This is a genomic window from Chryseobacterium sp. C39-AII1, from assembly GCF_039672645.1.
Lineage (GTDB): Bacteria > Bacteroidota > Bacteroidia > Flavobacteriales > Weeksellaceae > Chryseobacterium.
Window position 1 is genome coordinate 568,596 of sequence record NZ_JBDFPQ010000001.1, and the last position, 57,671, is coordinate 626,266.

Annotated in this window: 57 protein-coding genes, 1 tRNA gene and 1 pseudogene (2 of these 59 cut by a window edge); 42 read left to right on the forward strand and 17 right to left on the reverse strand. The window is 33.6% G+C overall.

What is annotated here, in order from left to right:
- A protein-coding gene (locus ABEG63_RS02355; protein ID WP_346582686.1) for a restriction endonuclease subunit S crosses the window boundary here: on the reverse strand, positions 1-262 show its 5' end (the start). The gene continues 1,037 nt to the left of window position 1, outside the view; only the first 262 of its 1,299 coding nucleotides appear in the window; the start codon lies at positions 260-262; its stop codon lies off the left edge, out of view.
- A gap of 412 nt (positions 263-674) precedes the next feature.
- Between ABEG63_RS02355 and ABEG63_RS02360 the strand changes: the two genes are divergently transcribed.
- A complete protein-coding gene (locus ABEG63_RS02360) occupies positions 675-983 on the forward strand; it encodes a hypothetical protein (RefSeq protein WP_346582688.1) in 309 nt (102 codons plus the stop codon).
- A gap of 276 nt (positions 984-1,259) precedes the next feature.
- Positions 1,260-2,423 (forward strand): hypothetical protein, encoded by a 1,164-nt coding sequence (locus ABEG63_RS02365; protein ID WP_346582690.1) that lies wholly within the window; start codon positions 1,260-1,262, stop codon positions 2,421-2,423.
- 329 nt (positions 2,424-2,752) lie between these two features.
- Here ABEG63_RS02365 and ABEG63_RS02370 read toward each other — a convergent pair whose 3' ends face one another.
- Positions 2,753-5,866, reverse strand: coding sequence for an SIR2 family protein (locus tag ABEG63_RS02370; protein WP_346582692.1), 3,114 nt, complete (start codon positions 5,864-5,866; stop codon positions 2,753-2,755).
- Positions 5,867-5,988: 122 nt separating this feature from the next.
- A complete protein-coding gene (locus ABEG63_RS02375) occupies positions 5,989-6,393 on the reverse strand; it encodes a helix-turn-helix transcriptional regulator (RefSeq protein ID WP_346582694.1) in 405 nt (134 codons plus the stop codon).
- A gap of 179 nt (positions 6,394-6,572) precedes the next feature.
- Here ABEG63_RS02375 and ABEG63_RS02380 point away from each other — a divergent pair, with 179 nt between their 5' ends.
- From ABEG63_RS02380 to ABEG63_RS02405, 6 genes and pseudogenes are all read left to right on the forward strand, one after another.
- Positions 6,573-7,115, forward strand: a complete 543-nt coding sequence (locus ABEG63_RS02380) for a hypothetical protein (protein WP_346582695.1) — start codon at positions 6,573-6,575, stop codon at positions 7,113-7,115.
- A 79-nt stretch (positions 7,116-7,194) separates the two neighbouring features.
- A complete protein-coding gene (locus ABEG63_RS02385) occupies positions 7,195-7,839 on the forward strand; it encodes a hypothetical protein (protein WP_346582697.1) in 645 nt (214 codons plus the stop codon).
- Complete coding sequence (locus ABEG63_RS02390) at positions 7,836-9,485, forward strand: hypothetical protein (protein ID WP_346582699.1); 1,650 nt, start codon at positions 7,836-7,838, stop codon at positions 9,483-9,485. Before ABEG63_RS02385 ends, ABEG63_RS02390 begins: the two co-directional genes overlap by 4 nt.
- 73 nt (positions 9,486-9,558) lie before the next feature.
- Positions 9,559-9,819, forward strand: a complete 261-nt coding sequence (locus ABEG63_RS02395) for a helix-turn-helix domain-containing protein (protein WP_346582701.1) — start codon at positions 9,559-9,561, stop codon at positions 9,817-9,819.
- A gap of 512 nt (positions 9,820-10,331) precedes the next feature.
- A complete protein-coding gene (locus ABEG63_RS02400; RefSeq protein ID WP_346582702.1) occupies positions 10,332-10,499 on the forward strand; it encodes a hypothetical protein in 168 nt (55 codons plus the stop codon).
- Between the two features lie 90 nt (positions 10,500-10,589).
- Positions 10,590-11,525, forward strand: a pseudogene (locus ABEG63_RS02405) (recombinase family protein); the annotation flags it as partial.
- Positions 11,526-12,114: 589 nt separating this feature from the next.
- Here ABEG63_RS02405 and ABEG63_RS02410 read toward each other — a convergent pair.
- Positions 12,115-12,185, reverse strand: a tRNA-Gln gene (locus tag ABEG63_RS02410).
- Between the two features lie 348 nt (positions 12,186-12,533).
- Here ABEG63_RS02410 and der point away from each other — a divergent pair.
- The 3 genes from der (at position 12,534) to ABEG63_RS02425 (ending at position 16,380) form a co-directional block, all read left to right on the forward strand.
- Positions 12,534-13,844, forward strand: a complete 1,311-nt coding sequence (der, locus tag ABEG63_RS02415) for a ribosome biogenesis GTPase Der (RefSeq protein ID WP_267401886.1) — start codon at positions 12,534-12,536, stop codon at positions 13,842-13,844.
- A 204-nt stretch (positions 13,845-14,048) separates the two neighbouring features.
- Positions 14,049-14,702: a uracil phosphoribosyltransferase gene (gene upp / locus ABEG63_RS02420; RefSeq protein WP_346582704.1), complete on the forward strand. Its 654-nt coding sequence runs from the start codon at positions 14,049-14,051 to the stop codon at positions 14,700-14,702.
- Positions 14,703-14,928: 226 nt separating this feature from the next.
- Positions 14,929-16,380, forward strand: a complete 1,452-nt coding sequence (locus ABEG63_RS02425) for a hypothetical protein (protein ID WP_346582705.1) — start codon at positions 14,929-14,931, stop codon at positions 16,378-16,380.
- A gap of 63 nt (positions 16,381-16,443) precedes the next feature.
- Here the strand turns inward: ABEG63_RS02425 and ABEG63_RS02430 are convergent, their stop codons facing one another.
- Complete coding sequence (locus ABEG63_RS02430; protein WP_346582707.1) at positions 16,444-17,097, reverse strand: phosphoribosyltransferase family protein; 654 nt, start codon at positions 17,095-17,097, stop codon at positions 16,444-16,446.
- An 86-nt stretch (positions 17,098-17,183) separates the two neighbouring features.
- On the opposite strand from ABEG63_RS02430, the gene ABEG63_RS02435 reads away from it, so the two are divergent.
- The 12 genes from ABEG63_RS02435 to ABEG63_RS02490 all read left to right on the forward strand — a co-directional run bounded on the left by ABEG63_RS02435 (position 17,184) and on the right by ABEG63_RS02490 (position 26,637).
- The gene (locus ABEG63_RS02435) at positions 17,184-17,567 is read left to right on the forward strand and encodes a thioesterase family protein (RefSeq protein ID WP_312388834.1); all 384 of its coding nucleotides are present in this window, start codon (positions 17,184-17,186) and stop codon (positions 17,565-17,567) included.
- 59 nt (positions 17,568-17,626) lie between these two features.
- Positions 17,627-18,073 carry a 6-carboxytetrahydropterin synthase QueD gene (queD, locus tag ABEG63_RS02440; protein ID WP_267401881.1) on the forward strand — a complete coding sequence of 149 codons (447 nt, stop codon included), beginning with the start codon at positions 17,627-17,629 and terminating at the stop codon, positions 18,071-18,073.
- 18 nt (positions 18,074-18,091) lie between these two features.
- Entirely contained in the window at positions 18,092-18,883 is a 792-nt protein-coding gene (locus tag ABEG63_RS02445; protein WP_346582708.1) for a UDP-2,3-diacylglucosamine diphosphatase, read from the forward strand.
- Between the two features lie 178 nt (positions 18,884-19,061).
- Positions 19,062-20,042, forward strand: coding sequence for an acyl transferase (locus ABEG63_RS02450; protein ID WP_346582710.1), 981 nt, complete (start codon positions 19,062-19,064; stop codon positions 20,040-20,042).
- A gap of 155 nt (positions 20,043-20,197) precedes the next feature.
- Positions 20,198-20,743, forward strand: coding sequence for a hypothetical protein (locus tag ABEG63_RS02455; RefSeq protein WP_267401878.1), 546 nt, complete (start codon positions 20,198-20,200; stop codon positions 20,741-20,743).
- A gap of 113 nt (positions 20,744-20,856) precedes the next feature.
- A complete protein-coding gene (locus ABEG63_RS02460) occupies positions 20,857-21,489 on the forward strand; it encodes a DUF5715 family protein (protein ID WP_267401877.1) in 633 nt (210 codons plus the stop codon).
- Positions 21,490-21,568: 79 nt separating this feature from the next.
- A complete protein-coding gene (locus ABEG63_RS02465; RefSeq protein ID WP_267401876.1) occupies positions 21,569-22,324 on the forward strand; it encodes a hypothetical protein in 756 nt (251 codons plus the stop codon).
- Positions 22,325-22,330: 6 nt separating this feature from the next.
- Complete coding sequence (locus ABEG63_RS02470) at positions 22,331-22,954, forward strand: hypothetical protein (protein ID WP_312388818.1); 624 nt, start codon at positions 22,331-22,333, stop codon at positions 22,952-22,954.
- Between the two features lie 65 nt (positions 22,955-23,019).
- Positions 23,020-23,730 carry an ATP-binding protein gene (locus ABEG63_RS02475; protein ID WP_346582712.1) on the forward strand — a complete coding sequence of 237 codons (711 nt, stop codon included), beginning with the start codon at positions 23,020-23,022 and terminating at the stop codon, positions 23,728-23,730.
- The gene (locus tag ABEG63_RS02480) at positions 23,699-24,379 is read left to right on the forward strand and encodes a response regulator transcription factor (RefSeq protein ID WP_346582714.1); all 681 of its coding nucleotides are present in this window, start codon (positions 23,699-23,701) and stop codon (positions 24,377-24,379) included. Before ABEG63_RS02475 ends, ABEG63_RS02480 begins: the two co-directional genes overlap by 32 nt.
- 124 nt (positions 24,380-24,503) lie before the next feature.
- On the forward strand, positions 24,504-25,853 hold the full coding sequence (locus ABEG63_RS02485; RefSeq protein WP_346582716.1) for a DUF2235 domain-containing protein: 1,350 nt from the start codon (positions 24,504-24,506) through the stop codon (positions 25,851-25,853).
- Positions 25,854-26,118: 265 nt separating this feature from the next.
- A complete protein-coding gene (locus ABEG63_RS02490; RefSeq protein ID WP_346582718.1) occupies positions 26,119-26,637 on the forward strand; it encodes a hypothetical protein in 519 nt (172 codons plus the stop codon).
- A 71-nt stretch (positions 26,638-26,708) separates the two neighbouring features.
- On the opposite strand, the gene ABEG63_RS02495 is transcribed toward ABEG63_RS02490, so the two are convergent.
- A complete protein-coding gene (locus tag ABEG63_RS02495; RefSeq protein ID WP_346582720.1) occupies positions 26,709-27,854 on the reverse strand; it encodes a histidine decarboxylase in 1,146 nt (381 codons plus the stop codon).
- 245 nt (positions 27,855-28,099) lie between these two features.
- On the opposite strand from ABEG63_RS02495, the gene ABEG63_RS02500 reads away from it, so the two are divergent.
- From ABEG63_RS02500 to ABEG63_RS02515, 4 genes are all read left to right on the forward strand, one after another.
- Positions 28,100-30,034, forward strand: coding sequence for an ABC-F family ATP-binding cassette domain-containing protein (locus ABEG63_RS02500; protein ID WP_346582722.1), 1,935 nt, complete (start codon positions 28,100-28,102; stop codon positions 30,032-30,034).
- A 238-nt stretch (positions 30,035-30,272) separates the two neighbouring features.
- Positions 30,273-30,629: a hypothetical protein gene (locus ABEG63_RS02505; RefSeq protein WP_346582724.1), complete on the forward strand. Its 357-nt coding sequence runs from the start codon at positions 30,273-30,275 to the stop codon at positions 30,627-30,629.
- A 231-nt stretch (positions 30,630-30,860) separates the two neighbouring features.
- On the forward strand, positions 30,861-33,245 hold the full coding sequence (locus tag ABEG63_RS02510; RefSeq protein WP_346582726.1) for a TonB-dependent receptor: 2,385 nt from the start codon (positions 30,861-30,863) through the stop codon (positions 33,243-33,245).
- 29 nt (positions 33,246-33,274) lie between these two features.
- Entirely contained in the window at positions 33,275-33,835 is a 561-nt protein-coding gene (locus ABEG63_RS02515; RefSeq protein WP_346582727.1) for a hypothetical protein, read from the forward strand.
- A gap of 142 nt (positions 33,836-33,977) precedes the next feature.
- Here the strand turns inward: ABEG63_RS02515 and ABEG63_RS02520 are convergent, their stop codons facing one another.
- Positions 33,978-34,517 carry a hypothetical protein gene (locus ABEG63_RS02520; RefSeq protein ID WP_346582728.1) on the reverse strand — a complete coding sequence of 180 codons (540 nt, stop codon included), beginning with the start codon at positions 34,515-34,517 and terminating at the stop codon, positions 33,978-33,980.
- Positions 34,518-34,551: 34 nt separating this feature from the next.
- Complete coding sequence (locus ABEG63_RS02525) at positions 34,552-36,009, reverse strand: hypothetical protein (protein ID WP_346582729.1); 1,458 nt, start codon at positions 36,007-36,009, stop codon at positions 34,552-34,554.
- A gap of 512 nt (positions 36,010-36,521) precedes the next feature.
- Between ABEG63_RS02525 and ABEG63_RS02530 the strand changes: the two genes are divergently transcribed.
- Positions 36,522-37,856: a trigger factor gene (locus tag ABEG63_RS02530; RefSeq protein WP_267401862.1), complete on the forward strand. Its 1,335-nt coding sequence runs from the start codon at positions 36,522-36,524 to the stop codon at positions 37,854-37,856.
- A 109-nt stretch (positions 37,857-37,965) separates the two neighbouring features.
- Positions 37,966-38,655, forward strand: a complete 690-nt coding sequence (locus tag ABEG63_RS02535) for a hypothetical protein (RefSeq protein WP_346582731.1) — start codon at positions 37,966-37,968, stop codon at positions 38,653-38,655.
- Between the two features lie 69 nt (positions 38,656-38,724).
- Here the strand turns inward: ABEG63_RS02535 and ABEG63_RS02540 are convergent, their stop codons facing one another.
- Both ABEG63_RS02540 and ABEG63_RS02545 read right to left on the reverse strand, forming a co-directional pair.
- Complete coding sequence (locus tag ABEG63_RS02540) at positions 38,725-39,309, reverse strand: DUF3109 family protein (RefSeq protein WP_312388789.1); 585 nt, start codon at positions 39,307-39,309, stop codon at positions 38,725-38,727.
- A gap of 3 nt (positions 39,310-39,312) precedes the next feature.
- A complete protein-coding gene (locus ABEG63_RS02545; protein ID WP_346582733.1) occupies positions 39,313-40,218 on the reverse strand; it encodes a DUF6427 family protein in 906 nt (301 codons plus the stop codon).
- 42 nt (positions 40,219-40,260) lie between these two features.
- On the opposite strand from ABEG63_RS02545, the gene ABEG63_RS02550 reads away from it, so the two are divergent.
- Positions 40,261-40,494 (forward strand): hypothetical protein, encoded by a 234-nt coding sequence (locus tag ABEG63_RS02550; protein WP_267401858.1) that lies wholly within the window; start codon positions 40,261-40,263, stop codon positions 40,492-40,494.
- 74 nt (positions 40,495-40,568) lie between these two features.
- On the opposite strand, the gene ABEG63_RS02555 is transcribed toward ABEG63_RS02550, so the two are convergent.
- From ABEG63_RS02555 to ABEG63_RS02585, 7 genes are all read right to left on the reverse strand, one after another.
- Complete coding sequence (locus ABEG63_RS02555; protein WP_267401857.1) at positions 40,569-41,015, reverse strand: universal stress protein; 447 nt, start codon at positions 41,013-41,015, stop codon at positions 40,569-40,571.
- A gap of 58 nt (positions 41,016-41,073) precedes the next feature.
- A complete protein-coding gene (locus ABEG63_RS02560; RefSeq protein ID WP_346582735.1) occupies positions 41,074-41,679 on the reverse strand; it encodes a fumarylacetoacetate hydrolase family protein in 606 nt (201 codons plus the stop codon).
- Positions 41,680-42,173: 494 nt separating this feature from the next.
- Positions 42,174-42,572 (reverse strand): DUF2007 domain-containing protein, encoded by a 399-nt coding sequence (locus tag ABEG63_RS02565; RefSeq protein ID WP_346582737.1) that lies wholly within the window; start codon positions 42,570-42,572, stop codon positions 42,174-42,176.
- A gap of 3 nt (positions 42,573-42,575) precedes the next feature.
- Positions 42,576-43,340: an exonuclease domain-containing protein gene (locus tag ABEG63_RS02570; protein WP_346582738.1), complete on the reverse strand. Its 765-nt coding sequence runs from the start codon at positions 43,338-43,340 to the stop codon at positions 42,576-42,578.
- 88 nt (positions 43,341-43,428) lie between these two features.
- On the reverse strand, positions 43,429-44,139 hold the full coding sequence (locus ABEG63_RS02575) for a CDP-alcohol phosphatidyltransferase family protein (protein WP_346582740.1): 711 nt from the start codon (positions 44,137-44,139) through the stop codon (positions 43,429-43,431).
- A 1-nt stretch (position 44,140) separates the two neighbouring features.
- Positions 44,141-45,004, reverse strand: coding sequence for a lysylphosphatidylglycerol synthase transmembrane domain-containing protein (locus ABEG63_RS02580; RefSeq protein ID WP_346582741.1), 864 nt, complete (start codon positions 45,002-45,004; stop codon positions 44,141-44,143).
- The gene (locus ABEG63_RS02585; protein WP_346582743.1) at positions 44,985-45,938 is read right to left on the reverse strand and encodes a glycosyltransferase family 2 protein; all 954 of its coding nucleotides are present in this window, start codon (positions 45,936-45,938) and stop codon (positions 44,985-44,987) included. The genes ABEG63_RS02580 and ABEG63_RS02585 overlap by 20 nt, the downstream gene beginning before the upstream one ends.
- A 70-nt stretch (positions 45,939-46,008) precedes the next feature.
- Here ABEG63_RS02585 and ABEG63_RS02590 point away from each other — a divergent pair, with 70 nt between their 5' ends.
- From ABEG63_RS02590 to ABEG63_RS02645, 12 genes are all read left to right on the forward strand, one after another.
- Positions 46,009-47,637, forward strand: a complete 1,629-nt coding sequence (locus ABEG63_RS02590; protein WP_346582745.1) for a glycosyltransferase family 39 protein — start codon at positions 46,009-46,011, stop codon at positions 47,635-47,637.
- Positions 47,638-47,796: 159 nt separating this feature from the next.
- The gene (locus ABEG63_RS02595) at positions 47,797-48,213 is read left to right on the forward strand and encodes a DUF2147 domain-containing protein (RefSeq protein WP_346582749.1); all 417 of its coding nucleotides are present in this window, start codon (positions 47,797-47,799) and stop codon (positions 48,211-48,213) included.
- 101 nt (positions 48,214-48,314) lie between these two features.
- Positions 48,315-48,809: a sigma-70 family RNA polymerase sigma factor gene (locus ABEG63_RS02600; protein WP_346582751.1), complete on the forward strand. Its 495-nt coding sequence runs from the start codon at positions 48,315-48,317 to the stop codon at positions 48,807-48,809.
- Position 48,810: 1 nt separating this feature from the next.
- Positions 48,811-49,392, forward strand: coding sequence for a hypothetical protein (locus tag ABEG63_RS02605; protein WP_346582753.1), 582 nt, complete (start codon positions 48,811-48,813; stop codon positions 49,390-49,392).
- Positions 49,393-49,503: 111 nt separating this feature from the next.
- Positions 49,504-50,484: a pyruvate dehydrogenase complex E1 component subunit beta gene (locus tag ABEG63_RS02610; RefSeq protein ID WP_267401845.1), complete on the forward strand. Its 981-nt coding sequence runs from the start codon at positions 49,504-49,506 to the stop codon at positions 50,482-50,484.
- A 123-nt stretch (positions 50,485-50,607) separates the two neighbouring features.
- Positions 50,608-52,599 (forward strand): KUP/HAK/KT family potassium transporter, encoded by a 1,992-nt coding sequence (locus ABEG63_RS02615; RefSeq protein WP_267401844.1) that lies wholly within the window; start codon positions 50,608-50,610, stop codon positions 52,597-52,599.
- Between the two features lie 68 nt (positions 52,600-52,667).
- Positions 52,668-53,141, forward strand: a complete 474-nt coding sequence (locus ABEG63_RS02620) for a transcriptional repressor (protein WP_048511068.1) — start codon at positions 52,668-52,670, stop codon at positions 53,139-53,141.
- A gap of 7 nt (positions 53,142-53,148) precedes the next feature.
- Complete coding sequence (locus ABEG63_RS02625; protein WP_346582834.1) at positions 53,149-54,894, forward strand: OstA-like protein; 1,746 nt, start codon at positions 53,149-53,151, stop codon at positions 54,892-54,894.
- A 2-nt stretch (positions 54,895-54,896) separates the two neighbouring features.
- Positions 54,897-55,490, forward strand: coding sequence for a hypothetical protein (locus ABEG63_RS02630; protein ID WP_267401839.1), 594 nt, complete (start codon positions 54,897-54,899; stop codon positions 55,488-55,490).
- Positions 55,491-55,513: 23 nt separating this feature from the next.
- Positions 55,514-56,689: an aspartate aminotransferase family protein gene (locus tag ABEG63_RS02635; protein WP_346582756.1), complete on the forward strand. Its 1,176-nt coding sequence runs from the start codon at positions 55,514-55,516 to the stop codon at positions 56,687-56,689.
- Between the two features lie 188 nt (positions 56,690-56,877).
- Complete coding sequence (locus ABEG63_RS02640; RefSeq protein WP_267401836.1) at positions 56,878-57,264, forward strand: START-like domain-containing protein; 387 nt, start codon at positions 56,878-56,880, stop codon at positions 57,262-57,264.
- An 80-nt stretch (positions 57,265-57,344) separates the two neighbouring features.
- Positions 57,345-57,671, forward strand: partial view of an aminotransferase class IV gene (locus ABEG63_RS02645; protein ID WP_346582758.1) — the beginning only. 483 nt of this gene lie beyond the right edge of the window; only the first 327 of its 810 coding nucleotides appear in the window; it begins with the start codon at positions 57,345-57,347; its stop codon lies off the right edge, out of view.

Below are 57,671 nucleotides of genomic sequence, written 5' to 3' on the forward strand. Positions count from 1 at the left end.
ATTCTTTATTTAAAGCACATCGATTTAATTCTTGTGATAATTTAAAATCGATAGCCTCTTGTTGATTCTCAACATACATTCCCATTTTTACATTTTGGGCTCTAACTAACGGAATTTCTTTATTAAAAGAAATATTATCTTTTGTAAAGTATTTAGTGTATTCAAAACCAGCAAGTTTTGTAACAAAAGCGATATTGCCTATTCGCTCCCACGACCAGCTCTCCGGTATCTCAAAAGGAATCTCCTCATCAACACATTTCACAGTTCCGTCAGCGAACTTCTCGTAATATGATTTATGGAATGTTATTTAGAGAGAATTTTTTTAAAAAAATCTTTTCTAAATAGACAATAATAACTTAAAAATCAATGAAATTTAAATTGTTTTCTTGCAAAAAAATCTTTCCATAATTTAATGGACTATTTTAAAATCAAAAATTAGTTACTAAAAATAAGTTGTTACTCAACCTTTAGTTAGATTCAAAGAAGTCTTTAGACTAAGAAAAATTATTTTATAATTGATTATAGAAAAGAGTATTTATAAAGACGAAAATGCTATAATTAATAATTTTTGGATCCAACAATTATTTGATAAGAATTGGGAAGCTCTGAATCTTGCAGAATAAAATATTACAGAATAATCTTAAGACAAGGATTTGATTATTTCATTATGTAAAATGGAAAGAGTTTTTCGCCATAATGTACGCTCTGGAAAACGAATGGAATATTTCGTTATTAGTAAAATGCTTGAAAAGGGATTAGATGTTTATGTACCTCTGATTGATGATAATGGTATAGATGCAGTAATTAGAAAATACGACGGAAGTTTTGTAGATGTTCAGATTAAAGCACGTTCAACAGATGTTAAATTTGGAGATGCAGTTCTCTTTGCTGCCATAAATCATATAGACCGCAACAATTATTTCTTTGTATTCTATTCTCATCGTTTAGAGAAACTTGGATTCTTTCATCTAAAGAGTTTATAGCAGAGGCAAAATAGAATAAAAATGGCAAAAACATTGGTAAGAGATCTATTTGTTTTAATGGAAAGAGAACAAAAAAAATCAGCATCCACATCCAAGATTTAATAAATATCTGAAAAAAAATTTGAGATTTTTAAGTAAGTCTAATACTTTATATGTATTAAAATTTATCATTAAATAAATGTAAATCAGCTTGCCACTTAATAGCCAAAGGAAGCAATTTCATCGTCTTAATAGACACAATAACTAATAAATGAATAGTTATTAGTTATTGTGTCTATGAAAACTTCCATTAATTTCAAAGCGGCAAAATCAGATTCTGAAACCCATAACTTTAGAAAGAAAACTTTCGATTATATTCGAAAAGACTTAACAGCTAAAAATGAATATTGGTCAGAAGAAAAACTTTCAGACAGATTAAGGAAGATAGAAAAGTATTGTAAAGAAAAATCAGGAAGGAAATTACAAAAAAATGCAATGCCCATTCGTGAGGCAGTTGTAGTGATTAAGGACAATACAACAATGCAGGATTTGCATCAGCTTTCAAAACGACTTGAAGAAGAATTGCAAATCAGAATTTTTCAGGTTGCTATCCATAAAGATGAGGGTCATTATGATAAAGAAACAAAAGAATGGAAACCGAATTATCACGCTCATCTTGTTGCTGATTGGCAAGATCTGCAAACTGGAAAAACCTTAAAGCATCAATCTTTCCACTATTCAAAAATGCAGGATATTACAGCGGAATGCTTAGGAATGGAGAGAGGCATTGAAGGCTCAAAAGGTAGATTGGAGGCAATAGAATTTAAGATCCAGAAAAAAGAACGAGAGCTTTTAGAACTAGATGAAAAGATAAACGATGTCAAATCTGAGCTCAGTTCCAAAAAGTTTGAAGATTTTATTGTTAAAGAAAGAGACTTCTTAGGCTTTAAAAAAATTAGAACCGATCAAACTCTTGACAACTACGAAAAAGCGTTCAAGACGTACAATATACAGCTTAGCAAAAACAAACAGGAATTAGAATTCAAAAACAAACTGATAACAGAACTCCAAAGCAAAAATTTTGATCTTAAAAAAGAAATTTCAATTCTGAAAAACAAATTATCCACCGTTCTATCCAACGGCAATATTTATTCGAGTGAAAAAATAAAATATTTAAACTCTGTGAAGGATACTTTAATCAAAACATTACAATTTGAGAAAACAAAATTACCTCAGCTTTTTATTGGTTCTCAAGAAAAGTTACTCGCAGAAATCAATAATGTTTGTAAGAAGGTTTCGCAAGGGAACAATATACCTTTCTCTGCATTTGAAGAAGTTTTTAAAGATTCAGAAAGTGTTTCTCAAATAATAACTCTCTTAAATTTTGGCAATTCTGAGATCAATTATAATTCTGAGCAAATTCTATTACAGCAAAAGAAGAAAAAACAAAGGAGATTATAATAGATAATTAAAAATAATAAAAAGAAAACAAAAGAATAGTTCCAGATTATTAAACACAAGTTCAAGCCTATTGGTATCAATAAAAATCTCCACCCTTCAGGTCGTATTTTTATTGATAAACTTGCTTATTAAAATCTACAACAATAATGAAATGGCTTTCTTTTTTTTCCTTTTTTCTTTTGAAATAAATAGGAATTTTAGTTTTCAGCTAAGTTTTATATTTATAAGATCGATATTATACACATCAGAATTGGATGTGAAAACACAGATTTGTAGAGATTTAATATAAAAGTTTTGCATGAAATTCCTTATGCAAATTCCTATTATAATTATATAAAAAATCTGTAATCATATTCTGTACTTCCCACGTTATTAACCAGTTTTCCAATTCTAGCAATCTCATTTGATGAAAATATTGTTGCTGGCAATTGGGAATACATATTTAAAGAATTCCAATTCATTTTAGATAATCCTAAAATCTCGTTAGAAATTTGTTCTAATGAGCTATTGCCATAATGTCTTATTATTTTTAATGGTTTTGGGATGTACCTACCACCAGGATAAAAATTATAATACTCATTTTTTACCGACGGAATAATTCCGTGAGTCCATAATAATGCTGAATAACTTGTTAATTGAATACAAGTGCCTCTAGCGATGGAATAACCGTCAATTTCTGTTTTCCCATTTTTAATTTTACTAGAGACATATTTAACATCATCTTCAAAATTTATTTCAATTAAATCGACATTCTGAATATTGGCATTTTCTAGAAGACTATCGCAAATTCCATCTCTTTCTTCTTTGGTAAAAAATGTCCTTTTATGAATTACGACCCGTCTCGGCATTTCGTTCATGGATTCATAAAACAAGTTGATAATGGACCTCCCAAAATCATATGCATCATCATATGATAGATGAGGTTTTTTATCTCGCCATTGAATTTTATCATTACTTAATTTTGAGAGCTTATATTTTAATCCTTCTCCATTTGATGTGTATAAATGACTACAACCTAAAATTATTGGATTGTTTTTATTGAATTTATCAACGCTGTAGCCTATTCCTGCAAAAGCCGTATCACTTGTGGAGTTCTCTACCAGCCAAGGCGTTCTAAATGATTTTACATAAAATGACAATGAAAGCCACCATATAACTTGGCATTCTTGTTTTTTATCTAACAATGTCCTTTCTGTTATAAATTGAGAAGTCAAACCTTTCTCAGCACAAAACGCTTTTATATAATCATGAAGGTTAAACGATTCATATTCATTTGAAAAGGAAGTATATTTTAACCATTTGTCTGGAATAAATATTACAATTACCTTTTGAGTTGTCGATGCACCTATCCTTAAAATTTCGGAACAAATATTTTCTTTAATTCTATTTGAAACACCTTTTATATCACTAGATAGTTCTAAATCTTCGATTTCTCTCCAATCAGACGAATTTATATTTGGGATTTCCAAATCCACATTATATACATCATCAAATCCTTCATAATCAATTAAATATCTTTCTTTAGGATTGTTAACAGGTATTTTTGTATTTAATTTGCTTAAAAAATTGTTTAATTTTTGAGAATATTCAGAAATACACAATACTGACATTTTTATCTGCTTATTCAAAAAGTGATCAATCCCAGTCTCATAAGGTTTATGATTAACCAAACCCTTCATTGGATGAGGTTCTAAACATCTTTTCCCGCCATTATTTGAGCTAAAAATCAAATTTGGTTCTCTAAATTTAACACCTCGATATCTTATCAAATGAGATGGAATATTATGAGCCTCATTATTACTCTTTGTCAAGTCATCAATCAATGTAAATACTGGATTTTTTTTGATTTTAAAAGCAAAGCCTGAATTTGAATTATTTGGGAAATCAAATTCGTTAGAATTTTTGAATAAAATTTCTCTCCATTTTGAAACATACTCATTGAATTTACTATTCCAAATTTGATGAAAATATTCAAGACCTATTGCGTGAATTTCATCTTTAGAATCAACATGAAAATCTGGATTTAAAGTAATATATACTTGATTAGATATAATCTCAATGTTTAAACGAATTGCGCTGTATACTTTATGTCCTCTAATAAATTTAAAGTCATTTTCACTCCATAATTTTCTATTATTATCTGTGTTTAATTTATTTTCTAAAGAATAGTACTTACAGATCGCTGAAAGAAATAGGCAAATCAGGTTATTAGAACTGTTAGTGATTTCGGTTATAGGTTTTCTAACTAGCTTTGTTTGAATAAAAGAACCAAAGAGCTTACTTATATTCTCTGCAACACCAAGACTCCATATTTGGTTGCCAATAGGAACTGCTGCAATTCTCTTTTCAGGTAAAATGTTTTCATTTAAAAAATCCCATGTTTTTCCTGTAATTGTGTGTTCAAAAACGTAAACTTCTTTTGGAAATTCTATTGGGAAAAAATTGCTTTTTAAAACAGTGTTGGTTTTTTTAGGCATAAGATTAAATGGAATTGATTCAATTTTCTTTGAATCATCTTTAACAAGTGCCTCAAACTCATTATAGATTTGTACATTATCACTTAGTAATAATTGAGCAATTTGATAGATAGCATTATCAAATCCTTCTGTAGCAATATAGAAGGCTCTCGTTTTTCTTTCATTTGCAGAAAGGATTAGGTCTTTGACTACCTCACTTTTGTTTTCTTTATACCCACACCAATATAATCTCCCTCCACCATCTTTTGAATATAATTCTCGCAGAGTATTCATTAGAGAATGATCCCTACCACTGTAACCAAAAACAATAAGATGTTTATCCTTAAGATACTCGATCATTTTTTCTCTAAATACTTCATCTTGAGTCTTTAACTCACTTTCAGTATTTTTTAAATCTCCAAACTTAAAATCTCCGTGAAGCTTTAGAATTGGCAATTCACTACTATTTTGAGTACGATTGATAATTCTAGAAGTATTTTCTAACGTTATATCAATTGATTGAAATCGCTGCGATATACATGCGTCTCTCATTAAATCGTCAAAATTAGTTGTCCAAATAGTATCAACAAAACCTGCTTTTGCTAATAATGCTGTCGCTTTGTAGCCAATGGAAGGTTGGGCATTAGAACAAATTTTCTGAAAATATTTTCTTCGATCTTCGTTGATGGGAAAACATTCATTTGCATAAAAAGAATACTCAATTTCAGATCCATTAGGAGGAAATCTCCCTTGATTATTAAGCCAATTTTGTATTATCTCTTGATTTTTTTTATTCCTAAAGTTTTCAATTAGTTCACTTGAGATATTATTGGTAGTCTGATAAATCATTTTTTTCCACTCCCAAATACAATCATAAGCTGATTGAATTCCGGAGGTTATTGAACTACCCGCACCTAGCAGAAAAGCATATTTGTCATTTTTTGAAATAATCAATGACCTTTTAAACTTATCAAAATCTAATTCCATCGTTCAAGTTTTTTAATTATTAGTTTAGTTTTTAAATTTCAGTGCAAGCTTGAGTATTTAAAAGGCTCAACCTGTAGTTGAGCCTTTCTTATGAAAAAGTAATTATCCCGAATTACTTATATTTATTTGCTGATAAGCTTCTCAAGCCTATCCATCATTTCATCCTTCTCTTTCAGCATTCTTTCATACAAAGCAATCTTTTCTTCGTGCAATTGTATTAATTTATCAATAGGTTGAAATACTGGATTATGATTGTAAACAGCTCCATTATCATTATTGGTAATAGTGTTAGCAATTATATTTATTGCAGCCTGTTCATCAAAATTCTGAAAAGCCTCTACAGGAATTTTAAGAGCTTTAGAAATTGCTTTCAATAGATCATCTTCTATAACATCTTTTTGCTCCAACAGAGAAATTTTCTTTTGATTCCATTCTTCGCCCAAGTCAAATGCCAAAGCCTCCTGCTTTATGCCAAGCATTTCTCTAAAGCGTTTCACATTTCTCCCTTGATGTATTTTCTGTTCCATAGCGGTTATCACAATTTAAAGGCTTAAAGATAAAGCCATTTCTATTAATTCGTCTGAATTGTAAAGTTAAAAAATTATCCTGTAAAATATCCCTTCCAACGGATATTTTATTCGCCAAAAGAATAGATTATTCATTGGCAACAATAGAATTTAGTTCTCACATTTTAAAACCTATTCTTATGAAAAAGATGAAATTATCTTTGGAGACGAGTTTCTGGGCAATCGATGAAATTGTAGATCCATTTAAGCTGATCAATGCTTTCTTCAACTATTGTACAGTAGATATTTATAAAAATACACTCAGCGAGATTATGCTGTATGTAAATAAAGCAGAGGTCTGTAATAAAGAACGTCCGGGAGATCTTTTTGATTTTCATAATGCTGTCAGATCATTTATAAGATGTGCGTATCTGCTAAACTTCAAAGTTAAAAGATGGGAAGTAAAAAAAGCTCCCGAAGAATGGCAGATCATAAATCAGGGATCTTTAAATAAAGAAGAATATCAAAATCCATTTCTTGTATTTGAAAAAGCATTTGAATGCAAAACACTGGAAGAATATGAGTTTTTCCTTAATGAAATTGTTCACGTATCGCTTTCACCTTATAAAGAGGAATTTGATTACGATCTGACTACTCCGCACATCTACCTTGTTAAAATGCTGGATGCAGCGCAGGTAATGAGTGAAAGAGGTCTCAAAAAGATCAAAAATAAAAAATCGTAAATCCTGAATAATTTATTCCTTCTTGGAATAGATTATCCCTCAGTCCTTTTTCAATTTTACTAAAGATAAAATTGTTGATATGAAAACTAACACACCCTTTACTAAAGAGAAACAACTTGTACATACAAAAGAACAAGCTGAAATTGCATTAAATATTCTGGTTCAGAATTCGCAAGGACAAGATCTTGAATTAGGTATATTCCGCCTTCTTGACCAACTGAATAATCCCAGACTTACAGAACTGCTCGATAGCTATCCTGATTTGATTCAAGAATACGAATTGGAGAAATTGTTATCAGGAAAGATTGAGGTCAAAGATGCAAGCAGGCAGGATGTCAAGACGGCAGGATTGCTGTCCTGCCTTTTATTACTCATTCATTTTTACTTTGACAAGGATCAAGGTAATTTGAATAAATGCAATGTCGATGATGTGTCTCAATTTGATAGCATAAATTATATAATGAATGCAATCTCTTCCGAGGAATGTATTAGTGAGCTATTCCTACTAATATTATCAATAGTAGGAATCGATTACTTTAAGAAATATCAGGAAAAGATGAAAGACCCTGATTTTGTATTGAAACAAACAGTAGGATTTGACAACGACCCTGAAATGAATGAGCATATTGATATGATGGTATGGTTTGCCTTGGTTCGTTTATTTATTGAAGCTATATTTATATACTATGATAGTGGTTTTGAATCTAAAAACATTCAGCTATGAAAACACCAAATAAATCTCAATTTTCAATCCTCGCCAATGAGTTTATTGAAAATACACTAGAGCAAATTATTAAGGATTATTCCATCGTTCAGGTATTCTTTCGGAAAGAAAAGCATTCAACTCGATCACACATTTTGGTTCAGCTCAATAAATTTACTGATGTAGCAAAATTGCGTTCAAAAAGATGGGTGAAAGAATTTAGAGATCAGTATGAAGTTTACTTTTATTTCATTGACTATTCGAGATTAGAATATCAATTGTCAAAAGGTCATCCTTTCATAGAGTACCATTGCCAGCAATCTTCGATAATCTATCAAAATAAAGATTCAAGATCATCAATTTTCAAAGATAGGATTTGGAACAAGTACAAGAAGAAATTCAACCGATATGAAGATGCGTTTCACCATGATCACGAAATTCGTAGGGTAAAAATTGAAAGACTTATTGCTGAGGATTCATATAACAGTGTTTTTACCTCTTTCGAAGAACTGATCCAATATGACTTAGAGTATTTAGAGGAACTACATAGCGGAGACAGGACAAGTGACTTTAATCTGAATCAAAGGATAAATCAATTGTTGATTTATATTCCGGAACTTCAATCCTATTTTGTCAAAAAGAATCCATGGGAATATTTTATAACTGAACTTTTTGCAAAAGTAAAGAAAGCGATTGACGAAGATGATATCATTTACAACACAGAAATGTTTGAATCATTACGAATCATCGAGGATTCGCTGTTTACATTTATTGAAGCTCGATTCTACGAATTGAAACATCTGATCAAAAAGCAATATGATAAAACTTATACGGTTGGTCAGGATATAATCCCAATAGACGAGTATCGAACAGATGAAATACTTGATAAGGCAATTGACAGAATCCTGACTTTTACAGAACTGGAACAAATATATTTCTTTCATAAAACAATCTATGGAGAAGTGACAACCTACTATTTACTTTTGATTGGCTTGAATGTGAATAATGAAAAAATAAAAGCCATTACTCATTCTTTGACGAGTATGTTTGGAAAAGAGTACAAATTTTTATTGGTCGGACACGATCGGTATTGGATTCAGAAGAATCTATATCAATATCAGAGCTTTTTCGTTTTCATTATGCAAGGCAAAAATTTGGTCTATTCCTCGGATCAACATCATCCAGAGCCACATTGGGAGACGCCTCATCAACCACAGCACCATGACTTGCATTTCCATTACAAGAGCACATTAGAAAGTTCATTGCAGTTTTATAAATTGATTGATGGAAAAGAAGAAAATTATCAAGGTGTAGATAATCTCTTCGCATTATTTCTATTGTCCTTTTGCAGAACTTTTATCTACATAAAAACATTTTATCTACCTAATTATATGACCAGCGAAGCCCTTTGGCAATTATGTATCTACGCCGATAAGGACATATATAAGTACAACTATCTTTTTGAGCAATTTTCCAGCAATATATTTTCTTTTACTGATTACAATATGAGCGTGCATCACAGTATAGCAAAAGTTGACACAGAGAAAGCAAATTGTATGAAAATGATTGTAAAAAAGCTGATGAATGAACTCAAAGAAACTGTTGTTGATGGTAAATTACTAGATAGTTTTAAGATGAATTTAATAGTTGAAAAAACTATTATTTGAGCTTATATTAAATATCATTTCAGACCATCAATAGAGATATAAGATAGCAAGAAACTTAAAACAATAAACAAATATGAATATAGATATTTTAACTAAAGAAGATCTCCAAGAATTTAAAGTAGAATTACTGGAAGAAATTAAGAAATTGATCGATATCAAAGGTTCGGAAAAGAAATCGTGGTTACGATCTACGGAGGTCAAGGAACTTCTCAATATTTCTACAGGAACATTACAAAACCTTCGTATTAATGGAACTTTGTCTTACACTCGTATTGGAGGCACGTTATATTACAAGTATAGGGACATCGAGCGGCTACTAGATAATAAATCTTGATATTATCTCATCCTCTCAAATTTTTTCAATGCTATTCAAATTGGATATCAGTAAATTATTATCAAGCAAATGAATTACAATAAACATTTAACAGCCTTCTATGGTAAAGTAGCTCAAGAAAACTCATTAAATCCTACTCACTTAAGTCTCTATATGGCTTTGTTTCAATTTTGGAATTTCAACCGATTCAGGAATCCAGTTAGTATCCGTCGGGATGAGGTTATGCGAATTAGTAAGATTTACTCAAAAGCAACCTATCATAAATGTATAAAGGATTTAGATTTCTTAGGATATTTGGACTATCACCCCTCATATAATCCCTTTACAGGTAGTCAAGTCTATATGCATGATTTCAGTAATGAACAAAAACACAAATTAAAGAAAGAGACTAAATAAGATTTCAAAAGAAGGTATGTAATAGATATAGACTAACAAAGACTATTGATGCCAATATATATCAAAAATTTAATGTTGGGATTTCTCTGAATTATTTTTAGGGAAATTCTGCATTTATGTCTAAGGCAAAAGAAATCAAAAAAATACCAATAGAGGAAGTTATCGAATATTTCCGCTCTGAAGGTATGGAGCTTTCGAAAGAAGAAGCTGAATTGGTAATGGAGTTTCTTTACAACCTTACATTAATGGTCATTAAAAAGTATTTTTATTCTGAGCAGAAATGATACTCCGTAGTGGAATATCCAACTGATGAATCTGAAATTCTATTATTTGACCATACTTAATAATATTCCACAGAATTAAATTTTAAAATTATGAAAACAGCAGATTTATATATACGTGTATCGACAGATGAGCAAGCGGATAAAGGCTATTCCCAAAGAGATCAGGAAGAACGTCTCAGACGTTATTGTTCACAAAATAATTTAACTGTAGGAAATGTTATTTATGAAGACCATTCTGCAAAATCTTTTAACCGTCCAGAATGGAAAAAGCTTCTTACTGAACTTAAGAAAAAAGGTTCTAAAACCAATATTATTTTGTTTACGAAATGGGATCGTTTTAGTAGAAACGCAGGTGATGCCTATCAAATGATAAGCATCCTCTCAAAGTTAGGTTTGGATTTACAAGCCGTTGAACAACCGCTTGATCTTTCGATACCTGAAAATAAAATGATGTTGGCTATTTATTTGGCTGCGCCCGAGGTTGAAAATGACAGAAGAGCACTCAATGTATTTTATGGAATGAGAAGAGCTGTCAAAGAAGGGCGAGTTATGGGAAAAGCCCCATTTGGTTATGCGAACAAGATTACCGAGAATGGTAAAAAGTACATTGCAATCAAAGAACCCGAAGCAACAAAAATGAAGTGGGCATTTAATGAATTGGCTAAAGGCATCTATGCAAGCAATTCTATAAGAACAAAAATTAATGAGTCTTTGAGAAAAGGTGTCAGTAGAACATCTTTTCATATAGCCATTCGTAATCCGATTTATTGCGGTAAAGTATTTGTTCCAAAACACAAGGATGAGGAAGCCTGTTTTGTTGAAGGTCAACATGAACCATTGATCAGTGAGGAACTTTTTGACAGAGTGCAAGAGATATTGGATGGAAAGAAACGACCTCAAAGACCAAACACAAAAATCACTGTTCAGGAAAATTTTCCACTTCGTGGATTTTTAACGTGTCCCAACTGTGGGAAAACACTTACCGCCAGTGCTTCAAGAGGTCGAAATAATAGATACTATTATTATCATTGTAATTCTATTTGCGGATTCAGAGAAAGAGCAGAGATCGTCAATAAAGTTTTTGAAGATGGATTAATGACATTAGAAATGAATACACCAGTTAAAAAATATCTTAAAAAGCTTTTGACCGAAAACTATCAGAACTTCATTAGCGATCCATTAAAAGAGAAAAAGAAAATATCTGACGAAATTGATACTTTAAATAACAAACTATCCTTTGCTCGAAACAAGTTTCTTAGTGAGATAATTGATGATGATGAATATTTGGAGATTAAAAGAGAATGTAAAGAGCAAATTTCAAAGTTAGAAGAAAATCTTAATAAGAGTTCAGTACCACAAATTACCAATATAGATAAACTGCTCGAACAAGCCTTAGAGACGCTTCAAAATATCGGAAAACACTATCAAGGAGCGGGAATTGAGACAAAGCGTGCAATAATTGGTTCGATATTTCCTGAAAAATTGGAATTTAACGGAAAACATTATCGAACCGCCCGAATTAACTCAATCGCATACCATATCTTTCAGATTAATAATGACTTAGATTGTATAAAAAAAAAGAGAAACGATCAAAATGATCATTTCTCCTTGAATGTAGACTCACAGGGATTCGAACCCCAGATGACTGAACCAAAATCAGTAGTGTTACCGCTACACCATGAGTCTGTATTTCTGTTCCGCGAAATTAGAAAATTTATTTTGAAAATAAAAATTTAAAGTTGAAATTAATCAATAAAAATTTCATGAAATGCCTTTGTTTATTGATATTCAAAGAATTATTTTGTGAATATTTTTTCGAATGAAAGCTATATTTTTAGGTTCAGCTAATTAAAAGACTAAATATTTAGCAATAATCTTATAAGTAAATTAACTTATAATTCTTTCCAGTTTTTCTTTTTCAAAAAAATCAAATCAAATAAAAATCATATCTTTGCAAAAAATTGGGCTCCAAAAGTTGGAGAAACCCATTAATAACATATCCTGAGCTTTAGCAAAGGATTATTAAACATTTTTATGTCGAATATTGTCGCAATCGTTGGGCGTCCCAACGTAGGAAAATCCACGTTATTTAATCGTTTATTAGAAAGAAGAGAGGCTATTGTAGACTCTACTGCAGGTGTAACCAGAGACCGTCACTACGGAAAATCTGACTGGAATGGAGTAGATTTTACCGTAATCGATACCGGGGGGTATGATGTAGGAACGGATGATATCTTTGAAGAAGAAATCCGTAAGCAGGTACAATTGGCTGTAGATGAGGCAACTTCTATCATTTTTATGATGAACGTGGAAGAAGGTCTTACCGATACAGATTACGAAATCTACAGACTTTTAAGAAGATCAAACAAACCTATTTATATTGTTATCAACAAAGTAGATTCTTCAAAAGAAGAACTTCCCGCAACGGAATTCTATCAATTAGGAATCGATAAATATTATACTTTATCTTCTGCAACGGGTTCAGGGACAGGAGATTTGTTGGATGATATTGTAAAAGATTTCCCAACAACGGAATATAAAGATCCTTTCGAAGGATTGCCAAAAATCACAATCGCAGGTCGTCCGAACGTAGGAAAATCTACAATGACGAATGCTTTGCTTGATGTGGAAAGAAATATCGTAACAGATATTGCGGGAACTACAAGAGACAGTATTCAAACGCTTTACAACAAATTCGGGCACGAGTTTGTATTGGTAGACACAGCCGGAATGAGAAGAAAATCTAAGGTAAACGAAGATTTGGAATTCTATTCTGTAATGCGTTCGATCCGTTCTATTGAGTATTCTGACGTGGTAATTATCATGGTTGATGCAACGCAGGGTTGGGAATCTCAGGATATGAATATTTTCGGTTTAGCTCAGAAAAACAGAAAAGGAATCGTAATCTTGGTGAATAAGTGGGATTTGATTGAAGACAAGGAAACCAACACAATGCGTGATTTCGAAAAATCAATCAAAGATAAAATCGGGCAATTCCAAGATATTCCAATTTTATTCGTTTCAGCATTAACGAAACAGCGAATTTTAAAAGCTGTTGACATGGCGATGAAGGTATATGACGATCGTAAGAAGAAGATTAAAACTTCAAAACTAAACGAAGTGATGCTTCCGATTTTCGAAGGAACGCCGCCGCCAGCAAATAAAGGGAAATACATTAAAATCAAATATTGCGTACAGCTTCCAACGCCGTCGCCACAGTTTGTATTCTTCTGTAATTTACCGCAATACGTAAAAGAACCATACAAAAGATTTACTGAAAACCAATTGAGAAAAGAATTCGGGTTTACCGGAGTTCCAATTGAAGTATATTTCAGACAAAAATAATTTACAATCCCTTTTAGATTTTTCTAAGAGGGATTTTATTCTTAAAATATTAATAATTTTGGATTATTGAAAACTTTGAGAGCTTAGCTAAGTAAAACGCCTTTGTGAACTTAAAAACGAAAAGTAGTCAAAAAATCTTTGTGTGCTTTGCATTAAAAAAATATTCAAAATTAAATTTAAACTTAAAAAAGTTATTTCAAAATAATGAATACAGTCGTATTATCAGAACAATTTTCTTTAGTGAATACTTGGATTAATGAACTAAGAAACGTTGACATTCAGCATGACCGAATGAGATTCCGTAGAAATATGGAAAGAATCGGGGAAATTGCAGCTTTCGAAATCAGTAAAGGTTTAGAGCAGAAAGAAGTCGAAATTCAGACGCCTTTAGATACTATTAGAGTGAAGGAAATAGCTGTTCAGCCCGTTATTACTACTATTTTAAGAGCTGGAGTTCCTTTATTTGAAGGTCTTTTAAATTATTTTGACAGAGCAGATTGTGGTTTTGTAGCGGCTTACAGAAAACACGATGCGAACGATTATTTTTCTATCAAGCAAGATTATTTAACTTGCCCGAATATCGAAGGAAGACCTCTAATTGTAGGAGATCCGATGTTGGCAACCGGAGCTTCTTTAATTGAAGCGATCAAAGATTTGTTAACCAACGGAAATCCTTCTCAACTTCATATTGTAGCTGCAATTGCTTCAAGACAGGGGGTTGAAACGATTGAAAAAGCATATTCAAATGCAAAAATTTGGGTAGGAGCCATCGACGAAAGCTTAACTTCAAAAGGATATATTACACCTGGTTTGGGTGATGCGGGAGATTTGAGTTATGGTGAAAAATTACAGAGATAATTTATTTTTAATATAACGATTAAAGGCTGTATTCATCTTGAATATAGCCTTTTTTTATGTTTAGTGATTGGTGAGTTTTGTTTTGAAAAATAGAATATAATTTTTTTATTGTTAAATTATATTAATGATTTTTCATTATATGTTGAATTATATTTAATGTTTTTTGTATATTTAACTGTTGAATTTTTTGATTCAATAATAATAACCAGAAAAAAACAAAAATTCCATGAAAACATCAATCTTAAGCCTTATTATAGGCTCAATTACTCTGTGGTCTTGTACCAACGACAAGAAATCAACACCGGAAATACCAGATGATCTCGTAAGAAAACAAGCTTTTAAAAATCATTCCGATTCTATTCCTAAAGATCGAAAAGCTTTCTTTCAGCTTAATGCCGATTATCCCCGCACACAACCAAGCGTTGGATTTAAATTTATTAATGAATTTAACCAACCCATCACGGTAGAAAATGCGGAAACTTATGTGTCTAAAATGAAAGAATATGCATCACCCGTCATTACAAAAATGATTAACGAAAAAGATAAATTTAATGCTAAAGAAGTCGGGTGGTTTCATGAGCCGTGGATGGGAAGTCAAAGAGATCCTATTATGGGTACCTATCCTGGAAATCCTAATGGTAAAGGAACTTTTAAGCATGTTGATAAAAATCAGGAAGGGTTTGTGCTGGTAATGTATGATCCGACGGCGGCTTTCACGATCGGGGAGGTTTTTGATAAAAACGGAAATGTTCCGCTAAAAATAGATTCGTCTTATTTTAAAAGTACTCAGCCTATTAATAATTTTATTAGTATTGATCTAAATAAAGATAAAGGTCAGTTCAAAGAAGGAGCTGTGATCGTAAAATTTGCTTTCTCTGAATTGAATGGCAACGATTGGGATGCGATGAAGGATGCTCCGCTTTTTACACTCTATAATCAGTTGGAAGGTCAAACGAATTATAGTTATCGAAATGTAAGCTTATTTCAGATAGATGTTGTGGTAAAAGACTCTAAGGCCGCTCCCGACACGGGCTGGGTTTTTAGTACTCTCGTTTACGATAAAGATGTTAAGTCGAATAATATTCTGGATAAATTTGTTCCGTTGGGAGCAATGTGGGGCTTAGATCCGGATGTTTCCACAGATTTTGCATCGGTAGAAAAACAGAATGTAAAATTAAAACAAACCTGGGTTAATAATAATGCGCCTTATTACAGCCGAGAAACGCTGGGTTGGGGTGGAAGGTTAAGCGGTCCGAATGACGGAAGTGTAATGTTGAATGGTAAAGTCGTAATTGTGAATAAAGAAAAAAAATCAAGAACGGTTATAACTTATCCAAGATTACCGATGACCTCTTGTATGAGCTGTCATTTGCCATCGCAACAGAAGTTTTCTTCGTTTTTACTTCCGTCGCCGGATAAAGGGGCAACTTTCTTTAATTACAACACTCCGGAATTCCTGCGTTACAATAGAAATTTGAAGGGCGAAAGTTTTGATACAGGTCAGTTTTCTTTTGATTATAATATGGCGATGAATTTTAAATCAATGAATCAATATCTTGCTTTTCTAAATACTTATTATAAATCACAAAACAATAATGATTTAATGAGAGGCAATAATGCAGTTGTTGAATACAAAGATGATTTTGAAACTTTCAGAATGAAAAAAATAGATAAGTAATTATCATGATTTGGAAGTAATTTTAAACCTCAATTATTAAAATTGAGGTTTTTTTATTTACAATTATTCATCAACAGCCATCACCAAAACACTTACTTTATTTTCTCCCGATTTTAAAATTTCCCAGGCAATTGTTGATAAAGTATTTCCCGTGGTGAAAACATCGTCGATTAGTAAAACATGCTTTCCCGTAATATTTTTAGTAATTGAAAACGTGTTTTCTGTTTCCAGTCGGTGCTTTTTATCCTTTAAAGCTTGAGCTTTTGAATAATAATTTCTTTTTATTAAATCATGACTGAAAGGAATTTCATAAAACTTCGACAGTGTTTCTGTGAATAAATGCAATTGATTATAACCTCTTTCTTTTAATTTTTTCGGATGAAGCGGAACAGAAACCAATAAATCTGGTTTGTCGTTTTTAAAATTGAGATTTTCTATTGTCCATTCGGCTAAAGTTTTCCCAATTTTTTCGCGACTTTTATATTTTAATTCATGAATAATTTTCCTGCTTAGATTTTCTTTTTGAAACTGCATTAAGGCAAATGTATTTTCTACAGGAAATAGTAATTTGCATTTTTCTTTGATAAAATTATTTTCAAAATAATCGAAATGAGTGAAATGAATTTGTTCATAACAAAGATTGCAAACAAGAAAGTCAGCTTCAATAATTCGGTTGCAGTGAAGGCAACGATTCGGAAAGAAAATATCTAAAATCATTTGTGTGTTTTATGAAACTAAATATAATGATTTTGAATAGAAATAGTAGTGTTTTTAGATAAAAAAATAAGTTCATATCTTTGAATATGAGTTTGATTTTTGAAAAGCAGATAACGGTAACGGAGGATCATATTGACAGTAATAATCATGTAAATAACGTTCAATATGTTCATTGGATGGAAGAAATCGCAGGAGAACATTGGGATTTTGTAAAACATAAAACCAATTTTCCTAATGATATCTGGATGCTTCTCGATCATCATATTCAATATAAAAAGCAGGTCTATTTAGGAGATATTATCACGATAAAAACGTATCCAAAAGCTCCGGAAGGAATTCGCCAACCAAGAAAAGTGGAGTTTTATTGTAACGATCAGTTGGTGGTCGATTCTTTAACGCTTTGGGTTTTTATTGATAAAGAAACACAGAGAATAAAACGACTGGAAAGTAACTGGCTTGATAAGTTGTAAAAACTTAATCGAAGTTTAAGCTTTTTCTTTGGTAAGCTCTTTTATCATATCTTTGTACTATGATACGTATTACAAAAATTTTTACATTCGAAACGGCGCATGTGCTTTATAATTACGACGGAAAATGTAAAAATATGCATGGACATTCCTATAAACTGTTCGTAACAGTGAAAGGAAAGCCTATAAATGATTTGGAGGATCCCAAAAACGGGATGGTGGTAGATTTCGGTGATATTAAAACGATCGTGAAATCTGAGATTGTAGATGTTTGGGATCATGCAGTGCTTATCAATGCACTTTCTCCACACAAAATGTTAGGAGATTCTCTTGAAGAGCAGGGGCATAAAGTGATTTATTGTACCTTCCAGCCGACATGTGAAAATATGTTGTATGCCATTGCTTCAAAAATAAAATCAAGACTTCCTGAAGGAATTTCTTTGGCTTATCTTAAACTTCACGAAACTGAAAACTCCTACGGAGAGTGGTTTGCAGAAGATAATCAGTAATTTAGAAAAACTCAGACGGTGTTAAAAACGATCATTAATCTAGAACCTGGAAAAAAAGTATATTTTGCTTCAGATCAGCATTTTGGTGCGCCTAATCCGAAGGAAAGTAAAGTGCGTGAAGAACGCTTTATCCGTTGGATGGATGAGATAAAACATGATGCTCAGGTCTTGTTTTTAATGGGGGATCTGTTTGATTTCTGGCATGAATGGAAACATGTAATTCCCAAAGGTTATGTTCGTGTTTTAGGTAAAATTGCTGAACTGAAAGATCGCGGAATTCACGTTTATTTTTTCGTAGGAAACCATGACCTTTGGATGAAAGATTATCTGGAAGACGAAATCGGATGCACGGTTTTCTATAAAAAGCAATATTTCGAAATGGGCGGGAAGCAGTTTTTGCTGGCTCATGGTGACGGTTTGGGACCAGGCGATAAAGGATATAAAAGAATGAAAAAAGTCTTTACAAATCCTGTTGCGCAGTGGTTTTTTAAATGGATTCATCCGGATATTGCCATGAAGATCGCTTTATATATGTCTCAGAAAAATAAAATGATTTCAGGAGACGAAGACAAAGAATTTTTGGGCGAAGACAAAGAGTTTTTGATTATTTATTCGAAAGAAAAGCTGAAAACAGAGAAAATCGATTATTTCATTTACGGGCACCGACATCTTCCTATGGTTTTGGATTTGGATGGAAAAGCGAAATATGTAAACCTTGGAGACTGGATTTCTTATTTCACGTATGGTGTTTTTGAAAGCGATTTTGAATTGAAAACATTTGGCGAAAACACAAAAAAAATTACCCCATAAAGAGGTAATTTTCGGATGAGTTTGAAATCACCCTGTTTTTAATCCATATTCCGATTTTGTAATTGCAAGAACCTGACCAAATTTTTAATTTTACTATTAAAAAATCATTAAAAAAACAACGCTCTTTTGTAAATGTTTCATTTTGAATCATTAAAGAGTTTAAAAAAATAATTTCATCTTGAAAAATATATTCGACATAAAGACAGAGCATGACTTTTTGGCTGCCTCGTTGATGACATTTCGCTATCAGTATGACAATGTTGAAGTATATAAAAAATTTGTTGACTACCTGAAAATCAATCCCGAAGAAGTGGATAGCTTGGCTAAAATTCCGTTTCTTCCCATTGAAATGTTCAAAAATCATCAGATTTTAGATAAAAATGTGACTTCCGACTTGTATTTTCAAAGTTCGGGAACGACACAGATGAATTTGTCTAAACATCACATTGCAGACGAGAATATTTATCAGGAAAGTATTTATAAAAGTTTTGAACAGTTTATCGGGAAACCTGAAGATTTTATCTTTTTGGGACTGCTTCCGAGTTATCTGGAAAAACAGCATTCTTCCTTAATATATATGGTAGATTTTTTGATGCAAAAATCTGCCAAGCCGGAAAACGGATATTTTCTTTACAATCACGAAGATTTATTTAAACTTTTAGATGAATTAAAAGATAAAAAAGTCATTCTTTTCGGAGTTTCATTTGCCTTATTAGATTTTCTTGATTATTGCAACTCAAACTCGTCAACATTCCAACATTCCAACACTTTAACGATAATAGAAACTGGCGGAATGAAAGGCAGGAAAGAAGAAATGACAAAAGACGAATTGTTGAAAATTTTGCAGGAAGGTTTCAAAACAGATAAAATTTATTCCGAATATTCGATGACGGAATTGCTTTCTCAGGCTTATTCTTTAGGTGAAAATATTTACCAATGCCCGAATTGGATGAGAATTTTGGTAAGAAATGCTGAAGATCCTTTTAATTATGAACAGGAAGGAAGAACGGGAGCGATTAATATTATTGATTTGGCTAATATTCATTCGTGTTCGTTTATTGCAACGCAGGATTTGGGTAAAACTTTCGGAGATCAATTTCAGGTATTGGGAAGAATTGATCACTCTGATATTCGTGGCTGTAGCTTATTAGTGAGCTAATGGGTTTGAGTGTGGGAGAGTTTTAGAGTTAGTTGTATTAAATTTTGCTATCATTTGCTGAGTGAAACGCCCTTGCGAACGAAAAATATTCAGAATATTTTAAAATAAAGTCTTTGCGATCTTCGCGTTAAAAAAAGTATTTCGATTAAAGAATCATGTTAAAAATAGAAGAATTAGTTCATGCATTCATTCATTCTCAATGTGATTTTGAGAAAGAAATGATACTGACTAATCATTTTCAGGCAGATTGGGAAGCTGATATTTTAATTATTGACTCTGAAGGTTTCAGTCATGAAATTGAAATTAAATTATCTAAAAGTGATTTTAAAAATGATTTCAAAAAGTCATATACAAATTCAAATACGGGCGAAAAGTTTTTAAAACATGATAAAATTTCCTGTGGAGATTATGTTTGCAATGCCTTCAGTTTTTTGCTGCCGATGGGAATGGTGGAACATAATATGATTCCGGATCATTGCGGGATTATCGAGTTTTATCACAATGTAGATTCCTGGGAAACGGAATTTTATTTAATCCGAAAACCCAAACGCGTTCATGAAGATTCTTATTGGAAGCTGAACGATAAAGATCTTTTCCTGAGAAAAATGGCATTGAATCTCCTACAAAGAAAAATGGAAATTAAAGGTAAGCATGAAGAATTGATCTTCAAAAATCCGTTTGATATTAAAAAGCTAAAGTAAATCCTGTCAGTTGATAGGATTTTTAATTAATATCATTAGCTTAGATTGGTATTATTATTGAAAGAAATTTTATTATTTCCTTTTTTCTGTTTGAAAATTTAAAAGTCTGATTAATGAAAAAGTTATTGAGTGTTGTTTTTGTGTCTTTTATTTTTAGTGTTCATTATGCTCAGGCTTCAAAAAAAACGATTAAGAAAGTTTTGCCTTGTTACGATCTTCATGAGGTTTTAAAAGTACAGGCAACGCCGCTTTATCAGCCGCACCTTAATGCTTCTAAAAGTTTTGGGGTTCAGCTTTTAAAAGATTCTAAAGCAGTTCAGAAATATATCAACAACGGAAAATTTCACAAAATAAAAAAATCAGGAAAAGGATATAAAGTTCAAAAGTTGGATTACAGCCGAGCGTGGATGGTTTCCAAAGCAAAAGCTACGCTTGAAAATATGGGTTCCCGATTCAGCAAAGAAACAAAAGGGCATACATTCACAGTTTCTTCTATTACCAGAACGCTGGAAGATCAATGCAGATTGCGACGCGTAAATTCAAACGCTTCTTTGGGCATCAGTTCTCACAATTACGGAAATTCTTTTGATATTTCTTATGTACGTTTTAATGATGTCTTGCGATACAACCCGAAAATGGAAATTGCATTGGAGAAAGTTTTAAAGCATTATGCGAGCATCGGTAGAATTTATTACATCAAAGAAAAGCAACAGAGCTGCTATCATATTACGGTAAGGAATTATTAATTTAAATTCAATTTAGCGTGAATAGTTGCACACATTATTAAGTTTACATAATTTTATGCAACTAAATTTACCGTGCAATATGACAACATTAAACAGAGATGAATTTTCACGCGCAGTTTCCGAGTGGATTGCTGTTTCAGAAAGATATCAGGAGGTTGAACGCCTGATTCCTACCAGTAATATTTTCGAATTTGATGCAGATCAGGTTCAATGGTTAAAAGATAAAAACAAATGCAACGAGTTTTGTGCAGAAGTAGGAGTTTATGACGGAAAACTGATCCTTATTTTCTGCCCGCTTGATGAGAGAGGTTATAAGATCGATCAGGACGAATATGCCTTCAGTAGATTGGCACAATGTAGCGGCGACATCAGATTGGTAGAAACCAAGCAGTATACGGTGGTAAAACATGCCGTTCTTTCGAATGATCTTCAAAGAATAGACGACAATTCAAACACATATTTTCCAGTGGCGAATGTTCCGGTTTTGGAGCAGGATAAAGTAGTTGCTGCTATTGAAAGCTGGAGAAATGAGGGTATGGATTGGTTCTACAACGAATCTAAAAAATACGAGCAAACAAAACAAAGAAATATTTTTGAAAGATTCTATGTGCCTTTTGCGGATATATCTTCATCAGAATCAGGGAAAACTTTAGACAAAGTAATTTGCTCTTTCGGGCTTAAATATTCTGCTATTTTTCAACAAACTTTGGTAACGCTTATTTTCATTTCTTATTACAAAGAAGATAAGTTGGAAAATGGAGTGGGAGCTAGTGTAGAAATGATTTCAAATACTTACGATTGGTCGAGACCTTGTCCGCCGATTTGTAAGCTTTAAATTAAAATGTATAGCTATTTTATAACAACTTGGGGAATTACCAACTTTCTACTTCTTGCGGCTTGTATTGTGGGAGGTATAAAGTATTCATCATTAATAAAAGAAGAAAAGCAATATAGCCTTTATATTGCTTTTCTTTTTATCATAGAGGCGGTTACGAATGTACTCACGCAGTTTTTTCATTTTGAAGACACCTCGTTTTTGTACCCAATATACATTGCAGGAGAATTTTTTCTGCTGACAACCTTATTCATCCGAAAGCTCAATTTATCTAAAATTGGAGTTTTTGTAGCGTCTTTCATTACGCTGGCTTTTTTAATCGCTAAATATGGCTTCAATTTTCCGCAGAACGGAGATATTGTAAAAGTAGTTTCCAATATCGTGGTTATTTGCCTTTCTGGTTTTGTGTTGTTACAGGAAATTAAGGGCAGCCATCGAAAAAACCGTTTTCTGTTGGTAGATGCCTGTATTTTTTTCTATTACGCCGTATCTGTTTTTATATTTATCATCCAGAATCAGATCGCCAATTTAAAAGAAGATGATTATTACCTGCTTTTAGGAACCAATAATATCTTATCGAGTATTTTATATTGTTCAATTATTTATACGTTTTTAAAATTAAAGAAGTAACCTTAAATATCAATCTGCTTATTCTGATAATTGTAACCCTTGCAATTATCGTATTTTTTATATTGATGGGCTACAGAACGTTTGTAACCAGAATATTGAAAGAAAAAGATGCTCAGAATTTTGCTGAAATTCAGCATCAGAAACAATTGGCTTTAGAAAACATTAAAGTTCAGGAAGATGAAAGAAAAAGAATCGCAGTTATGATTCATGATGATATCGGAAACCGATTGAATATCTTATCTTTATGGCTGAATAATCTGGATACGAAAGGCGACGAGCAGATTAAAAAAAATATTTCCGGGCAGATGTCTTCTTTAATTGATTCTGCAAGAAGTATTTCGCACTCTTTGTATCCCGTGAATCTGGAATCGGTAGGCTTGGTTTTATATATTGAAGAATTAATTGCCAATTTATCCAACAGAATTAATATTGCTTTAAGCGTAAGTCCGAAATTTCAGAGAAAAAATAAATTTATTGAAGTTCAGCTTTACAGAATCATTCAGGAGTTTACAACCAACGTTCTGAAGCATTCTAAAGCAACCAGAATTTGGATTTATATTAAAGATAATCAAACCCACCTGTCGGTAATTATTTCAGATAACGGACAAAGTTTTGAATATGAAGCCGTAAAAAAAGGGATGGGCATCAAAAATATAGAATCCCGCATCAAATCGATGAACGCACAACACAAATGGAAAAATATTATAGATAAAGGAAGCCGTTTAATCATAAAAATTCCATACAATGAACTCCCAAATCAAGATAGCATTAATTGATGACGAGCAACTGATCCTCGAAGGGGTGAAAATGCTATTGTCTACCGAAAAAAACATTTCAGTAAGTCTTACCTCCAATAACGGGCCTGATTTTATTGAAAAGTTAGAAACATTATCTCCCGAAGAATTTCCAAATATTGCCCTTGTAGATGTGCAAATGCAACCTATGAATGGTTTTGAATTGGTAGAAATTCTCAAAGAAAAGTATCCCGATCTTAAGATCATTATTCTGTCTTCTCATTATAAAACTTCTATTTTAGGATATATGGTAAAATTGGGCGTTTCTGCTTTTTTACCTAAAAATTCCGACAGAAAAACATTTATTGATGCCATTACCATGGTGTATAAAAACGGAGTTTTCTTTACTCAGGAAGATCACCAGATGCTGTTTTCTTACATGAACAGTTCTACAAAGAAAAGATCTTTATTCGAAATGGAAGATGAGCTTTCAGAACGTGAAAAAGATGTCGTAAAGCTGATCTGTCAGGAGTTTACCAACAACGAAATCGCTGAGAAGCTCTTCATAAGCCCAAGAACTGTAGAAAGTCATAGGCAGCGTGTTTTAGAAAAAATAGGCGCCAAAAATACCGTAGGCATTGTGATCTACGCAATAATTAATAATATTTATTCTATTTCAACAAAAATATAAATCCGTAGAAATACGGATTTTTTTATTTGGTACTTTTTACGCTATTCCGTCTTTTTTTTTCATCGTTACTTTGAGGTGTTGATAAAGTATGGGCTTCAGCTTTGAAGTCTAAAAACCACAAAGCATGAAAAATAATATAATTTCGGTTGGTATTTTCTTTGACGGTACAGGCAATAATGGTTTGAATGCTATTTCACCACAAAAACCTTATAGAAATAACGAAAGCTATTACGGAGCCACAACCAATATTTTTAAACTTTTTGAATTATTTAGCGGAAATCATAAAATATACATCGAAGGAATCGGAACTTTAACAGGGTCCGAAGACAGCGATTTTGCAATGGCAACTTGTAAAAATCCAGTAGGATTTATAGGATATTCTTCTGATGATAAATTATCGAAGGCGTTTGCGAAACTTCAGGAAATCGTGCAGGACGAAACGCAAGAATATCAGCTTTTTGTTTACGGATTCAGCAGAGGAAGTATGTTGGCAAGAACATTTTGCTATGAATTGTTACAGCCAGATTCGAAAATAAAAATGAATTTTAAAATTAAATTTCTGGGCGTTTTTGATACGGTGGAATCTACTCCTTTCAATCATTATAAAGTCAATGTTTTACCGGAAGTGGAAAAAGCAGTTCATATTTGTGCTGTGAATGAATGCCGATATTTTTTTCCGTTGACAGGCTTTTTCGAAAATTCAAAAGAAATGGTTGACACTTTGCAGAACGAAGGAAATTCTGTGCATAAAGAAATTTTCGTTCCTGGAGTACATGCAGATGTTGGTGGTGGTTATTTAACGGCTTCGCAATCGGTTTATATTTCTGCAAACCATCAGAGAGACAGTTCGGTTATTAATTATATTGAAAATATCAGGCAGAATACCAAAGATATTTATGGCAACAGAATCTGGAATCATCCTCTTGAAAATTATAAAATAGAGGAAGGAACATTTTTTTCTCAGGGATATGTTGTCCGAAATTTGGTTTACAATGATTTATCAAAAGTTTACGGTAAACTAATGGCCGCTGAAACAAATGCTGTGGAGGCTGTTTTTAGCATAGATTTTAACGAAACAAATTTCGAAATAGATTCATCGAAGCATCCATATTTAATTCAGCTTTCAGAAGAGCTTGAACAATATATTTCAATTTTCTCAAAGGAATTGAGACCGAATTATGATGAAGAAAAACTCTCAAATTATACTCACATTTCCGCCAATTTCGGGATGTATCCGAGTACATTGCTGAGAAGTTATGAAGGTTTGATGGATGCGGAGCTCATCAACAACGGGCTGAATGTACCAAGCAATGCACAGGGCGATCTTGTGAATTCGGTGGGCGCCAAGCTTCATTCAGAAGTACATTTAATGGAAGATTCCATTATAGATTACGCTTACGGCACCAATATCCCTAATAATGATAGCTGGAGCCGTACCATATTGAAAAACGAAAATTTATATAATAAATGTTAGTATTTTTTCAGTTTTAAGTTTAGGTTAAAGAGTCGTCGGTCAGGGCGATTCTTTTTTTTGTTTAATTAAATAGTAAAGCTTATAAATATTGTTATCTGTCTTAACCTAAAACTTGAATAGGTAGAATTACTTAAATCTTAAATTGGTGATTTATACTGTTTTTTTACTCTTTCAATATTCGCAACTTTGAATTGTTCTTTTAAACGAAGCTTCAGCAAAGAGCAAAAAAATTAATTAGTAGAATAACAATTTAAAAACAAAAATCATGACATATCACGATAATGAGGTCACGTTTTCAGTGGCTTCGAACAATTTAGTAAGCGGAACTTTTACCGTTAATAGTTTTTCTGTAACAAGCGGACAAGATCCGGATAATAAAATTCATGCAGGTTTAGTAGTTAGCTGTAAAAGTGATGGTACATTTACTTTTTCTGTAGGAAGAAAAGGCTCTTCAGATGTCGCGAGTTGGTTTTCGAAAAATATTCCGGCCAACAGAACAACGTTTAATCACGATCCGGATGATCTTAATTTTGCAATGATCGGAACCTTGGTTCTTAATTTCTCAAACGGAATCAACTGTACTTTTTACAATATAGCGATTGCTCAGGGTCACAGCGCAGGTAGTAATAATTGGTGGTTCGGAGGTCAGCAGGCAATGAACAATGGCGGTAATACGGTAATTTGCGGCGCATCCAGCAATCAACAGAATAATATTCCTTTGCTTCAGTTCCTAAGAGGTGGAAATGGAGTAAGCACTGTGGATGTTACGCCTAAAACCTTCTAATAAATAACATTTTTTATAGGGAAAAAGCTGCTCAAATGGGCAGCTTTTCTGATTTTATATTGAATGGTCAGTTAAAATACATCTGCCAAATCCTTTTGAGTTTCTTTTTCAAGATCAATGATAAATGTATCAATCATCGATTTCGTCATGCCAGGTTTTATGATGATATGCGTAATATTGTCATGCGTTGCCAATTGCCATTTGTATTGCAGTTCTTTATTCACGCGAGGAATTAAGATCGTTAAAGCATTAGGATTTCGCCAAACCTTAATTCCGAGTTTTGAAATTTTATCAAAAGTATACTCTGTAAGTTCCAGACAATTAAAGAACCTTTCACGCAGTCCTTCAGCTCCAAAAGCTTTAATGGCACACCATAAAATAAGCGGAGTTAATGCGTTGCGGGATCCGGTAATAGTATCGTCAAGATCATCAATTACATTCACAAAGCTTGATACTTTTTCTTTATTATGTTTTAAAACAATCACCACACCACAAGGAATGGGCGACCCGATAAATTTATGTCCGCTAATGATAATGGAATCTGCGCCTTCCGTAAAATCAAAATTAGGCTTTGGAGTAATAAATTGTGCATAACTTCCGCAAAAAGCCGCATCACAGTGAATATATCGGTCTTTGATATTAAAATCGTCCAAAATATCGCGAAGTTTCGTCACATCATCTTTGGCTTCTTTAATGGTAGTTCCGATATTAGCTATAACAATGGCAGGCAAATGCTGATGCAAGCTGAGTTTTTGTTTAAAATCTTCGTAATCGATTTCGCCGTTTTTCTGTGTTTTAATCTTTTCATATTTTATTCCTAAAAGATTAATATTTTTCTCAATACTGTAATGAGATTCTTCGGAAAAATAGACGATTGCGGAAGGATAAATTCTTTTCGCTAAATATAATCCGTAAAGATTTCCTTCTGTACTTCCGTTCGTGACATATCCCCAATAATTATTGATGGGAGCTTTCAACAATTGAGCAAAAAAGTCAATGACTTCTCTTTCAAAACTGTGGGTGTTTATTTGGTACGATCCACCTGAATAAAAAGAATCACCGACATTATTGATTGGGTATTTCAAAAATTTTTGAAGCGGTGAATAGTCGAAATCAAATGTACAGGGATATCCAAAAAAGTGATTAGATTTTTCATCTAAATATTTCTCTAGCTGGTCAAGCTTTGCCAGATCTTCGGATTTTAAATTTTTAATCATAGTAATAGTTTTTTAGTGTGAAGTAAAGATACACTTTAAAAATCAGTAATTGAATATTTTTCACAAAAAAGAGAGTAAATTTTTATTAACATTTGTCATAATCTCATTATTACTGAAAATGTGGAATAATTTAAGGCTTAAAATTAATAATCTTATGATGATTAGCTTCATATTCGGTCATTCATTTCTTTTTCCGTATTTTTGCACCCGAAAATTCATTACTCACTTATTAATCATTATTTAACATGCTTTCGGTTCAAGGTCTAGGATTACATCATTCAGGAACATATTTGTTTCAAAACGTGAATTTCACGATAAAAAAGGATGATAAAATTGGTTTAGTTGGAAAAAATGGAGCGGGAAAATCCACTTTATTGAAAATGCTTTCCGGAGAAATTACTTTCTACGAAGGAAATGTAGTTCCGGAAGGAAATATCACCATTGGTTTCCTGAAACAGGATCTAGATTTCGTAAAAGGAAGAACGGTTTGGGATGAAACGATGCAGGCTTTCGAACAAATCAATGCGTGGAAGAATGAATTGGAAGAAGTGAACCATCAGATGACCGTAAGAACTGACTACGAAAGTGATTCTTATACGGATCTTATCAACAAAATGACCGAACTGAACGATCTTTTGATGAACCATGACGCCTACAATCTGGAAGGCGATATGGAAAAAGTATTGTTTGGTCTTGGTTTCAAAGCAGATGATTTCCAAAAAATCACCGATGAATTTTCCGGGGGCTGGAGAATGAGAATTGAACTGGCAAAACTGCTTCTTCAAAAGAATGACATCATGCTTCTCGATGAGCCTACCAACCACTTGGATATGGAATCGATCATGTGGCTTGAAAACTTCTTGAAAGATTATCCGGGAGCGATCGTTCTGGTAAGTCACGATAAACAGTTCATGACGGCTGTTTGTAACAGAACTTTTGATGTGAACAACAGAAAAGTTGATGATTACAAAGCTAATTACTCTAAATATTTGGTGATGCGTGAAGATCGCCGTGAAAAACTGATTCAGGCTAAAAAGAATCAGGATGCGGAGATCAAGCAAATGGAAGATAATATCAACAAATTCCGTGCAAGTGCTACAAAAGCATCTTTTGCACAGTCTTTGATTAAAAAATTAGATAAAATTGAACGTATTGAAGTGGATAATGAAGACGTTTCAAAATTCAATATTCGTTTCGTTCAATCACAGGTTCCGGGGAAAGTTATTTTCGAAGCTGAAAATCTTGGAAAATCTTATGGTGAAAAACAAATCTTTGATGATGTAGATTTCATCGTTCAGAGAGGAGACAGAATTGCGCTTCTTGGACAAAACGGACAGGGAAAAACGACGTTGGCGAAAATTCTTGCCGGAGATATCAAAGATTATTCAGGAAACTGGAATCTTGGTCATAACGTAAATATCGGATATTTTGCTCAAAATCAGGAGGAAGTTTTAACACCAAATAAAACGGTTCAGGAAGAGGCGGAAGATGCTGCAACTGAAGAAACGAGACCTAGAGTTCGCGATTTGTTAGGATCTTTCCTTTTCCAAGGCGAAGCGGTGAATAAAAAGACGAAAGTACTTTCTGGAGGGGAAAGAAACCGTCTGGCACTTTGTAAATTGTTGTTACGTCCTTTCAACACGTTGATTATGGATGAGCCTACGAACCACTTGGATATTCAGTCTAAGGAAATTATTAAGCTGGCGCTTCAGAAATTTGAAGGAACGTTGATCGTAATTTCTCACGACAGAGAATTCCTGCAAGGTCTTTGTGATAAAATTTATGAATTCCGTGATGGTAAAATGAAAGAATTCTTAGGAGATATCAACGAATATCTTGAATTCAGACAAAAAGAATCTATCAGAGAAATTTCTGCCGAAAAAGCAAAACTTCATGGAGAGGAAGCGAAGGTTGAGGTAAAGGTGAAAAAAGAAGAAAAACCGGCAACAGAAAACAATCAATCATCCACTATTGTAAGCAAAGAGCAGAAAAATATTCAGAATAAAATAAAAAAAGTAGAAGAAAGAATTTCAGAGCTTGAGACAAAAGTGGAAGAATTTGAAGCTTCTTTTACCAAAGAAAACCCTTCTGAAGAAACACTGGAAAAATATAATAAAATTAAAGAAGACCTTGATCTTGCTTTGCAGGAGTGGGAGCATTTGGGAGCTCAGTTGGATTAATTTTATTTGGATTAAAATAAAACTGTTGAGATCCTTCGACTTTGCTCAGGATGACATTTCTAATACTAACTGTTTTTATTAGAGGTTAATTTGTAGCGATGTCCTGCTGAGCTTGTCGAAGCATCTCAATAAATAATAAGAGAAGTTGTAACAAAATTTCAATCTCTTCTACATATTACAAAACGCATTTTAATAAAAGTTTAAGCTAAAACTTAAATTATTTTTATAATTTTGACAAATGATTTTTAAGGAAAGCAGAAATCTGAAAAGTTTTATCTCCAAGCTATTGTTTGGGATCTACTTTATTGCGCTGTTTTCTCAAAATTTTCACAATCACAGTTCTGAAGAAGTTTTTAAGAATTTCAATTTCAAAAAAACAGAACATAAAATCTCAAATAATGTAGCTAAAGAAAAAGCCGGCGACTGTTTGGCTTGTCATTTCTTGGCTACTGGACATACTTTGGTTCCTGAAGAATTTAGTTTTCATTTCGAAAGTTATACTCACGAAGTAGAACAAATTATTGCTGTTCAGGAAAAAATCTGGTCTCAGACAAAATTCACTTTTCAACTTCGCGGTCCGCCCGCGATTTCTTAATTTTTTAAGATTCTTTTTTGGCTTTAATTAGGTTTAAAGTTTATTGTATTTCGTTGAATTTTTCAAATGGATAATTTTGAATTCATCATTTGATATTTGTAAAGAGGATCATAATTGATACTTTACATTATTAATCAATACAATTGGTTTTAACGAAAATCTATCAGCCATAAATTTCACATTTTTTACGAAATGTACCTTTTGTGAGGTACGCAATCTATCTATTTAACAATGAAATTGATATATAGTTTAATGCTTATTCTTTGCGGATTTGCATTTACAAACGCACAACAGACTTTTACTGTAGAAGGATCTGTACAGGATTTTCATGACAAAACCATGCTGGAAAATGCAGTAGTGAAAATTGGAGATTTTACTACAAAAACGGGTAAAAACGGTAAATTTTCTTTCAATAAAATTCCTGCGGGAAAATATATACTCATTGCTAAACATCCTGATTGTAATGATTATACTGAAAATATAGGAGTTAATCAGGATATGCACTTAGCAATTACCCTTGAACATCATGTTGAGGATATTGAGGTCGTTACATTGCACGGAAACCACAAAAAAAGTGGTTCTGTAATTATAAAAACGCTGGATAAAGCTGATATTGAAAGAAATTCTACCGAAAATCTGGGGAATTTGCTTTCGAGAATATCGGGAGTTACCGCGCTTAAAACTGGAAATAATATCACAAAACCTGTTATTCACGGGTTATACGGAAGCCGTATCGCTGTCTTGAATAACGGTGTGAAAATGGCAGAACAGGAATGGGGTGTAGAGCACGCTCCGAATGTGGATGTTAATGATTTTGAGCATATTGATGTCATTAAAGGAGCTTCTGCTTTAAAATACGGAAGCGATGCTGTAGGAGGAGTTGTCGTTCTGGAACCTGCTGTTTTACCTAAAAAAGATACCGTGATGGGAAGTGTAAAACTTTCCGGTATTTCTAACGGAAGAGGAGGCGAAATTGCTGCCAATGCCGCCAAAACCTGGAAAAACCAATGGTATGTAAAGACCGGAGGAAGTTATAAAAAGTTAGGGGATCTTTATATTCCTCATCATACGCTGCAAAATACGGGCGCGGAGGTGAATTCTTTTAATTTCTCTTTTGGAAATCATGGTTTTATGCAAGGATTTGATGTTTCGTACAGTGGCATTAATCAGGAATTTGGGATCTTTAAAGGGGCGCATTTGGGAAGTCCTTTAGATTTCAGAAATGCCATTAAATTCGGGCAGCCTTATTATCTGGATGATTTCAGTTATGATATTGTGAATCCTAAACAAGAGGTAGAGCATCATATCGCAAAACTGTCTGCCTACAAGCGTTTTGAGAATTTTGGAAAGGTAAGTTTTCAATACAGCTTTCAGTTGAATCGTCGTAAAGAATACGATATCAGAAGGGGTGAACTTAATGAACTTCCGTCTATGGATTTAAGGTTGATCACCCATTCAGCGAGTGTAACTCATCTTTTGGAAAGAGGAAACTGGAGTCTTGAAAGCGGTCTTTCAGCAGGTTTTCAGGATAATTATCCGAATCCGACAACAAAAGCAAGACGTTTAATTCCTGATTATTATAAATATGATGCAGGTGCTTTTTCTGTATTCAAATATAAATTCAGTTCAAAATTGAATGCAGAAGCGGGGGCAAGATATGATTTCAGTAGATATGATTCTTATAAATATTATGATGCGAAAGACTGGAACGAAAAATTTGCAAGCCGCTATCCTCAGTTTTTTGTGAAAGAGGTAGACAGCAGAATTTTAACCCGTCCTATTTTAGATTATCATAATTTTTCCGCCAATGTAGGATTGAATTATAAGCCGAATAATAATTTTGAAATGAAATTAAACCTTTCCAGAGCAGACAGAACGCCGAATCCGGCAGAGCTTTTTTCGGATGGCCTTCACCATTCTGCTGCGATTATTGAGGAAGGAGATTTATCGATTCAGAAAGAAACGGTGTATAACGCGAGCCTTTCATTAGCAGGGAAATTCAATGTTTTGAAAGGATTACATATTGAGGTGAATCCTTATTATATGATGTCGGATAGTTTTATCAATCAGGTTCCGACGGGGATCGAGTCTTCCAACAGAGGGGTTTTTCCGGTGTGGAGCTATCAGCAGATCAAAGCCAGAATTTTTGGAATTGATGCCGATGCCGAACTTAATATTCTGGATAATTTAAAATGGAATACAAGTTTCAGTGCTCTGAAAGGAGACGATTTAACTCATGACGAACCTTTGATCTTAATGATGCCGGCAAATCTTCGAAATGCGGTGGAATTTAAATTAAATACACCTAAAAATTTCTATGTAAGATTAGAAAATGAAAATGTGTTTAGACAAAACCGTTTTCCTATCAGAAATCAGAATGTAGATTTTATTGAAGACGGAACAGCGAAAACAGAAGAGCTTGATCTGAGCACTCCTCCGGCTGCCTACAGTATTTTCCACGCGTCTGTGGGTGCAGACCTATTCAAGAATCTGAATCTTAATTTCAGAATCAACAATATTTTTAATACAGAGTATCGCGAATATCTTAACAGACTGAGATATTTTATGCCGGAATCCGGTAGAAACTTTATCGTTACTCTGAAATACAACTTCTAAATTATTAAAACTTTAAAATTAAATTTAAAATGAAAAAATTATTCAATATAACACTATTACTTTTAGCTGCAGTTTTTATCTTATCATGTAGAAATGGGGATGATGATATTCCTGAAGATATCCACGAGCACGATGAGATCGGAAAAGTAGTTTTAACATTAACGAATAAAGCAGACGCTACCGATATACAGACTTTAAATGTAATCGGAGGTGTGGCAGATGGTCATCTTCATTTACACCAGGGAGATACATATGTTGCGGTGTTGGATTTCCAAATCAAGCATGATGATCACTATCATTCTTCATCGGAAATTAAAGAGGAAAAAGATCACCACTTCATCACATTTAATCCGGCTAATGCTGATATTAAAGTAATCAGAGCGTCAGATGACATCGAAAGAACAGACGGGCAGAAATTGGGAATGAAAACAGAATGGACGATCACTTCTGTAGCCTCTACAGGAAAAATGAATATTAAATTGATTCACGCGCCTACTTCTGTTAATCAAAACTATCCTTCTGCTTCTAACCAATTAGGTCAAACCGTTGGTGGAGAAAGTGATGTAGATATTACAGTAGATGCACATTAATAAAAAATAAACTTCATGTCTAGAGAAACAGGTTGCCCTTATTTGGGGCAGCCTGTTTTATTTTTGGCTAAAAATAAAACCTCCAAAATTGGAGGTTTGCGGGAACAAAGTTTATGTTTTTAGAATATATCAATCGATTATTTTATGGTTTCCAATAAGACCATTTGCTGCCATTGTAGATGGCTAGACGTTTTGCTCCGGCTTTGTTTACGTACACCATCATTCCGGCTGCCGGGCTTGGGATATTCTGAACATCCTGAACGATTGGCAATACCATTGATTTTGTAGTAGATTCCAACACCAGAAGACCATTTGCTGTGCTTGATGCTGCTCCGATGATTACTTTTTCGCCCGCTCCTTCAGTAATCTGAGCTACTGTTGGCTGAGTTGCTAATGCAGTTGTAATGTTTGCATCCTGTCCGCTTAGATCTATCCATGCTCCGTTGTAATATTTTACGCGGGCTTTTGTGGCATCTGTTGCGTCAAGAATCAAAGTTCCTTCTGCGGGAGCTGTAGGTAAAGTTCTTACGTATGGCAGAATGATTCCTTTATTTTGATTAGGAGCAAAGTCTAATAAAACAGACGTTTTTACAGTTGCAGTACCTACCGCATCTCCTACGATAATTTGTGCATTCGAAAGGGCTGCGATTCCTATAAATATTCCTGATATTATTTTTTTCATTGTATTAATTTTTGAGTTGTTAGTTTTAAAAAGATTACGGACAAGTTGGTGTGCTGAAACAGCTCCATGCAGTTCCGTCATAGATTTTTAAACATTTTACGGTTGTATCATATACCATCATTCCTTCTTGTGGAGAAACTAAAGCAGTTATTTGTGTGGTAGATAATCTTGAGATTACAAATCCTTTATTATTCGATTCTAAAGCTAAATGTCCCGATTTTCTGTTTGCAGGCCATGCTCCGTTATTCGGCGTTATTTTTTGTAAATTAGAAATACCTACTTTCGTGATGGTGCCTGCTGTTGCGGTATTGGCGTCGTCATAGCATACACATCTCAGGATGAAATAATCATTCGTTCTCGGATAATAAGTATCTCCGAATACAGGAGTTTCTGTAGAACGGAAATTGGTTGTTGAACCATTTGTTCCCTGTTGTTTTATTTCAAATTTAAAGGTTTCATTAGGTTCATAAACCGTATCATTTACTGAATTAATATTGATGGCAATTCCATCTTCATCATTGCTCGGACTTGCGTATCCGGGCGTAACACCACCATCATAATTACCAGCAGGAATGGTAATCAGATAAATATTGGATCCAGCTGTGTGGGCTATTGTAGGTGTTCCGTGTGAATTCGCTACAGGCGTTAAGGCTATGTCATTATCTGAAGCTAATGCAGTACCGTTATTTGGATTGATTAATTCTACGGCTACAGTAGTTGATGCTCTTACAGCTCCGTTTATTCGTAGGAATAAATTTCCATTGCTTGATCCTTCACAAGATGACAAAGCGTTGGAAAATTTTAAATCAATAATAGGATCTACTGTTATTTTAACATCATCCAGAAAATTTCCAAGACCGCCACTTCCACCGTCAACAAGAGCTCTGAATCCTACTCTGTAAACTCCGGCTGTTCCGTTAAATGTATAATTTCCAGAATTGGTTGACCATTGAGATATGCTGGAAGGGGTAGCTGTAGATTTAATCGTTGCGATATTTACTTCACTTTGATTTTCGATCACCATGGCAGCTTGTTCTTGAGTTCGGGATCTTGCTCTGTGCTTGAAATCATAACTGATGATATCGCCAGGAACTAGATACATATTTTGATAAATCATTGAGCTTACAAAAGCATTCAACTCAACAAAATTGCTTCCCTGAGCTGCATTCACACTATTATATCCCGTGCCCCAAACTTCAATCGGGTGACAGGCTCCCACAAATCCTGATGTACATGAATTGGCCTGAGATGGATGTGAAGTATACCACGGGGAAGTAACACCTGAGCCTGCATCGAAAGTTGAACCATAACCGAAATTAGAGTCAATTTGAACCACAGTTGCATTGGCAACTCCAAATTCCAATCCGGGATTTACAACAACTCTGGTTTGTGCAAAACTGGTTTGTGAAATTCCTAATAATAGCGCAATTGCAGAGATTCCAAATTGTTTTTTACCAAATTGAAATTCTGCAAATCTGGTAGAGATTTTCATAGTTTATTATTTATACTTTTTATTAAATTATTTTCAAGGCTTAGTTTGTATTTATGCTATACATAAAAATTTCTAGGAAAAAATACAATAAGGGACAATAGATTATCCTGCGATTTTAAGCGTAAAATCTTTGGTTTAACTTAAAGAGAAGTAAAATTTGCCTTAGTATTTAGTTTTCGGTTGCAAAAGTAAATAAAAAATTGGCTTTTGATGATTTTTTTATATTAATTTATAAATAATTATAGATTAATATTTATGAATTTTAATATTTCTATGGATTTTTTTTAATGAAAATTGAATTTTTGTGGTACGTCCTAATAGTTGTCGTGTAAACTTATTATCATGTTAAAGGTGCCAGATTTTGGTCAAGTTTTTAGTTGTATTATTCCTTATATATAAGAAGGAAAATTGCAATGTCTTCCTTTTAACAATATTTGGCTGTATAAGTTGATTTTAATTGATAGATTTTCATAAAATTTTCATATTTTTGCAACCTAAAATTTTAATCAATAATGAAGGTTACTGCAAAAAACCATGATGATGTAAGTGCATTGCTTACAGTGACATTGGAAAAATCTGACTATAAGGAAAAAGTTGAAAAACAATTGATTAATTATGCTAAAAATGCACAAGTTCCTGGATTCAGAAAAGGGAAAGTGCCTTTGAGTATGGTTAGAAAACAATATGAAGCGGGAATTGCTTTTGAAGAAATCAACAAGCAGGTTTCTGATGCTTTGAACGGATATGTTAACGATAACAAGCTAAGATTAGTTGGTCAGCCGGTTCCTCAACCAGTGAACGAATTAGATTACAATGCTGATCAAATTCAGGTTGCTTTTGAAGTTGGGTACGAGCCTGAATTCACTATCGATTTAGCTAAATATGAGGCTCCTCACTACAAAGTAGAAGCTTCTGAAAAAGAAATCAACAAAAGTATTGAGAACATGCAGAAGCGTTTCGCAGAGCAGGCTCCTCAAGAAAAAATCAATAAAGATTCTTACATCGCTTTAGAAGTTTCTCAGGTTGTTGAGGAAGATGCTGAAGGAGAGCACCACCACCACCCAAAGAACGTTACCATTAACGCTGAAAACAAAGAAGCTTTCAAATTGGTAAAATCTTTGAAAATGGACGGTTCTGTAAAAGTTTCTAAAGAAACTCTTGCTGAAAACGAAGAATTGGCTAAAGAATTAGGATTCTCTAAAGAAGAAGTTGAGCACTTACACCACGCTGAAGTTGAGGTGAAAGTAAAAGATTTCTATGGTCTTAACTTGGCTGAACTTAACCAAGAATTATTCGATAAAGTATACGGAGAAGGAAACATCACAACAGAAGATGGACTTAAAGAAAAAGTAAAATCTGAATTAGACGAGTACTTCCAGCAAAATGCTGATGTTCACTTTGTGAATAAAGTGTTGGAGCAAGTTTCTGAAAAAGAAGAAGTTGCACTTCCTGAAGCATTCTTAATCAAGTGGTTATTATTCTCTAACCAAAACATTCAAACTGAAGAGCAAGCTAAAGAAATTCTTGAAGCTGAAAAAACTCAATTGAAATATCAAATCATCGAAGGTAAATTGATGACGGATAACGAAATTCAGTTAGATTATGCTGATGTTTTAGCACAAGCTGAGCAATTGGTAAGAAATCAATTGGCTATCTACGGAATCCACCACTTAGGTGATGAGGAAATCCAGAAATATGCTGTTGAAATGTTGAAAGACCAAGAGCAGGTAAGACAAATTTCATCTGAAGTAGCTATGGCTAAATTGAAAGATGTAATTCTTGAAAAAGCTACTAAAAAGGAAACTGCAATCTCTCACGATGAGTTTTTAGAAGAGCTTAAAAAATAATTTATTTAGATATAAATATTTCAAAACCACCATTTTTTTGGTGGTTTTTTGTTTTTGAAAACCAATTTATCTTTTACATTTTTTATATTTACAGTCATAAATAATGTATATGAAAAAATTAATCATACCGTTCTTTTGTGTTCTACTTTTTTCCACGTCGGTAGAAGCACAGGAAACTGCGGCAAAAGCAACGAAAACAGAGGCTAAACAGTCTAAACTTACGCCTAAGGAGGTCATTGATAACTATCTTAAAGCATTAGGCGGAAAAGAAAAACTGGAAGCGGTAAAAACTACAATTACAGATAATACACTTTCTGTACAGGGAATGGAATTTACGATGTCTACAAAAAAGATGGGCAACAAATTCAAATCTGAGCAAAAAGTAATGGGGCAAACAATGACTCAGCTTTTTGACGGTGAAAAAGGATATTTTGACCAAATGGGACAAAAAAATATGATCCCTGCCGATAAAGTGGCTGATCTAAAAAAAGGAAAACCTATCGAAGCTCTAGGCTATGATGCGAGTAATTTCCAAACGGTAACGGTTGAAAAAGTAGACGGAAAAGATTACAATGTTTTGTCTTCCGATAAAGGACAGTATTATTTCGATACGACAACAGGATTATTGTACAAATCAAGCTCTAAAGAAGGCACCGCAGTTATTAAAAGCTATATGACGGTTGACGGAATTAAATTTCCTGAAGAAATAGAAGCTGAAGGAAACGGACAGAAAATTACCATTAAAACAACGAAAGTGGTGATTAATTCTGGAGTTTCGGATCAAGATTTTAAAGGATAATTTAAGCTTATTATAAACACAAAACCGCAGATCTCTCTGCGGTTTTTTATTGTTTAAAAATGATAATGATTAAGAACCATATTCATTTTTCCATTCATCGGCAACTTCGCTCAGAACGCCGTAAAATTCTTCACCATACTTTCTGATCAAAGGAGTTTTCAGGAATTTATAAATAGGAACCTGAAGCTCTTTTCCTAGCGTACAAGCATCGTTACAAACATTCCATTCATGATAATTTAGAGCGGTAAATGTAGAATATTCATTCACACGAATAGGGTAGAGGTGACACGAAATAGGCTTTTGCCAATCTACAGCGCCATCTTCATACGCTTTTTCAATTCCGCACTTGGTAATTCCTTTTTCGTCGAAGGTCACATACGCACATTCGCGGTTTTCTACCATTGGAGTAACGTACATTCCATCCATCGGATCGGTCGTCCATGTTCCGATTTCTTCAATGGATTTGATGCCTTCCTGAGTGAGATAAGGTTTAATTTTATCAAAGATGTTATCTAAGATTTCGAGCTCGTTTTTATCTAACGGAGCACCCACATCTCCTTCCACGCAACATGCGCCTTTACATTTTGAAAGGTTACACACAAACTCTTCGGAAAAAATATCCTCGGAAATCAATTTATCGTCAATCTGAATCATAATCTAAAAAAAATCAAAATAAGTACCTGCTTTAAAGATAATTAAACTAAAAATAATAAGCCAAACGCTTACTTCCTGCATCCAATATTTAGGTAAAAACTTCATCATTCTGCTGATGATAATGGTTGATGGAAAGGCAAGAAGAAGTAAATATTCATAACTGTTATTCATATACAGAATAATAGTAACAAGCTGTGCCAAAGAAAATACAAGTAAAAAAGTGTATTTGTACCTGCTGATTGGGCTCTTTTTATTATAATTTTTAAAATGGTCATATATCGAGTAGATCAGCATTAATACGATCGGAATTAAAGGTGAAATATCGCTGTAATCTGTTACAAGCTTCATCTTTCCAAATGGTAAATAATCTATATTCCACGTTGTATAATCAAAGAAATACATGATGGAAAAATAGCTGAAAGCAATTAAAATAATTCCCAATAAAAATCTGAAAAGGTTTAAAGCAATTCTTTCAGACGTTGCAATTACGTGCACGATCACAAAAACAGCCATTGGCCATGTTGTCGGAAGAAAAATAAAATTCAGTGCCACAATAGAGCCTACCAAAACATAAGATTTCTTTCGTATATCTTCATTTGTACTCGTTAAAAGCAGCAAAAGGAAAGAATTCGTTAATAAAGAAACGGCAATCCCGATATCTAAATTTCCCGGATATAAACCGAAAATAAAAAATGTATATAAAAATAATGGCAGATGCGTTTGGTAATTCAGCGCAATGCTGTGAAAACAAAAATATCCCAAAGCGATTCCCAGAAAAGTAATTCCGGCAATAATAGCTTCATAAGTGTTGAAATTCAGTATGTTAAATAATATTACTACTAAAAGAAGAAAACCAATATAAACAGGAATTGAAAAAATATTGCTTTCTTTTGAAAGTAATTTAAACATTTTTTATAAATTTGTACAAAGTTAATTTAAAAAAGGAAAATAATGACGTCTTTCTTTCTATTCTTAAGCAAAGTTTTCAAATGGTCTTTCGGTTTCTTTGATGCTTTCGGTAATGTTTTAAACTGGATTCTATTTATTGTTTGCTGCGTATTGTTTACGTACTGGTGCTACGTTCTTGTAGCTACACTGGGTGGTGACAAAGATAAAGACTATTATTCTCCAACGGAAGGTAAGCATCCTTACTACGATCCGAATATCTACAAAAAAGAAGGTTAATTAATTGGTTATATAGTAAAAAACCGATCAATACTTTATGTTTGATCGGTTTTTTTATATTAATGATTAAAATCTCACTGGTTGTTTTCGTGAATAGGAAGCACCAAAACCGGAACGGGAGAATTCTTTGTAATCCCTTTCGTTAAGCTTCCGATAAAGACATCATAGATTTCGCTTCTTCCGTGTGAACCCATCACAATGAAATCTGCATTTTTATCCTGAGTATACTCGAGAATAATATCTTTGGCAATTCCTTGTTTCAAGAGATGTTCGCAATCTACATCGTAAGCTAGTATTTTCTGCTCAATTTTATTTAACTGAACCAGCTCCTCACGAATTTCGTTTTCTTCCACTTCAGGAAAATACTGAAATCCCATATCGCCAATGGCAAAACCAATATCCGATGGAGCCACATGGATCAGGAAAATTTTACCATTTACCTGTTTTGCAAATTTTACTGCACCTTCTACAAGTTGCTCTGTTTTGTCCCCAAAATCTACGGGTAATATAATATTTACCATAACCTTTATTTTGTTTACTAAAGATAGGAAAATTATGCCAAAGCAGAGGTCTAATTACCTATAAAATTCGAATATCCAGAATTTTTTCATCCTCAAGGTAAGCTTCCAAAATATCATTTTCATCTACCTTTCCAACTCCTTTTGGCGTTCCTGTAAAAATAAGGTCACCCACTCTCAAAGTAAAGTATTGCGAAACAAAAGCAATGATATCATCAACGGTAAAAATCATATCTTTTGTATTTCCGTCCTGAACATTCTCTTTGTTCTTCAGCAATGAGAAATTAAGCGATTCTAGGTTATAATTTTCCTTTTTAAAAAAATTTCCAACCACAGCAGAACCGTCAAAACCTTTCGCCAATTCCCAAGGTAAGCCTTTAGATTTCAATTCACTTTGAAGGTCTCGCGCTGTAAAATCTATTCCAAGCCCAATTTCTTCATAATGTTTATGAGCCGTTTCTTTCTGAATATATTTTCCGCCTTTCGAAATTTTTACCACAACTTCTAGTTCATAATGAACATCGTTAGAAAATTCAGGAATATAAAAATCATTTCCCTTCAAAACTGCCGTATCAGGCTTCATAAAAATCACAGGTTTTTCAGGAATTTCATTTCCTAATTCTTTCGCGTGCTCACTGTAATTTCTTCCTATACAGATTATTTTCATAATTTTTTATGTCATTGCGAGAAGTGTAAAAGCTTATACTTAGCTTGTCGAAGTAAAGCAATCTCGCTGTTATTATTTATTTTTTTTAGGAGCTTTTTCCCGCTTTCCGCTGTATCTTTTGTTTCGCTGCGCTGTACAAAAGGATGCCGCTGCAATCGGGGCTATGAATGTAAATTGTCAATTTCTTCGAGTGAATAGTTAATTTTTAATATGGCTTAAAAATTCACTTGCGAAGCAAAATTTACCATTTATGATTCACCTTGCAAAACCACCCCGTCAAAAATTCTTTCGAATTTTCGCCACCCCTCCAGAGAAGGGGAATTATTCTCTGTCATTTCAATATTTTGTAATAACCAGAAAGTTTGTCATCCTGAAAGGATCTAGGCACGAATCTTCTAAATTATATTTCTAATACTATGTTTAGATCCTTTCAGGATGACAGATATACTGTTCATTTGCGAAGCAAAATTCACAATTCACAATTGCCTCGTCAATTAACACACAAACTCATTCCCACAGTAGTAGCAAATAAACTTATGGCTTTTCAAAATAGAAACACCAAAGAAGCTCGTTGCGCTATCGTCTCTATAAATATGATTCGAACCACATTTCGGACAAACAAAATCGAATTCCGGATTCTCAATAGTATGTTCTACTTCCAGAGAAAATTCTTCATTCTCTTTGTAGTCTTCCAATACTTTTTTAGCTTTTTCCAAATCTTCATCGAAAACCTGCAACTGAATTCCGCCCACAGCCTGAGAAAGCAACCAATCCGACTGAATTAGCTGTTCGTTTGCAATGAAGCTGTTGATGCCGTTTTCAGCCAAAATCTGCTTGTCTCTGTTGGCCTGAAGAGCCGTTTCGTAAAATTTGAATTTAACCAGCTCGCTCATATTTTAAAATTTACTTGAAAGTTGAATTTTAGTTAAAACTTTTTTCGTGTAAAGAGGGAAATCGGCATTTTGCAACCATCCGAAATATCCCAAATCTTTTTGAAAAACAGCTTTTACTGCCTGTCCTTTATATTTACCGAAGTTGAAAACTTCTTCGTTTTTATCATTAAACCCTATAAATCCTGCTAAATCTGCATTTTTATTATGGAATGTAAATTCACTTAATGCTGCAATTTCATTCGGAATATCATCATATTTCCCAATTTGAGCATCTAAAACCTCAAAAGTAGCCATCACATCTGCTTCAGCCGAATGTGCATTTTCCAAGGTTTTTCCACAGTAAAACTGATAGGCAGCACCTAAGTTTCTAGGCTCTTTTTTATGGAAAATCGTCTGAGCATCCACCAATTTGAATTTACTCAAATCAAAATCCATTCCTACTCTCAATAATTCCTCTGCCAACAAAGGAACATCGAATCTGTTTGAATTAAAACCTCCCAAATCGGTACCGGCAATCATTTCCATTACTTTAGATGCAATTTCTTTGAAAGTAGGTGCATCTTTCACGTCTTCATCATAAATCCCGTGAATATCGCTGCTTTCCTTCGGAATCGCCATTTCAGGGTTTACTTTCCATGTTTTGCTTTCTCTCGATGCATCAGGATTTACCTTTAAAATACAGATTTCAACAATTCTGTCTTTTCCGATATTGGTTCCTGTTGTTTCTAAATCAAAGATACAAAGAGGTTTATGTAGTTTTAAGTTCATTTCTGATAATTTGAAAATGTGTTAATTTGATAATTTGAAAATGTTTTCAGGGAAAAACTTCATGCTCCCCTCATTCATCTCCCAGCCATTACAGCTGTTTTTGAAATATAATTGATACTAATATATAATAAATGACAAGCATCGGAATTCCCACGATCTGGAATATCGCTAAAATAGCAATTCCGCCTCCTAAAAGTACGATTTTGGAATAATTATCCTGTAATTTTTTAGATTTAAATTTCATGGCCATCATTTTTACCGGACTTATCAGAAGCCATGATGTAAGGAGTGTTAATACAATCAGCAGCGGTGCGCTTTCAAATAGAAAACTAAAGGCATTCATTTCTTTAAAAGCATAATATAATCCGAATAATAAAACTGTATTTGTTGGCGTATTTAAGCCTTTAAAATAATATCGCTGTTCTTCATCCAGATTAAAAATAGCCAGTCTTAAACATGAAAATACGGTAACAATTAAACCGATATACTTGATTTCGAAAAATAAATTAATTCCAAAAATCTCACTTCCGAAAGGTTCTAGCGCTTTAAACATCGTTAATCCCGGAATAACTCCAAAGCTTACCATATCTGCAAGAGAATCGAGCTGAAGACCAAGATTTGAATTGGATTTTACTGCTCTTGCAACAAAACCATCGAAGAAATCGAAAATAGAAGAAAGGATCAGACAAATCGCAGTGGTCTGATAATCGCCTAAGATCAGATGGATGGCTCCTACACATCCTGCAAAAAGATTTCCTAAGGTTAAAGCATTGGCCAGATTATTTTTTATAAAATTCATTTTATTTTTCTGTAAGTTTTAAATTTAGCTTTCTCAATTGGAATAAGATTCCAAAAAAAGAAAAAAATGCGGTAATTACCGTAAAAAGTAAAGATGCTGAAACCGAAATTGAAGCATTAAAATCAAAATATTTTGAAGCCTGAAGAAACAGCATTTCTCGTACTCCGATTCCTGCAAAAGAGATGAGACTCAATACAGAGCTTCCTAAAAAGGTAACGGTATAGATCGTGAAATTATCATTCATTCCTAAGCCTTTCATGATCAAAATAAAGCAAATTACCTGTAAAAGCTGAATAATGATTGATATTGAAAAGGTTTTAAAGAAAATTCCGGTATAGGTGGAAAATAATTTTTTGGTTAGGAAATAGGTAAATGCAATTCCTGCCAACAGCAAAACGATAATAAGCCCCAGCCATTGTATTTCAAACAAAAATGCTGCTGAAACTAAAATCAGGACACAGATTGCTAAAAGGCCACTCAATCGATCGTTAAAAAGAGCAGACGTGATTTTTTTTGCGCCCCATCCGAATTTTTTATTCAGAATATACACTTTGTAAGCATCGCCGCCAATTCCGCCGGGAATGAAAAAATTATAGAACATTCCTAAAAAATAAAGTTCCAAATTACTTCTGAAGCTCAAGTTGAAATCATTAGAATTGAAATAAAATTCAAGTCTTTTGGTGGATAAAACCTGTGATGCTAAAAAGAAAATTGCTGCCAAAATAACGTACCCGACATGTAAAGTCGACCAAAGTTGGGCAACGTCTCGAAACGGTATTTTTTTGAAAACGAAATACAATAAGGCAACGCTGACCAGAATTTTTACCGCATTGATCAGAAGTTTTTTAAGCTTTGATTTCTCCAAAATTTGTTATTTTTCTGATATTGAAAGGTCGTTTGCTCTGAGATTCATAATAGGTTTTCATCAACATATCAATAATAATTCCGGTGGTGAAAAACTGGATTCCGATGAAGGCCAACAATACACCTAATATTAATAAAGGTCTTCCGCCGATGTCGTGCCCCATTAATTTTACCACCAAAAGATAAGCGTTGATTAACATTCCTAAAACAAAAGCTATCAAACCGATGTTTCCGAAAAGATAAATAGGTTTTGAAAGGTATTTTTGATTAAACAAAACCAGAAGTAGATCGTTGATTACCTTGAACGTTCTGTTCATTCCGTATTTTGAAACGCCAAACTGTCTTGCGTGGTGTTTTACCGGCATTTCAGCAATTCTGGCACCGTTAAGATGTGCCATTAAACTGATAAAACGGTGGTTTTCACCATATAAATTCAGATCTTTAGCCGTTTCCTGAGTGAAAACTTTCAAAGCACAACCCTGATCTGAAATATTAAGTTTTGTTGATCTTTTAATAATGAAATTAGCAATTTTTGAAGGAATCGTTCTGATAGAAGAATCTTTTCTCTTCTGGCGTTTGCCGACGATCAAATCGTAATCTCCGCTTTCCAGAAGATCAACCATTGCAGGAATATCGCTTGGGTCATTCTGTAAATCTCCGTCCAACGTGATTACATAATCGCCCGTTGCATAATCAAAACCCGCCATCATTGCGGAGCTTTGTCCGTAATTTTTTTTCAGCTGGATCAAAACTACACTAGGATCATTTTTATCATTAATTTCTTTCACAGTGCCGTCTTTTGAATTATCATCAATAAGAATCAATTCATAATTATAGCCATTCATGGCCTCACGGATGCGATCGATAAGTAGTCCGGCATTACCTTCTTCATTATACATGGGGATTACCAGAGAGTAAAATTTATTATGATCCATTCAGTTTATATTGATTTATTAAATTTGCATAGAAATGCTTTTGCAAAAATACTAAAAAACTATCTTTCAGATGAATCAAAATCAACTGCTGTCACCAGGTCAAATTTTATTTCTATATATCGGTTTTTCAATAGTTTATATATCGGGTTTGTTTATTCCTTTAATGGAGAACGATTCTGCACAACATGCATCAATGGCGATGCGAATGGCTTTGGAGAACGATTTTTTGAACATTATGAAAGGAGATTCGCCTTATCTGGATAAACCGCATATGCATTTTTGGCTGGCGGCCATTTCCATGAAAATGTTTGGGATCAATCATATTGCGTACAGAATTCCGGCATTGTTGTGCTTAGCTTTAGGAGCTTTTTCAACCAAAAAACTCACGGAACAGTTATATGAAAACAAAAATATGGGAAGTGTGGCTTCGCTTATTTTTCTGTCAGCGCAAACGATTATCCTTTCAGCGCATGATGTAAGAACGGATGCTGTTTTAACAGGATTTATCATCTTTTCTTTGTGGCAGTTTATAAAATTCATTAAAACTCAAAATATTCTGAATGTAATTCTGGCTGGATTGGGAACCGCGATTGCTTTTTCATCCAAGGGGTTAATGGCAATTGTAATCATCGGATTTTGTGTTTTTGCTTATTTATTATATTCAAGAGAATGGAAAAAGTTCTTTAATTTTAAAATAATTATTGCCGCGTTAAGCTTTTTTGTAGGAATTATTCCTGTTTTATACGCTTATCACCATCAGTTTGGCGAAGAAGGAATTCGGTTTATTTTATTCAATCAAAGTGTGAACAGACTAACGGCTTCAGGCTTTGAAGAAACGAGTCCAGATTACTCTTTCTTTTTCCATACTTTATTATGGGCTTTTTTACCATTTTCTTTGGCTTTTTATGTTGGTGTTTTCGAAAAATCTGCTTTTTTCATTAAAAATAGATTCAGAAAAACAGAAGGAGTAGAATTTTTAACCTTAGGTGGATTTTGGTTGGTGATGTTGCTTTTTTCAGCTTCGAAATTTAAGCTTCCACATTATTTAAATGGTTTGATAGCGGTGCTCGCTGTTTTTACTGCTTCTTATTTATTTGATATTTTTAAAAGAAATCAGTTGAAGAAGATTAAAGTTTTATATATCATTCAATTAGTGGTGGTCTTCGGAACTTTATTAGGAGTTGGTTTGCTGACGTATTTCTTCACTGGTGTTGATCATATAATAATGTATATTGTAGCGGTTTTGATTTTCATTTATTTAATGATGATCATTTTCAAGAAAGAAAATCTGTTTAAGAAATATGTTTTTATGTCTTTGGTTTTTGCCATTGGAGTTAATATTTTTCTGAATACCCAATTTTATCCCGTTCTTACGCAATATCAGGGAAGTTATCGATTGGCACAAAGTGTAAATAATGAAAGGATTGCAAAAGACAGAATTTTTGCAACTACAGGTTCAGAGTCATGGGCTTTTGATTTTTATACCAAAAGAAATACACCACGAACGGATGTTGACAAGTTAAAAAAGGGAGATTATTTCGTGATTTATAAAGACGCGTTACAATCAGTAAGCAGAAAGTATAAAATAATTTTGCAGGAAAATGATTACAGAATTACAAGACTTTCCTTGAAATTTCTAAATCCTAAAACGCGTCCTGAGCAGTTTGATAAGATTTATTTGATTCAAATATTAGATTAAAGCTTTCGCTGTTTAGCAAGTGTTTGAATTAAAAAAGTGGTACGTCTATTGTTATATATGCTCAGGATAATAAAAGTTTTTGTTTGTTTAAAATTAATTTATATTTTTAGCGGAGAATAGACAACAGAAATATTTTATTTGAATTAAAACTATAAGAATATGAGAAAATTATTATTAACATTTATGCTTTCATTATTTGGAGTAATGTCTTTTGCTCAAATTGAAGGGAAATGGAAAACAATAGATGATGAAACGAAACAGGCTAAATCTATTGTAGAGATTTATAAAAAAGGAGATCAGTATTTTGGGAAAATTTCTCAATTGTTGATAAAACCGTCAAATCCTAACTGTACGGAATGTAAAGACGACAGAAAAGGAAAACCAATTTTGGGCATGGAAATCATCAGAGGTTTGAAAAAAGATGGTGACGAATTTACCGGAGGAACTATTACAGATCCTAAATCAGGTAAAACTTACAAGTGTACGATTACAAGAAATGGCGACAAACTGAACGTAAGAGGTTATGTAGGAATTTCTTTGATGGGCAGAAGCCAGACTTGGGAAAAAGCGAACTAAATAAGTTTAAAAATAGAATTTTACAGACGGCATTTCGGAAGAGATGCCGTTTTTGTTTTGAAAAATCTGTAACGAAAAAAAAATCTACACACTTATACAATATGAACTCAAATTTGGAAAAAACCTTTATCGCTTTTCTGAAAGAAAATCAGCGGATTGTACATAAGGTATGCAGAATTTATACAGATAATAAAGAAGATCATGAAGATCTTTTTCAGGAGATCACGATTCAGCTTTGGAAATCTTTTCCGGGTTTTAAAGGTGATGCTAAATTTTCTACATGGATGTACCGTGTGGCTTTGAATACGGCGATTACATTATTTAAAAAAGCAAAAAAGAATGATCTCACTACAGCAATTGATGTTTCTTCTTTAAGGATAGAATACGAAACCTATGAAGATGATGAACATAAACTGAAAAGAATGTACCAGGCGATTTATACATTGTCGGATATTGAAAAAGCTTTGATTATGATGTATCTCGAAGATAAATCTTATCGTGAGATTGGTGAAATCCTCGGAATTACAGAAGGAAACGCTCGCGTGAAAATGAACAGAGCAAAAAATAATTTAAAACAACAACTCAACACAAAATAATATGGAAGAACTTGAATTATTAAAAAACGACTGGAATAAAAATACCGAAGATTTTAAAGAGTATTCAGATCAGGATATTCTCGGGATGATAAAAAAGCAATCGGTTTCAGTAACGAAAACTTTATTGATTATTGGAGTGGTTGAAGTTATTATTTGGTCGGCGTATGGATATATTGACGGTGAATTTCCTTTTATAAGAATAGGATTATTTACAATATTTTTCGGATTGATCATTTATTGGTTTAATAAAATAAGATCAGGCGAGAGTTCTTTAGCTTTAATGAAAAATATTTTAAATCTAAGAAAAACTGTTTTCGGATATGCCGGAATCTCTTTTGCTCTGATTATTTTTGATAGTTTAATTAACTTTAAACATAATACTTCCGATTTTATACGTGGTTGGAAAGATGGGCAGAATGGTACTCATTCGGATACAGTAAATCTTACAATGGTAAATTATATCGTTTTTGCTTTTATACTTGCAGCGGTTATCTATTTTTTGTATTGGATTTACAAAAAAACGTACGGTAAAATACTTTCAGACCTTAAAAAAAATTACAGAGAATTAAGCAAAGCAGAATAAATTCTCATTTAAATTAAAATTAATACAGGTATCTCAGTCAATGCGATGCCTTTTTTGTTATGTGTATAATAAAAAAACACTATTTTTGTAGTCTAAATTTTTCAAATAAATATGGCAGAATATACTTTTCGTGAGGTAATTGCACAGGCAATGAGCGAGGAAATGCGTAAAGACGAATCCATTTTTTTAATGGGGGAGGAAGTTGCAGAATACAATGGTGCATATAAGGCTTCAAAAGGAATGCTGGATGAATTTGGTCCAAAGAGAGTAATCGATACACCTATCGCTGAGCTTGGTTTTACAGGGATTGCTGTAGGAGCTGCGATGAACGGTAACAGACCAATTGTAGAGTATATGACATTCAATTTCTCGTTAGTGGGGATTGATCAAATTATTAATAACGCGGCAAAGATCCGCCAAATGAGTGGTGGCCAGTGGAACTGTCCTATCGTATTCAGAGGGCCTACAGCTTCTGCAGGTCAGTTGGGTGCAACACACTCTCAGGCTTTCGAAAACTGGTTCGCAAACGTTCCTGGGCTTAAAGTAGTAGTTCCTTCAAACCCTTACGACGCGAAAGGATTATTGAAAAGCTCTATTCAGGATAACGATCCTGTAATCTTTATGGAATCTGAGCAGATGTATGGCGATAAGATGGAAATTCCTGAGGAAGAGTACTACTTGCCAATCGGAAAAGCTGAAATCAAAAAAGAAGGTAAAGACGTTACATTGGTATCTTTCGGAAAAATCATGAAGTTGGCTATTCAGGCTGCTGAAGATATGGAGAAAGAAGGTATCTCTGTAGAAGTTATCGACCTTAGAACGATTCGTCCGCTAGATTTTGATACTATTTTAGCATCAGTAAAGAAAACAAACAGATTGGTTATTTTAGAAGAAGCTTGGCCATTTGGTTCAATCTCTTCAGAAATTACATATATGGTGCAGCAAAAAGCATTTGATTATTTAGATGCTCCTATCAAGAGAATTACGACTCCAGATGCACCGGCACCTTATTCAGCTGCCTTATTCGCAGAGTGGTTCCCAAAACTTGAAAAAGTAAAAGAGGAAATCAAAAAAGCGATGTACGTAAAATAATTTTAAAGATTATAGAGAAAAACTTCCGAAAGGAAGTTTTTTCATTTATTATATTCATGAAGAAAAATTCTTGAGGTCATAAATTTAGTATAAATTTGCGCGTTTAAATTTAAAATTGCTGATATGGCAGAAGTTACAGAAGGCGGTCATCATTTTGACCTTAAGAAACTTTCATTTGTAGGAGTTATCGTGTCCCTAGGGATTGTATTCGGGGATATTGGTACGTCGCCGCTTTACGTAATGAAGGCAATTGTGAATGCCCGAAAAGACGGAGCAGCAATGCCATTCGATGAGTATATCGAAGGTGCTTTGTCTTGTATCATCTGGACATTGACGCTTCAGACCACATTGAAATATGTGATCATTGCGCTTCGTGCAGATAACAAAGGGGAAGGAGGAATCCTGGCTCTTTATTCTTTGGTTAAAAAGTTAAAGAAAAAATGGCTCTATGTGGTCGCCATTATTGGTGCTTCCACGCTGGTTGCCGATAGCGTTATTACGCCTTCACTTACGGTGATGTCTGCGATTGAAGGATTAAAAATCTACAATCCGGAAACGCCGGTGGTTTTAATTACCTTATTTATTCTTTTCATCGTTTTCGTTGTTCAACAGTTTGGAACGGCTTCTATTGGTAAATTCTTCGGGCCGGTCATGGTAACATGGTTTTTGGTGCTGGGAATTTTCGGATCTGTGCATATTTTCGATCATGTGGAGATTTTCAGAGCCTTCAACCCAATTTATGCTTATAACCTGATTACGCATTCTTCGAGTGCGATTGTAATTATGGGAGCGGTTTTCCTTTGTACAACGGGAGCGGAAGCATTATATTCAGATTTAGGGCACTGCGGTGCAAAAAATATCAGAATCAGCTGGATTTTTGTTAAATTAATGTTGATTCTTAATTATTTAGGTCAGGGCGCTTGGTTATTAGATAATTATCATTTGGTACATCAGGGAGTAAATCCTTTCTTCGGAATTATGCCAGAATGGGCAGTTTTGCCGGGAGTAATTTTAGCAACGGCTGCAGCAATTATTGCAAGTCAGGCGGTAATTACAGGTTCATTTACCATGTTCTCAGAGGCGATGTCAATTTCTTTCTGGCCAAATCAACACATCGAATATCCTTCAGGGGTAAAAGGGCAGATGTATATTCCTAGAATCAATTGGGGATTAATGGCATTCTGTTTCGTAGTTGTAATTTTCTTCCAAAAATCAGAAAAAATGGAAGCTGCGTATGGTCTTACCATCACGATTACGATGTTAATGACTACGGTACTTTTACTTTTCTGGTTGAGCCGAACAAGAGTGAATAAAATTTTCTTACTTGGTTTTGCTTTAGTATATATCGCTTTAGAATCCGGATTCTTTTATGCGAATGTCATCAAGTTTATGGATGGCGGTTGGCTAACAATGGTTCTTGGCGGATTCATCGCGGTTTGTATGTATGCTTGGTATAACGGTCGATTGATAAAATCTAACTTTACACAATATGTGAAGATCGATAAATATGTTTCCATCATTAAAGATATGAAGCTGGATGAAACAATTCCGAAATATTGTACCAATTTAGCCTATCTGAGCAGAGCAAAAAGAAATGATGAGGTAGAATCGAAAATTATTTATTCTATCATTAAAAAACAACCGAAAAGAGCAGATCATTATTTTATTTTAAGTATTGTCAATCAGGAAGATCCGTATACTTTTAAATATACTGTGGATGAAATTTTGCCGGGAACAGTTTATAAAATCAATTTCTTGCTAGGATTTAAAGTTGACAGAAGAATCAACGATTATTTTAACATGGTTTTAAAAGATTTAATGGCAGACGGAACGATTCCTTCAAGAAGCAGCCACCCTTCTTTGAGGGCGCATAATATTCCGCCAGATCTTAAATATGTCATCATAGATAACACCTATATCAACGATATACTTTTAACTGTTAAACAGAAGATTACGTTGAATATTTACAACTTTGTGAAGTACATAGGAAGTGACGATTTCAAGTCTTGGGGAGTCACGATTCACAACGTGGTGGTGGAGTCTGCGCCGATTACAGAGCTTACTGTTTATGATAATAAAATTGAACAGTCAGGATTTATAAGACATAATAGTTAAGATCCTTTAACAAACCAGTCTAACATTTATTTAAATAAAATTCAATAAATTTGTAGATAATTTTTTTAATGGATACTTTACAAAAAGAAAAAAATATAGCTTTAATTAAGGATGTGCTTAGAAACTATTTACTAGAAAAAGGTTTCAGGAATACACCCGAAAGATATACGATATTAGAAGAAATTTATAATATGGATCACCACTTTAATGTGGATGATCTTTATCTTCTGATGATGCAGAAAAAATATCACGTTTCTAAAGCAACAATTTACAATACTATTGAAATTTTCCTTGATGCAGGTTTAATCCGTAAGCATCAGTTTGGTGAAAAAACATTAACTTCTTCTTCTTACGAGAAATCTTATTTTGATAAACAGCATGACCATTTGGTGATCTACAAAAAAGATTCTGATAAAGAGATTGAAGAGATTATCGAGTTTTGCGACCCAAGAATCCAGGGAATTAAAGAGGCAATTGAAGACGCTTTTGGCGTAAAAATTGATTCCCATTCGCTATATTTTTATGGCACTAAGAATGACTAACCAACCAATGAGGCTGTTTTTAGTTCTCTTACTTTTTATTTCAACGATTACTTTTGCGCAAGATCAAAAAAAGCCTGCGCAACGAGATCCTTATTTGCAAAATCCGGTTAAAAATCCTACTCCGCAACAGATTAAAGCGGGCGATAGGGTGAAGATTCTTAATGCTGATGAGATTAAAAAAGATGCCAATAAATACGATGGAAACCGTTATCTGACGGGAAATGTAAAAATTGAGCATAAAGGTTCTATCCTTACCGCTGATGAAGTAGTAATGTATGAAGAAGAAAACTTTGTAAGGGCAATCGGGAATACAAAACTTCAAAATGCAGACGGTTCTGTAATCACAGCTGCCGAAATGGAGTATGATGGAAATACTCAAAAAGGGGTCGCCAGAAAAAATGTAGTGCTTACTGATCCTAAACAGACCATAAAAACAGAAACTCTGTATTATGACAGGCTTGCCAATCAGGCTTATTTTAATACAGGAGGTACAATTTCTGATGGACAGAATGTGATGTATACCAAATCTGCCACGTATTTTTTAGATACAAAAATGATTGATTTTGTTGGAAAAGTTAAAATTGACAACAAAGATTATATTATTGAAGGAGATAATATCAAACAGAATCAAAATACAAAGGTTGCCGATTTCTTTGGTCCTACAACCATTACCAACAGGCAAAATCCTAAAAATTATGTGTATACCGAACGAGGTACATACAAAATGAATACAAAGGAAGCTTTCCTGAATAAAAACTCGAGAATTCATTACAATGATAAAATTCTGACAGGTGATGATATGTATTTTAATCAGTTATCGGGTTTCGGAAAAGCAACCGGGAATGTAAAGCTGGATGATCCTAAAGAAAAAAGATACATGAAGGGCGGCTACGGAGAAATCTATGAAAAGCAGGATTCTTCCATGATGACCAAAAGTCCTTACGCGGTAAAGATCCTCGAAAAAGATTCTATTTACTTTTCGGCTGTGAAAATTATTTCTTATCAAAAACCGGACTCTCTTGATCCTACAAAGAAAAAAAGCTTCATGAGAGCTTTCAGAAAAGGTAGATTTTATAAATCAAATGCCCAGGGAAGGGCAGATTCATTGGCTTTTAATGAAACAGATGGTATTCTTCACATGTACAGAGATCCTATTTTGTGGAGTGGAGAAAAGCAGGTGACAGGCGATAAAGTAGAAGCGTATTTCAACACAGAAACCGAAGATTTAGATTCTGTAAGAGTTATCGGAAATGCTTTTGCGATCAGCAAAGTAGATTCTCTCACATTGAAAGATGAATTCAATCAGGTAAAAGGGAAATTCATGAATGCCTATTATCAGGATAATGATATCAAAGAAATCAAAGTTATCGGAAATGCTCAAGCCATTACCTATGCCGACGATTTTAATGAAAAAACAAAGGAAAACGAAAGGATCGGTATTTCTCTTACTTCATGCGGTATCATCGGTGCTTTTTTTGAGGAAAAACTGATGCAGATTATTTCTTGTAGTATTGGGGCAACATCCGACACTTATCCTATGAGTAAGATTGAACCTTCCAAAAGAAAATTCCCCGACTTCAACTGGAATACCAAAGACCGAATCCGAAAATGGCAGGATATTCTCGTAGACACGCCAAATAATGAAGAAGTAAAATATCAGGCTGATGATGAGCTTTATAATCAGGCTCAGGAAGCGGTAGAGAAAGAAAGAGCAAAAGAAGAAGCTAAGAAACCAAAAAGAACAAGAAAATAATAATGAAGAAAATATTAATGTTATTTTTATTGATTCCAGCGTTATTTTTCTCGCAAAACTTCTTACAGCCGGATGAATTTCTGTGGAGCAAAGACAGAAAATTACAAAAAGAAGACTATAAGTTGATAACGCATGATCCTAATGTACACGTGAAATCTTCTATCAGCTTTTCTTATCATCTAAGAGGCTTTAGCGTTTTTAATGCTAATTTTAATAAAAATATTATCAATAAGTTTTCCAGTAATGCATCATCTTTTAATCCAGATGCACAAGATATTCCTGCTTTGCTAGATTATCAGCAGTTAAATTTTGACCTCTGTGAAGTGTATGCTAGAAAAATGCGTAAAGAGCTTCTTATTCATAAAAATAAACTTTGGAAAGGTTTTGATCATGCCGAAGAAATGTTTAATAATCTAACGGCTGAATATATGAAAACTCAAGCCATAATGAATGAAGAAACGGGTTATGGCATTGATGCTCATAAAGTAGAGAATTGGAAATTAAAAGTGGAAAATGATCTACAGGATCTTTCTGATTTTGATTATAACAATACATCTAAAATTAAGATAAAGAAAAGTTCTAAAGAAGAAGTTTAAGTTTCTTTTAAAATATTTCTCAAATGCAAAAAGATTTTTTTACATATCAGGCTCAAACGACAAAGTTTGCAGCTGGCTTCGAGGTTGAAAGAGCAGAGGGAAGCTATATTTATGGCAAAGACGGAAAGAAGTATTTGGATTTCGTTGCCGGAGTTTCCGCGAATACATTGGGGCATTCTCATCCGAAAATTGTAAATGCAATTAAAGAGCAGGCGGATAAATATCTTCATGTGATGGTGTATGGCGAGTATGCTCAGGAAAAACCTGTTGCTTTATGTAAATTGCTGGCAGAAGCGACGCCAGATCCTTTGGAAATTACTTATTTGGTAAACAGTGGAGCAGAAGCTATCGACGGAAGTTTAAAGCTTGCTAAAAGATATACAGGAAGAGAAGAAATTGTTTCTTTCAAAGATTCTTATCACGGAAATACGCATGGAGCTCTAAGTGTTTCGGGAAACGAAACGCACAAAAGAGAATTCCGCCCTTTATTGCCGATGGTTTCTTTTATTGAATTTAATAATGAAAATGATTTCGATAAAATTACCGAGAAAACTGCTTGTGTTATTCTTGAAACCATTCAGGGAGCGGCCGGATTTTTAGTTCCGGATAAGAACTATTTAATTAAACTAAAAAGGAGATGTGAAGAAGTCGGTGCATTATTGATTTTGGATGAAATTCAACCAGGATTCGGAAGAACGGGAAAATTATTCTCTTTTCAACATTTCGGAATCGTTCCTGATATTCTCGTGATGGGCAAAGGTATGGGCGGCGGCGTTCCTGTGGGCGCTTTTATGAGTTCAAAAGAGATTATGGGAACGTTGGCACATTCTCCGAAATTAGGTCACATCACCACTTTCGGCGGAAATCCTTTGATTGCAGCTTCAAGTTACGCCACTTTAAAAGAAGTATTGGAAAGCGGTTTGATGAATGAAGTGGAAGAAAAAGAAAAATTATTCCGAGAATTGTTGGTTCATCCGAAAATTAAAAATATCAACGGAATGGGTTTAATGCTTGCTGTAAATCTAGGTTCCCCGGAATATACGCTGGATGTTGCTAAAAAATGTATGGATAAAGGGTTGATTCTTTTCTGGCAATTATACCGAAACGAATATCTGAGAATTTCTCCACCACTTACGCTTTCTTTAGATGAAATTCGTGAAGGCTGTAAGATCATTATCGACGTTTTAAACGAAAATTAATATACGAAACTCTTCAATCTGAAGAGTTTTTTGTGGTAAAAAGTAGAGTTAATCTGTTAAAAACGATATTAAACGCTTATTTAAAAATCTCTGATAAATATCATAAAGATTATATAAAAAAGTAAATACATTTTTGTGTAATAAAAAAATTAATTTATATATTGCGGGACGATTAAAACAAAGATTATATGGCGAAACATAAAGTCCATTACGAGTTTCCAATGCACTGTTTATCAGAGATTTTGTATGAATATCTGGCAACGGCAGAAGGATTGTCTGAATGGTTTGCGGATGAGGTAACAGAGAAAGGCGATGACTTCTTTTTTAGCTGGGGCGGAAGCGCTGCGGAGAAGGCTACTTTGATTAGGTATAAGCCTGAAGGTTTCGTGCGTTTCAGATGGGAAGAAGACGAAGGAACGAAAAATTTCTTTGAAATGACGATCGTAATAGACGACATTACAGAAGATCTTGCCCTTAATATTACAGATTTTTGTGAAGAAGGAGACGAGAACGAAAACGCAATGTATTGGGAAAACCTTATCGAAAACCTTAGAATTAAATTAGGTGCTGCATAATGCGTATGCTGTACTAAAATGATAAAACTGATGAACGATTTATCGTTCATTATTTTTTTATAAATAAATCACATCAAAAATTGGAAAATCAATATTTTACATCTGGCGAATTACATGTGAAAAACAGAGCGTTTCTTTTTGGAGACGCGGTAAAGGTTTCTTTCTTTGTAAGAGAAGGCAAACTGATTATGGATGAAGAATGCTATTTCTTTCTGATGGCTTCCATGAGAAAGATGAGAATGAATATTCCGTTAACGTATACGCTGGAGTTTTTTCAGTCGCTTTTTCAGAATGATATTATTGAAGGAAAAGGAATTCAGAACGGGATCATCAATTTTCAGGTTTATAGAAATAATGATGAATTAACGCGGGCAAAATCATCAATTTCATATTTCTACGAAGTTTTA

What these genes read in the sequence shown, in the direction of transcription:
- ABEG63_RS02360 (WP_346582688.1), top strand. Translation starts at nt 675, where the DNA reads ATGGAAAGAGTTTTTCGCCATAATGTACGCTCTGGAAAACGAATGGAA.
- ABEG63_RS02365 (WP_346582690.1), top strand. Translation starts at nt 1,260, where the DNA reads ATGAAAACTTCCATTAATTTCAAAGCGGCAAAATCAGATTCTGAAACC.
- ABEG63_RS02370 (WP_346582692.1), bottom strand. Translation starts at nt 5,866, where the DNA reads ATGGAATTAGATTTTGATAAGTTTAAAAGGTCATTGATTATTTCAAAA.
- ABEG63_RS02375 (WP_346582694.1), bottom strand. Translation starts at nt 6,393, where the DNA reads ATGGAACAGAAAATACATCAAGGGAGAAATGTGAAACGCTTTAGAGAA.
- ABEG63_RS02380 (WP_346582695.1), top strand. Translation starts at nt 6,573, where the DNA reads ATGAAAAAGATGAAATTATCTTTGGAGACGAGTTTCTGGGCAATCGAT.
- ABEG63_RS02385 (WP_346582697.1), top strand. Translation starts at nt 7,195, where the DNA reads ATGAAAACTAACACACCCTTTACTAAAGAGAAACAACTTGTACATACA.
- ABEG63_RS02390 (WP_346582699.1), top strand. Translation starts at nt 7,836, where the DNA reads ATGAAAACACCAAATAAATCTCAATTTTCAATCCTCGCCAATGAGTTT.
- ABEG63_RS02395 (WP_346582701.1), top strand. Translation starts at nt 9,559, where the DNA reads ATGAATATAGATATTTTAACTAAAGAAGATCTCCAAGAATTTAAAGTA.
- ABEG63_RS02400 (WP_346582702.1), top strand. Translation starts at nt 10,332, where the DNA reads ATGTCTAAGGCAAAAGAAATCAAAAAAATACCAATAGAGGAAGTTATC.
- der (WP_267401886.1), top strand. Translation starts at nt 12,534, where the DNA reads ATGTCGAATATTGTCGCAATCGTTGGGCGTCCCAACGTAGGAAAATCC.
- upp (WP_346582704.1), top strand. Translation starts at nt 14,049, where the DNA reads ATGAATACAGTCGTATTATCAGAACAATTTTCTTTAGTGAATACTTGG.
- ABEG63_RS02425 (WP_346582705.1), top strand. Translation starts at nt 14,929, where the DNA reads ATGAAAACATCAATCTTAAGCCTTATTATAGGCTCAATTACTCTGTGG.
- ABEG63_RS02430 (WP_346582707.1), bottom strand. Translation starts at nt 17,097, where the DNA reads ATGATTTTAGATATTTTCTTTCCGAATCGTTGCCTTCACTGCAACCGA.
- ABEG63_RS02435 (WP_312388834.1), top strand. Translation starts at nt 17,184, where the DNA reads ATGAGTTTGATTTTTGAAAAGCAGATAACGGTAACGGAGGATCATATT.
- queD (WP_267401881.1), top strand. Translation starts at nt 17,627, where the DNA reads ATGATACGTATTACAAAAATTTTTACATTCGAAACGGCGCATGTGCTT.
- ABEG63_RS02455 (WP_267401878.1), top strand. Translation starts at nt 20,198, where the DNA reads ATGTTAAAAATAGAAGAATTAGTTCATGCATTCATTCATTCTCAATGT.
- ABEG63_RS02460 (WP_267401877.1), top strand. Translation starts at nt 20,857, where the DNA reads ATGAAAAAGTTATTGAGTGTTGTTTTTGTGTCTTTTATTTTTAGTGTT.
- ABEG63_RS02465 (WP_267401876.1), top strand. Translation starts at nt 21,569, where the DNA reads ATGACAACATTAAACAGAGATGAATTTTCACGCGCAGTTTCCGAGTGG.
- ABEG63_RS02470 (WP_312388818.1), top strand. Translation starts at nt 22,331, where the DNA reads ATGTATAGCTATTTTATAACAACTTGGGGAATTACCAACTTTCTACTT.
- ABEG63_RS02475 (WP_346582712.1), top strand. Translation starts at nt 23,020, where the DNA reads ATGGGCTACAGAACGTTTGTAACCAGAATATTGAAAGAAAAAGATGCT.
- ABEG63_RS02480 (WP_346582714.1), top strand. Translation starts at nt 23,699, where the DNA reads ATGAACTCCCAAATCAAGATAGCATTAATTGATGACGAGCAACTGATC.
- ABEG63_RS02485 (WP_346582716.1), top strand. Translation starts at nt 24,504, where the DNA reads ATGAAAAATAATATAATTTCGGTTGGTATTTTCTTTGACGGTACAGGC.
- ABEG63_RS02490 (WP_346582718.1), top strand. Translation starts at nt 26,119, where the DNA reads ATGACATATCACGATAATGAGGTCACGTTTTCAGTGGCTTCGAACAAT.
- ABEG63_RS02495 (WP_346582720.1), bottom strand. Translation starts at nt 27,854, where the DNA reads ATGATTAAAAATTTAAAATCCGAAGATCTGGCAAAGCTTGACCAGCTA.
- ABEG63_RS02500 (WP_346582722.1), top strand. Translation starts at nt 28,100, where the DNA reads ATGCTTTCGGTTCAAGGTCTAGGATTACATCATTCAGGAACATATTTG.
- ABEG63_RS02505 (WP_346582724.1), top strand. Translation starts at nt 30,273, where the DNA reads ATGATTTTTAAGGAAAGCAGAAATCTGAAAAGTTTTATCTCCAAGCTA.
- ABEG63_RS02510 (WP_346582726.1), top strand. Translation starts at nt 30,861, where the DNA reads ATGAAATTGATATATAGTTTAATGCTTATTCTTTGCGGATTTGCATTT.
- ABEG63_RS02515 (WP_346582727.1), top strand. Translation starts at nt 33,275, where the DNA reads ATGAAAAAATTATTCAATATAACACTATTACTTTTAGCTGCAGTTTTT.
- ABEG63_RS02520 (WP_346582728.1), bottom strand. Translation starts at nt 34,517, where the DNA reads ATGAAAAAAATAATATCAGGAATATTTATAGGAATCGCAGCCCTTTCG.
- ABEG63_RS02525 (WP_346582729.1), bottom strand. Translation starts at nt 36,009, where the DNA reads ATGAAAATCTCTACCAGATTTGCAGAATTTCAATTTGGTAAAAAACAA.
- ABEG63_RS02530 (WP_267401862.1), top strand. Translation starts at nt 36,522, where the DNA reads ATGAAGGTTACTGCAAAAAACCATGATGATGTAAGTGCATTGCTTACA.
- ABEG63_RS02535 (WP_346582731.1), top strand. Translation starts at nt 37,966, where the DNA reads ATGAAAAAATTAATCATACCGTTCTTTTGTGTTCTACTTTTTTCCACG.
- ABEG63_RS02540 (WP_312388789.1), bottom strand. Translation starts at nt 39,309, where the DNA reads ATGATTCAGATTGACGATAAATTGATTTCCGAGGATATTTTTTCCGAA.
- ABEG63_RS02545 (WP_346582733.1), bottom strand. Translation starts at nt 40,218, where the DNA reads ATGTTTAAATTACTTTCAAAAGAAAGCAATATTTTTTCAATTCCTGTT.
- ABEG63_RS02550 (WP_267401858.1), top strand. Translation starts at nt 40,261, where the DNA reads ATGACGTCTTTCTTTCTATTCTTAAGCAAAGTTTTCAAATGGTCTTTC.
- ABEG63_RS02555 (WP_267401857.1), bottom strand. Translation starts at nt 41,015, where the DNA reads ATGGTAAATATTATATTACCCGTAGATTTTGGGGACAAAACAGAGCAA.
- ABEG63_RS02560 (WP_346582735.1), bottom strand. Translation starts at nt 41,679, where the DNA reads ATGAAAATAATCTGTATAGGAAGAAATTACAGTGAGCACGCGAAAGAA.
- ABEG63_RS02565 (WP_346582737.1), bottom strand. Translation starts at nt 42,572, where the DNA reads ATGAGCGAGCTGGTTAAATTCAAATTTTACGAAACGGCTCTTCAGGCC.
- ABEG63_RS02570 (WP_346582738.1), bottom strand. Translation starts at nt 43,340, where the DNA reads ATGAACTTAAAACTACATAAACCTCTTTGTATCTTTGATTTAGAAACA.
- ABEG63_RS02575 (WP_346582740.1), bottom strand. Translation starts at nt 44,139, where the DNA reads ATGAATTTTATAAAAAATAATCTGGCCAATGCTTTAACCTTAGGAAAT.
- ABEG63_RS02585 (WP_346582743.1), bottom strand. Translation starts at nt 45,938, where the DNA reads ATGGATCATAATAAATTTTACTCTCTGGTAATCCCCATGTATAATGAA.
- ABEG63_RS02590 (WP_346582745.1), top strand. Translation starts at nt 46,009, where the DNA reads ATGAATCAAAATCAACTGCTGTCACCAGGTCAAATTTTATTTCTATAT.
- ABEG63_RS02595 (WP_346582749.1), top strand. Translation starts at nt 47,797, where the DNA reads ATGAGAAAATTATTATTAACATTTATGCTTTCATTATTTGGAGTAATG.
- ABEG63_RS02600 (WP_346582751.1), top strand. Translation starts at nt 48,315, where the DNA reads ATGAACTCAAATTTGGAAAAAACCTTTATCGCTTTTCTGAAAGAAAAT.
- ABEG63_RS02605 (WP_346582753.1), top strand. Translation starts at nt 48,811, where the DNA reads ATGGAAGAACTTGAATTATTAAAAAACGACTGGAATAAAAATACCGAA.
- ABEG63_RS02610 (WP_267401845.1), top strand. Translation starts at nt 49,504, where the DNA reads ATGGCAGAATATACTTTTCGTGAGGTAATTGCACAGGCAATGAGCGAG.
- ABEG63_RS02615 (WP_267401844.1), top strand. Translation starts at nt 50,608, where the DNA reads ATGGCAGAAGTTACAGAAGGCGGTCATCATTTTGACCTTAAGAAACTT.
- ABEG63_RS02620 (WP_048511068.1), top strand. Translation starts at nt 52,668, where the DNA reads ATGGATACTTTACAAAAAGAAAAAAATATAGCTTTAATTAAGGATGTG.
- ABEG63_RS02625 (WP_346582834.1), top strand. Translation starts at nt 53,149, where the DNA reads ATGAGGCTGTTTTTAGTTCTCTTACTTTTTATTTCAACGATTACTTTT.
- ABEG63_RS02630 (WP_267401839.1), top strand. Translation starts at nt 54,897, where the DNA reads ATGAAGAAAATATTAATGTTATTTTTATTGATTCCAGCGTTATTTTTC.
- ABEG63_RS02635 (WP_346582756.1), top strand. Translation starts at nt 55,514, where the DNA reads ATGCAAAAAGATTTTTTTACATATCAGGCTCAAACGACAAAGTTTGCA.
- ABEG63_RS02640 (WP_267401836.1), top strand. Translation starts at nt 56,878, where the DNA reads ATGGCGAAACATAAAGTCCATTACGAGTTTCCAATGCACTGTTTATCA.